We start from the raw sequence: 55,613 nt of genomic DNA, 5'->3' as shown, positions 1-55,613 counted from the left end.
ACGGGCCGTGGCGCGAGGACGGCCTGGTGAGCCGGCTGAGCTTCCTGGTCTACCTGAACGAAGGCTTCGAGGGCGGCGAGACGGGCTTCCGCGACTTCGCCGTGCGGCCCCGGACCGGTGGCGCGCTGGTCTTCGTGCACGACACCTGGCACGAGGGCTCGCCGGTGACCTCGGGCACCAAGTACGTGCTGCGCTCGGACGTGATGTACGCGCCGGTGGTCGATGTCCCGGATTCGCGCTTCGATTCGAAGTTCGACTCCGGCTTCGACTCACGGTTCTGAGGCGCGTGCGATTCGACCCTCGGCGGTGGTGACCGCTCGTAACACCTCGAAGAAGTGTGCGTGCACCGGCGGCGCTGTCATGCCGTTGATGCAACATGCTGCCCCTTCCCGGGACGAGGTCGTGACCTCGGGGAATGGGGCTCAAGAAGAACTCCGAACAACAGGAAAGAACCAGGAGGTACCGCGATGACGATGACTGCAATGACGATGACGGCCCCGCGGCCGGGCGCGATGGTCCGGATGGCCAAGGCGATGCTGGCGGCGCTGATGCTGCTGGTGGCGATGCTGACGGGCACGTCGGCCTGGGCGGCGCGCGACGACGGCCAGTGGCAGATCCTGAACGCGCGCTACGGCACGGCGCAGCGCAACATGGACGTGACCGACCGGCTGCGCGACCTGGCGCGGCGCGACGACCGCGTGCGGGTGAGCAACGAGCTGTTCGGCAACGATCCGGCCTACGGTCAGACGAAGACGCTGCGCATCTACGCGCGCAACCGCAACGGCGACAACCGCACCTTCGAATTCCGCGAGGGCAGCGTCATCGACGGCAATGACTTCACCGGCTGGCGCGGCGGCGAATGGGGCCAGGGCGGCGGCAACGGCAACTGGGAAGGCGGAGGCGGCGGCCGCGACGACGGCGCCTACGCGATCCTGGGCGCGCGCTACGGCGTTCCCGAAGCCAGCATCGACGTGACCCCCCGCCTGCGCGAGCTGGCGCGCCGCGACGCGAAGGTGCGGGTGACCAACGACCTGTTCCGCGACGATCCGGCGGTGGGCCGCACGAAGGTGCTGCGCATCTATGCCCGCGACCGCAGCGGCCAGGTGAAGACTTTCGACTACCGCGAAGGCTCGTGGATCGACGGCGGCCAGTTCACCGGCTGGGGCCGCGGCGACTGGGGGCAGGGCGGCTGGAACGGCGGCTGGGACGGCCGTCCGGGCAGCCCGACCAACCCTGGCGGCTACAACCCCGGCGGCCAGGGTCCGTCCGCGGACCAGCGCCTGACCATCGTGCGCGCCACCTACGGCAAGGGGATCCGCATGTTCGACGTGACGGATCGCCTGCGCGGCAACATCCGTGGTGGCGTGCTCGACGTGCGGGTCGACAACGACCTGTTCGGCGCCGATCCGGCCAGCGGCGAGACCAAGACGCTGCGCGTGACCTTCACGGTGGGCCGCGGCAGGGAGCAGACGCGGGAAGTGCGTGAGGGCGACCGGATCCGGCTGCCTTGAGGGCTTGATGACGCGCTGCCTTGTCGGCGAGCGTAAATCGATGTCGGATTTGACGAGGGCCCCGCAAGGGGCCCTTTTCACTGCTTGTGAGAAAATCTGAAAATGTGGCAGAGTGCCACAACTGAGTGCAACTTCCCACGAGGCAGTCATGAGTTCGAATTCGATCCGGATCAGCAACCAGCTCTTCAGGGACGCTCAAGAGACTGGCGAGTACGTGGCCCGCTCCGCGGCGCAGCAGGTGGAGTTCTGGGCGCGTATCGGGCAGGCCTTGGAGGTCTCCGGTGTCCGCTCGCAACTGCTGTTGGAACTGCTGCGCGGCGATCACGGCACGCAGGCCACGGCTCGTGTCGAGGACGATCTGCGTGCGGCCAAACAACTCGAACAGACGCGCGACATCGAAGCGGTCAAATCCGGGAAGTCGAAACCTGCTGACTTGATCTGGTTCACCGAGGAGCGGGCCAAGAATGCGAAGGCTCTGGACTCTCCCTACTGACCATGACGACGCGCCCGCAGTTGCCCGACGATGAAGCTCCGTTGGAGGGGCCTTTGCTGGACCGGGTGCTCACCAGCCTGCCGGTCGGCGTGATCCTGGTGGGCGGACAGGCGCTGGGCTTCTGGATGAAGCGCTTTGGCCTGTCGACGGACGGCGCGGCCGTCACTGCGGATGCGGACGTGATCGGTGGCGTCGCGGATGCGAATGAAATGGCCAGGCGCCTCGGTGCCCGCGTGCAGCTGCCCAAGAAGACCGCGCGGACATCACTGGTCGCTCAGGTGCGGATTCCGGCACCCGCGATGAAGGAAGGCAATGTCGATGTGCTGCACATGCTCTTCGCCAGCGGCGGCTTGCAGAAATGCGGCGTGTTCACCCGGCGGGTCATTGCGGGATGTCTGACCTTTGAACTCGGGGACGGGCAGATCCTGCGCGTGATGAGTCCTTTTGACGTGCTCGAATCGCGCGTCCACAATCTTGCGGGATTGCGCGACAGCAAGGGTGAACACGTTGAGACCCAGACCAGATGGGCCGTGCAGGTTGCGAAAGCGGCGCTGTTCTCCCAGGCTGGCGGAAGTGCCGAATTCGCCGCCCGCCTCGGGGCAGCGATCCAACGGATCTTTCAACTGGCAAAGAGCTCACCGGGACGTCGGGCGTACCGGCAGTACGGCATCGATGTGCTCGACGCCATCGACGCCGACCTGCTGCAGGCCATGGTGCCGTCCTGCGCGCCGCAACTTGTTCCGGTCCGGGAACTCCAGATGGAGCGGGACACCGTCCACCCTTGATTCCGAGGTGTCGGGCGCCGGAGGAGGGCGCTCGCGGAGATCGGTCAGAACATCGTCGACCGATGCGCGCCGAAGCCGGCCATCGCGCCGTCGGACACGGCGAGCGTGACGCTGCCGGCCGCGCGGGCCGCGTCGCCGCAGGCGAAGACGTGGGGCACGGTGGTGTCCTGCATGGCACCGACCTTGATGAAGGGACCCATCGGGCCGTCTTCCATCGCGCAGCCGAGTTGCGCGGCGATCGTGCTCGACGGCGTCGTGCGCGGCTGGGTGAAGAGGCCGTCCATCGTCAGCGTCCGGCCGTCCTGCAACACGACGTCGGCGAAGCCGTCGATGCGGGCGATCGGCGTGGGCTCGACGCGGGTGCCGCGGCGGGCGAACTCGTCGAGATCGTCGGCGCTGGGTTCGTAGGCGCCGTTCAGGAACAGCGTCGGCACGCCCCAGTCCGGCAGCATCATCGCGTGGTGCTGCGCCAGCGGCGACGCGGCGACGATGCCGATGCGGCCCTGGTCCAGCTCGTAGCCGTGGCAGTACGGGCAATGGAAGACGCTGCGCCCCCAGCGCTCCGCAAGACCTGGCACTGGCGGCAGTTCATCGCGGACGCCGGTGGCGAGGATCAACCGCCCGGCGCTGACCGCGACATCGCCGACGCGGAACTCCAGGCGGCCGTCCGGTGCCACGCGTCCGTCGTCGGCGAGTCCGGCCATCCACTGCACGGTCGGATAGAGCCGCAACTGACGGCGCGCTTCCTCGGCGATCGCACCGGGCGCGCGGCCGTCCTGCGTCAGGAAGCCATGCGCCTCGCCGTCGTGGTCGTCGACGCACTGGTTGCGCCGTTTCCCCGCGTCGACCACGAGCACCTGGCGCCGCGCGCGGGCCAACTGCAGGGCGGCGGCCATGCCGGCATAGCTGCCGCCGATGACGGCGAAATCAATCTTCATGGTGATGCTCCTCGAGTCGATGGGGCGCGTGGCCGAGCTCGACCATGCGCTGGTGGAAGTCGCGGGACAGCGTGGCCAGCGTCACCGACCCGAGCCGCTTCAGCAGGAGCGCTTCCGCTTCCTGCACGGCGTTGCCGAGCGCGTCGTTGACGGCGCGGGCGACGAGGCATTCCGGGTGCTCCTCGCGGAAGCCGAGCGACACGAGCGCCGGACCGCCGAGCGCCTCATGCACGTCGCGCAGGGTGATGCGATCGAGCGGGCACGACAGCACCCACCCGCCGCCGTGGCCCTTCGCGGACGCGACGAAACCTGCCTCACGCAGGCCGCCCATGAGACGGCGCAGCACGACCGGGTTGGTCCGCATCGCGGCGGCGAGCGACTCGGACGTGGACGGGCCCTCGCCCTCGGCCATGTGCAGCAGCACGTGGAGGACGTCGGACAGCTGGCTGTTGGATTTCATGCAACATTATGAGTTGCATGATTGAAACCTTGCCGTCGCCAGGGTCGAATCCTGGAGACGGAGGGGCCGGTCAGGACCCCAACTGCTCCCGCCACTGCGCCGGCGTCCTTCCCTCCCACCGCCGGAACGCGCGCTGGAACGAATTGGCCTCTTCGAAGCCAAGGAAGAACGCGATCTCGCCGGGCGTGAACGCCGTGTCCGCGAGCAGGCGTCTCGCCGTCTCCAGCCGGACGTGATCGAGGACGCTCTGATAGCTGGTGCCTGCCTCGCCGAGGCGGCGCTGGAGCGATCGGGCGCTCATGTTGAGCGCGCGCGCCAGCGAGTCGATGGTGGGGCGGTCGCCGCGCATCATTTTCATCAGGGCCGAGCGGGCCTGCGTCTCGATGCTCAGTTCGCCCAACGCGTCGAGTTGCGCATCGAGCGCCGGCACGAGCACGGCGAGCAGGTCCTCGTTGCGCGTGACGAAGGGCAGGTCCAGCGCCGCTGCGTCATAGACCAGCGCGTCGCCGATGCAACCCGTGCGCACCTCGCAACCGAAGTACGCCGCGTAGGGCGCGGTGTCCGACGGCGTTCGCATCAGTTCCAGGCGGCGGGGCACGACGGTGCGACCGGTGCCCACGCGCGCCAGCGCATGAGCCGACGCGAAGGCCGCGTCGCTGATGATCGGCGGGCAGGACTCCTTGGCCAGGATCCAATGGAAACTCAGCCGGGCCAGATCGCGTTCGCCGCTGATTTCGTCGCTGCTGCCGCGTGCGCCTTCGCTTGCGTCGGCGCTTGAGCGTTCGACGCGCACTTCTTCCGGACAGCACAGGCCCTTGTAGCGCGCCAGCCGACCCAGCGCGTCGCCGAAGGTCGCCGAATGCAGCGCGGCCACCGAGACGGCCTCCAGTTGCGACGGGCCGACCTCGCCGCCGATCTTCAATCCGATCAAGGGGTCGCCCGAGAGCTCGGCGACGGCACGCCAGAAGGCGAAGAACTGCCGCGTGTCGAGACCGGTCCCCGGTCGACGCGTGAATCCTGCCGGAATCCCTGCCCGGGCGGCGGCGACGTCGACATCGAGCCCGAGCGCGGCCAGCCGCGCCGAGACGGACGCCACCATCGGGATATGGGTCGCTCTCATCGCATCGCCATCCTGATCATGCGGTCGAAGAGCCGGTCGGACAGGACGTAGCGCAGGAAGAGCATCGGGCTGGCGAGGAAGCCGCCGTGGTACCGGGCCCTCGGGCGCTTCGCCCTGAGCGCCTTGACGATGAGATCGCTGATCACTTCCGGTCCCGGGTTCCTGGTGATCTGCTTCTGCAGGTCGTTGAACTTGTTGGCAAGCGCCGCGTAGGCGCCGGTGCCGGAGTAGCGCAGCGCTTCCTCCGTGGCAATCCCGGCCCACTCCGACGCGACGCCGCCTGGCTCGATCACGACGACGTCGATGCCGAACTGTGCCACCTCGTTGCGGAGCGCGTCCGAGTAGCCTTCCAACGCGAACTTCGAGGCGTGGTACCAGCCGCCCATCGGCGAGGCAAGCTTGCCGCCGATGGACGAGATGTTGACGATCTTCCCGTGGCCCTGCGCCCGCATGCGAGGCAGGCACAGCTGGATCAGCCGCGCCGCGCCGAACAGGTTGGTCTCCATCTGCCGGCGGCCTTCATCGAGGGGCACGTCCTCCAGCGCGCCGTACTGGCCGTAGCCGGCGTTGTTGATGAGGACATCGATGCGCCCGTGCTCCGCGAGGATCCGTTCGACCGCGGAGGACATCGAGGCCTCGTCCGTCACGTCCATGGTCAGCGCCCTGCCGCCAGCCGCGCGGATGTCTGCCATCCGGTCGAAGCGCCGGGCGGCGGCATAAACGAGGTAGCCCTCGGCGATGAGGCGCAGGGCGAAGTCCTTGCCCATGCCGGAGGAGGCGCCGGTGACGAGGGCGACGGGTGATTGCTGGAGACGCATGTCGAGGTGCTGGAGGTTGACGTGCCCTCATGGTCCGGGAGCGGCGCCCCGCGCGCCAATCCGATTCCGCCAGCCTTGCATCCGATCACGCCATCCCGACGCCACCCACTGCGCCGATGGGCCGCTGCCGGCGAGCACCTCGTCGGATGCTCGCCAGTCGGCCCTCAGACCTCCCACTGCGGATGCATCTCCCTCACCCGCGTGAGCGCCATGGCCGCGGCCGCCGTGCGGGTCTCCACGCCGAGCTTGGCGTGGATGCGCTCCAGGTGCTTCTTCACCGTCGCGGGGCTGGCGCCGAGGATCTCGCCGATGTCGCGGTTGATCTTGCCCTTCACGACCCAGTAGAGCACCTCGGCCTCGCGCGCCGTCAGGCTGAAGGCGAGGCCCAGCGAGCGGATCACCGCGACGTCCGAGACCTCGCGCATCACGATCAGCCAGTCGCCGCCGGCCGCCGCGCCCACGCCGGCCACGCCGGGCGTTTCCTCGCCGCCGATGCAGTGATGCAGCCGGAAGCTCAGCCGCCGAGCGCCGAGTTCCGCGCACAGCCGCGCCGGCTCCTGCGGCGGCATGCCGTCCGCGGGCGTGTGGCTCGCCATCTCGTCGAGCGTCTTGCGCAACCACGCCAGCACCGGCGCCGGCGTCTGCGGCGCGATCGTGCCGTAGTAGAGCTGCAGCAGCTCGCGCGCCAGCGGCGTCTGCCACAGCAGCCGGCCCGAGGACGCGCGCACCGCGATGCTCGCGTAGCCGAAGGCGTCCAGCGCCTGGCGCGTCTGCCGCGCCTGCCGCGCGCCCTGCAGGTGGACCTGCATGCGCGCCAGCACCGCGCGCGGATCGAGCGGCTTGGTCACGTAGTCGACGCCGCCGGCCTGCAGCGCGGCGACCAGATGCTCCGTCTCCGTCAGCCCCGTCATGAAAATGATCGGGATGTGCGCCGTCGAGGGATCGGCCTTCAGACGACGCGCGACCTCGAAGCCGTCCATGCCCGGCATCATCGCGTCCAGCAGCACGATGTCCGGCCGGCCCTGCTGCACGCAGGCCAGCGCGGCTTCGCCGCTGGTCGCCGCCAGCACGATGTAGCCGTGCTCGTCCAGCGCATCGTGCAGCAGCGACAGGTTGTCGGGCACGTCGTCCACCATCAGGACGCGATCGCCTTGCTGCTGGTCCAGCAGCGCGGCCACGGCGGAAGGAAGCGGAGAGTTCATCGCAGGTCGTCCAACATCGGTCGCAGGCAAGTCCACGGGCATCACGGGTGGCACGGGCATCTCGGGTGTGACGGGCGTCGTCATGACCGCGCTCACGCCGGGTTCTCGCTGCGCGCCAGGCCGCGCAGCATCGCTTCGAACTGGAACTGCCGCGCTAACGCGCGTTGCGCTTCGCAGAACGGGCGCCACGCAGTATCGGCCGCCTCGATCTCGTCGAGCTGCTGCAGCACGCCGCGGTAGTAGCCGAGCTGCAGCGCCTCGCGCAGGCCGGTCAGACGCTCGGCGGGCGGTGTCTCGACGGGCGCAGCCGTCGGTTGCGGATCGGGCGTCGCGCGCTCGGGGCCGACGCGCCATGAGAGCGACAGCTGCTCGGTCAGCCAGTCCAGCAGCAGTTCGTGCCGGACCGGCTTGAGGATGAAGTCGCGCGCGGCGATGCCGGCGTCGTTCTCCTGGCCGCGCTCGAACGCGTTCGCCGAGACCACCGCCACCGCCGGCGCGTTCACGCCGAGCTCGCCCAGCATCCGCCGCAGTCGCCGGATCGTTTCCCAGCCGTCGATGCCCGGCATCGCGAGGTCCATCAGCACGGCGTCCGGCACCCAGCCGGCCGCGACGAGGTCCAGCGCATCGTGGCCGCTCGACGCGTCGCGCACGGTGAAGCCGAGCGGCTCGAGCAGCTCGATGAGCAGCTGGCGGTCGTCCGATTCGTTGTCGACGATCAGCACCCGCGGCGAGACGCCGTCCAGGCCGAGGCGCTCCTTGGCCGCGCGGCGCATGCGCGGCGTGTCCCAGATGCGGCCGTGCAGTTCGGGCAGGAACAGGCGCACGCGGAAGGTCGAGCCCCGGCCAGGCTCGCTGGTGGCCGACATCTCGCCGCCCATCAGCGCCGTCAGCATCTTGGCGATCGTCAGCCCCAGCCCCGCGCCCGGCGCGCCGCCGGCGCCGCTCGTTCCGCGCGCGAAGGGCTCGAAGATCCGCGCCAGCTCCGCCGCGTCCATGCCGGGCCCGGTGTCGGCGATCTCCAGCGTCGCCATCTCGCGGCCGTGGCGCACGCGCAGCGTGACCTCGCCCTCGGCGGTGAACTTGATGGCGTTGCCCAGCAGGTTGATCAGGATCTGGCGCAGGCGCTGCTCGTCCGCGCGCACCCACTCGGGCAGCGTGCCTTGCGGCTCGAAGCGGAAGCTCAAGCCCTTCGCCGCGGCCTGCGGTTCGAACATGTCGGCCAGCTCGCGCAGCAGCTCGTCGAAACGCACCGGCGCGGGTTCGAGGCTCAGCCGGCCGGCTTCGATGCGCGCGATGTCCAGCGTGCCATCGATCAGCTGCATCAGGTGCTCGCCGCCGCGCTTGATGACCTGCACCGCCTGCCGCCGCTGCGGCGGCAGCGAGGCGTCCGCCGCCATCAGCTGCGCGTAGCCGAGGATGCTGTTCAGCGGCGTGCGCAGCTCATGGCTGATGGTGCTGATGTAGCGGCTCTTGGCCTGATTGGCGGCTTCGGCCGCGGCCTGCGCGCGCTCGGCCTGCAGGCGCGCGCCCTGCAGCGCCTCGTCGGTGCGGCGGTGGGAGGCGATCTCGCGCATCAGCGCCTGCGTCTGCCGCATCGATTCCTCCTGCGCGACGACGCGGCTCTGGTGTGCCAACACCAGCCACCACGCGACCGTGCCCGCCACGAGCAGCAGCGCGAAGAAGGCCTTCAACATGCCTGCCTTCAGACTGGCGCGGAGCGCATCCTGTGCGGCCGCGTCGATGAGCGGCAACTGCTGCAATTGCTGGTGATAGAGCAGCCCGAACAGCGTCGCCAGCAGCGGCGTCAGCACCAGCATCAGCAGCAGGTAGTGGCCGAGCCCGGTGTCGATGTAGCGCCAGCTGCGCTGCGGCAGCACGCGGCGCAGGGCGGCGGTCCATTGCGCGGAGAGGCTCGCTTGCGGCTTGCACAGGTCGCCGCAACGCGCGTCCAGCGTGCAGCACAGCGAGCAGATCGGGCCGCGATACGCCGGGCAGTGCGCCATGTCCGGGCCTTCGTAGTCGCGCTCGCAGATCACGCAGCGGCGCACGCCTTCCGCCGTCTCCGTCTGGAGTCCTGCGGTCTGGATCTCCGCCAACGGCCGGGCAAGGTAGTAGCGGCCTTTCGTCGCCCACGCGATCAACGGCGCGGTGACGAGGGCCGTCACCATCGCGATCGCCGCCGACCATGCCTGCGCCAGGTCGCCCATCATCCCCAGGTGCGCCGCCACCGACAGCACCGACGCCAGCGCCATGGCGCCGACGCCGACCGGGTTCACGTCGTACAGGTGCGCGCGTTTGAACTCGATGCCCGGCGGCGAGAGTCCCAGCGGCTTGTTGATCACGAGGTCCGCGACGACGGCCATGATCCACGCGATGGCGATGTTGGCGTAGAGGCCGAGCACATGCCCGAGCGCCTCGAACACGTTCATCGACATCAGCATGAAGGCGATCAGCGTGTTGAAGACGACCCAGACGACGCGGCCCGGATGGCTGTGCGTCAAGCGCGAGAAGAAGTTGCTCCACGCCAGCGAGCCCGCGTAGGCGTTGGTGACGTTGATCTTGAGCTGCGAGACGACGACGAACAGCGCCGTCACGGCGACCGCCCAGCCGTACTGCGGGAACACGTACTCGTAGGCGGCGAGGTACATCTGGTTGGGGTCGACCGCGCGCTCGGCGGGCACCGCATGGCTGACGGCGAGGTAGGCCAGCAGCGCGCCGCCCAGCATCTTCAGCACGCCCAGGACGATCCAGCCCGGCCCGCCGGCCAGCACCGCGGCCCACCAGCGCAGGCGGTTCTCCTTCGTCTGGCGGGGCATGAAGCGCAGGTAGTCGGCCTGCTCGCCCATCTGGGTGATGAGCGCCACCCCGACGGTCAGCGCCGCACCGAAGGCGTGCACGTCGAAGGCCGCCGTGCCCGACTGCGACCCAACCTGGGTCGTGATGCCTTCGAACGCACCAGGATGAAGCCACCCGACCCACGCGAAGGGCAGCACCAGCAGCGCCAGCCACAGCGGCTGGGTCCACAGCTGCAACCGGCTGATGGCGGAGATGCCGTGCGTCACCAGCGGGATCACCACCACCGCGCAGATCAGGTAGCCCCACTGCGGCGGGATGTCGAGCGCCAGCTCCAGCGCATAGGCCATCACCGCCGCCTCGAGGGCGAAGAAGATGAAGGTGAAGCTCGCGTAGATCAGCGAGGTCAGCGTCGAGCCGATGTAGCCGAAGCCCGCACCGCGCGTCAGCAGGTCCATGTCCACGCCGTGCCGCGCGGCGTAGACGCTGATCGGCAGGCCGGCCAGGAAGATGATCAGGCCCGTCGCCAGGATCGCCAGCGCGGCGTTGGTCCAGCCGTAGTGCAGCAGCAGCGTGGCGCCCACGGCCTCCAGGATCAGGAAGGACGCCGCGCCGAAAGCCGTGTTGGCCACCCGCCAGGTCGACCAGCGCCGGAAACGGTGCGGCGTGTAGCGCAGCGCATAGTCCTCCAGCGTCTCGCGCGCCACCCAGGCGTTGTAGTCCCGCCGCAGCTTGATGATGTGCTGCGGGGCGTCTTGAGCGGGGAGAGGGGCGTCCATGGGGCAGTCGAGAACTGCATGAACCATGCCGGGACCGGGCGCGCCGGCCGAGGGGCCGGGGTCCGCTTCCTCCGTGTCCCTCCTTCGACTGCCTCCCGGCAGTCGAATTCCCTCCTTGACCTCCGGAAACGGACCCCGGCCCCTCGGCCTCCGATACGCTCGTGGTGAGCGCCTCGCTGCACCGGCATGGGGCTTGCTAGAGAGGGACACCATGGAATTGACGCCTCGCGAAAAAGACAAGCTGCTGATCTTCACCGCCGCACTGCTCGCCGAGCGGCGCAAGGCCAGAGGTGTGAAGCTCAACTATCCGGAGGCCGTCGCCTACCTCAGCGCCGCCGTCATGGAAGGCGCCCGCGACGGCAAGACCGTCGCCCAGATGATGAAGGAAGGCCGCGAGCTCCTCACCCGCGACGACGTCATGGACGGCGTGCCCGAAATGATCCCCGACATCCAGGTCGAGGCCACCTTCCCCGACGGCACCAAGCTCGTCACCGTCCACCAGCCGATCCCTTGATCCATTGATCCCCTTGAGGACAGCGATGACCGCACGACTCCTTCCCGCGTCCCTCACCGACGCCGCCGTGACCGCCCTCCAGGCGCTCGCCCTGACCGTCGCCGCCGTGCTCCCCGTCTTCGTGTTCGCCCACACCGGCGACGGCAGCCTGCACGACCACGCCGCGCAGAGCGCCGGTGCCGCCTTCGGCGACGGCTTCACCCATCCGTTCACCGGCCTCGACCACCTCGCCGCAATGCTCGCCGTCGGCCTGTGGAGCGCGCTGACGCAGACCGGCCGCCGCATGCTGGCCGCCCCGTTCGCGTTCGCCGGGTTGCTGCTGGCGGGCGCGCTGGTCGGCCTTGCGCTGGCCGATGAAGGCCTGCGGGTGCCAGGTGTTGAGCCGATGGTCGCCGCGTCGGTGTTGGTGCTGGGACTGGTCGCTGCCGCGCGCTGGCGTCTGGGTGCGACGGCCTCGGCCGCGCTGGTCGGGGCTTTCGCGGTCTTCCACGGCCTGGCGCACGGCGCCGAGCTGCAGGGCGGTGCCGCGCTCGCCGGCATGGTGCTCGCCACCGCGCTGCTGCATGCGGGCGGTCTCGCTCTCGGACTGAAGCTGCGCGCGCTCGCTCCGGTGTGGTCGCGCGCCGCGGGGGGCGCGATCGCGTTGCTCGGCCTGGGCCTGGTGGCACGCATGGTGGTCGCATGACGCCCGGCATGACGCCTGGTGAGTTGCTGGTCGACGACGGCGACCTCGCGCTCAATCCGGGCCGCCGCACGCTGGTGCTCACCGTGGTCAACGGCGCGGACCGGCCCATCCAGGTCGGTTCCCACTACCACTTCGCCGAGACCAACGGCGCGCTGGTCTTCGACCGCGAGGCCGCGCGCGGCATGCGCCTGAACATCGCGTCCGGCACCGCCGTGCGCTTCGAGCCCGGCCAGCAACGCACCGTGGAGCTGGTCGATTACGTCGGCAGCCGCGAGGTCTGGGGCTTCCGCGGCCTGATCCAGGGAGCGCTCTGATGGCCCGTATCGGCAAACGTGCCTACGCCGAGATGTTCGGCCCGACCGTCGGCGACCGCGTCCGGCTGGCCGACACGGCACTCGTGATCGAGGTCGAGCAAGACCTGATCCTGCGCGCCGGTGGCTACGGCGAGGAAGTGAAGTTCGGCGGCGGCAAGACGATCCGCGACGGCATGGCGCAGTCGCAGCGCACGCGCGCGCAAGGCGCCGTGGACACGGTGATGACCAACGCGCTGATCCTCGACCACTGGGGCATCGTCAAGGCCGACATCGGCCTGAAGGACCACCGCATCGTCGCGATCGGCAAGGCCGGCAACCCGGACACGCAACCCGGCGTGGACATCGTCATCGGCCCCGGCACCGAGGTCATCGCCTGCGAGGGCGCGATCGTCACCGCCGGCGCGATCGATTCGCACATCCACTTCATCTGCCCGCAGCAGATCGAGGAGGCGCTGGCCAGCGGCGTGACGACGATGCTGGGCGGCGGCACGGGGCCGGCGACGGGCACCTTCGCAACCACCTGCACGCCGGGTCCGTGGCACATCGAGCGCATGCTGCAGGCGGCCGACGCGTTCCCGATGAACCTGGGCTTCCTGGGCAAGGGCAACGCGAGCCGGCCCGAGGGCCTGGTCGAGCAGATCGAGGCCGGCGCGATCGGCCTGAAGCTGCACGAGGACTGGGGCACGACGCCGGCCGCGATCTCCAACTGTCTCGACGTGGCCGAGGTCACCGACACGCAGGTGGCGATCCACACGGACACGCTCAACGAGAGCGGCTTCGTCGAGGACACGGTGGCCGCCTTCAAGGGCCGCACGATCCACACCTTCCACACCGAGGGTGCCGGCGGCGGCCATGCGCCGGACATCCTGAAGGTGGTCGGCGAGGCCAACGTGCTGCCGAGCTCGACCAACCCGACGCGCCCCTACACGATCAACACGCTCGACGAACACGTCGACATGCTGATGGTCTGCCACCACCTGGACCCGGCGATCGCCGAGGACCTGGCCTTCGCCGAGAGCCGCATCCGCAAGGAGACGATCGCGGCCGAGGACATCCTGCACGACCTGGGCGCGATCAGCATGTTCAGCTCGGACTCGCAGGCGATGGGCCGCGTGGGCGAGGTGGTGCTGCGCTGCTGGCAGACCGCGCACAAGATGAAGCAGCAGCGCGGACAGTTGCCCGGCGACAGCGAGCGCCACGACAACGGCCGCGTGAAGCGCTATGTCGCCAAGCTGGCGATCAATCCGGCGATCGCGCACGGCGTGAGCCATGAAGTCGGCAGCATCGAGGTCGGCAAGTGGGCTGACCTGGTGATCTGGAAGCCGGCGTTCTTCGGCGTGAAGCCGTCGCTGATCCTCAAGGGCGGCGTGATCGCGATGGCGGCGATGGGCGATCCGAACGCGTCGATCCCGACGCCGCAGCCCGTCCACTACCGGCCGATGTTCGGCAGCTTCGGCGGCTCGCTGGCGCGGGCGTCGCTGAGCTTCGTGTCGCAGGCGGCGATCGCCGCGGGCGCGCCGGAGCGCTACGGCCTGGTCAAGACCGCCGTGGCGGTGAAAGGCATCCGCGGCGTGGGCAAGAAGGACATGGTCCACAATGCCTACGCCCCGCGGATGGAGGTCGATCCCCAGACGTACGCGGTGCGCGCCGACGGCCTGCTGCTGCACTGCGAGCCCGCCTCGGTGCTTCCGATGGCGCAGCGCTACTTCCTGTTCTGAATGATCCAAGTCTCCAAACTGCTGGCCCAGGGCGCCGGCCTCGCGCCCGTGCTGCTGAAGCGCGCCGCCACCGTGACGCTCGATTGGGACACGCGCCAGAAGAGCCGCTTCCAGGTCACCGACAGCCAGGGCCGCGAGCTCGGCGTCTTCCTGCCGCGCGGCACCGCGGTGCGTGGCGGCGACGTGCTGGTGACCGAGGACGGCTCGCTGGTCCGCGTCGTCGCGGCGCCGCAGGCGCTGCTGCGCATCACGGCCTGCGTGTCGCACGGCTCGCCGTTCGACCTGGTCCGCGCGGCGTATCACCTCGGCAACCGCCACGTGCAGATCGAGCTGAAGCCGGACCACCTCAAGATCGAGCCCGATCACGTGCTGGCCGACATGCTGCGCGCGATGCACCTGATCGTGAACGAGGTCGAGGAGGGCTTCGAGCCCGAAGCTGGTGCCTACGCGGCGGGCGGCCATGGCCACGCCCATGCGCATGACCACGGGTCGTCGCACGACCACGGTCATGGGCACGAGCAGGGCCACGGCCACGGCCACTCGCACGATCACAAGCCCGCGGCCAGGAAGACCATCGCGATCCAGGCCGCTCCGACCCCGCATGTGCACGGCCCAGGCTGTGGACACGATCACTGATCCCGTCATCGATCCCGTCCCGCCGCAGCTGCGCTTGACGTGGCTCGCGTCGCCGGCACTGCCGATCGGCGCGTTCTCGTATTCGGAAGTGCTGGAGGCGGCCGTCGAGCACGGCCTCGTGCACGACGACGTCAGTGCCGGCGCGTGGCTGAGCCAGCAGCTGCGCCTGCTGGCGCGCTCGGACCTCGCGGCGATCGCGCAGGGCATCGTCGCGTGGCGGGCCGGCGACGAGCCCGCGCTGCGCGAGATCGCCTGCTGGCTGCGCACGACGCGCGACGGCGCCGAGGCGCGCCTGCAGAGCGAGCAGATGGGGCAGTCGCTGCTGGTCTGGCTGCGTGGCCAGCCGATGGCCTCGGCGGACCAGTTGACGCTGCTGATCGACTGCTGCGCTGCGCAGCCCGCGCCCTATGCCTTCGTCATGTCGCTCGCGCTGGCGACGATCGCCGTCCCGGTCGAGCAGGCCTTGTTCTCGCAGGCCTTCGGCTGGGCGGAGAACCAGGTCCAGGCCGCTCTCAAGGCCGTGCCGCTGGGCCAGACCGCCGGCCAGCGCGTGCTGACGCGGCTGGCGTCCGAGATCCCCGCCGCGGTGGCCGAGGCCATCGCCACGCCGCCCGCGCGGCGGCAGCTGTTCGCGCCGATGCTGTCTGTCCTCGCGGCGCGCCACGAAACCCAGTACTCCCGATTGTTCCGATCATGAGCACGACCACCACGCCCACCTCGACCCCGGCTGCCTCCGCCCTGCATCACATCCCCGGCCGCACGAAGCGCCTGCCGCCGTTGCGCGTCGGCATCGGCGGTCCGGTGGGGTCGGGCAAGACGACGCTGCTGGAGATGCTCTGCAAGGCGATGCGCGACCGGTGGGACCTGGTCGCGATCACCAACGACATCTACACGAAGGAAGACCAGCGCCTGCTGACGATCAGCGGCGCGCTGCCCGCCGAGCGCATCCTGGGCGTGGAGACCGGCGGCTGCCCGCACACCGCCATCCGCGAGGACGCGTCGATCAACCTTGAGGCGATCGACCGCATGCTGGCCCAGTTCCCCGACGCGGACGTCGTGTTCATCGAGTCCGGCGGCGACAACCTCGCCGCGACCTTCAGCCCGGAACTGAGCGACCTGACGATCTACGTCATCGACGTCGCCGCCGGCGAGAAGATCCCGCGCAAGGGCGGACCCGGCATCACGAAGAGCGACCTGTTCGTGATCAACAAGACCGACCTCGCGCCGCATGTCGGCGCCAACCTCGACGTGATGCGGTCCGACACCGAGCGGATGCGGCCGACGCGCCCCTTCGTGATGACCAACCTCAAGACGCTCAGCGGGCTGGACGAGGTGGTCGCGTTCATCGAGCACAAGGGGATGCTGGGCACGGCCTGACCCCTTGGCAGGCGATGCGGGGCGACACCGGGCACCGCGGGGCACCGCGGTCGATCGACCACGCCCGAAGGAGGGAAGAACCCGTCCGCTGACCGCCGGACTGAACGGCGATGCACCCCTCCGCCTCGTTCTCCTCCACGGTGTCGTCGACCTCTTCCTGGGGCGACGACACGCGGCCCATCCTGCCGCCGCCGCGCGACGACGCTTCCTCGCTCCGGCAGTCCCGCAGTCCACCGCTGTCGGCGCAATCGCCGCAGGTGTCGATGTCGCCGGGCTCCCCAACGTCGGAAGCCCCCTTGATCGACGAGGCGCTCGAGGCCCTCGGGCCGCGCGGCGTGGACGAGACCGTGGTACTGGTCCGGCAACTGGTCCGCGGCGTCGATCTGCGCGTCGTGCGAGGCACGCCGGGCGAAGGCGTGGACCGGTTCGTGCGCGACGGCGTGTGGCGGGATCTTCCGGCGGCGCTGCGCGGGCCGGCGGCCGAGGCCCTCGAGCGGGAGCGCGACCGCGAGTGCCCGAGCGGCCGGCTGCGCGCCTTCATCGCGTCGATCGGCCGGGCCGCGATCAACATGACGCATTGCGGCGTCCGGAACTTCGCCTCGGTCGCGCTGCCGACGATGGTGCGGCAGGCCATCGGCCGCGCGCTGGACGTCGCCCTGGCCGAGGGTGTGTCCGAGACCGCGCGCACCTGGCTGTCCTGCGGGGCCCTGGCCGTGCCGGTGATCGGCCAGACCGTGCTGCTGATCCGCGACGAGGCGCGCGGCGAGGCGACGCCATACTCCCGCGCCACGCGGGCCGTGTTGATCGCGCTGCCGATGGGCACGGCCGCGCTGGGCGTGGCCACCGGCACCATGCTGTACGCGGGCACGCGCTTCGCGGAAGCCGTGCTCTATCCGCTGATGCGCGACAGCATCCAGGCCCGATGGCCGATGCTCACCGAGCCCGACAGCGGGCCGACGCGGAGCTCGCTCGCGCTCGCGGGACTGGGCTACGCGATCAACCAGCTGGCCGTGAGCCGCGCGTTCAGCGCCGCACCCGATTTGGGCCTGGACGCGCGCGGTCAGCCGCACACGCTGCTGCCGGGCGGCATCGTGCTGCGCGGGCTGTCCAACTGGGGCGGCGAGGCGCTCGACCTGTGGACCCTGCTGATGCTGCATCACGCCTGCCGCCACGGCACCGGCACGCAGGTCCGTATGCAGACCGGCCAGGCCAGCCTGCCCGAGGCGATGCGCACGCCGCGGCACTGGGACACGATGTCGGCGCGGGGCAGCTTCGTGGCCAGCTTCAACCAGCTCTACGACACGCTGGGAGCAGACACCACGCTGACGCGCTGGGTCCGGCCCGCGTTCGGCGCCGGCGCGCCGGTGGCCGCGGACTGGCTCACCGAACTGATCGTGGGCAGCCTGACGGCGCCGAGCTACCTGTTCTGGACCGACCCGCTGAACTCACGCGGCGTCGAACTGCAGACGCTGGAGGAGCAGGCCCGCGGCATCACGCCGCCGCGCCAGTACGCGGGCAACAACGCCGAGCCGCCGCTCGCGCCGGACGAGCACGCGGACGCGGTGTCGCTGACGGCGTTCCGCCGCTCCCCGCGGACGTAAAAAAGCCGCCGGTCGTGGTGACCGGCGGCTGAAGGTGGCTGGTGCGCCCGAATGCGCACGAGCGCGGCGCGGACGCCGCGTCGATGGGGATGAATCAGGCCACCTGCGGCGTCACCCCGCCGCCGTCCTTGCCCTTGGTGTCGTCGTCGTCATGACCGCCGGTGGACTTGACGCCCTTGCGGTTGGCCAGGATGAAGGCGATGAACTGCCACGCGATGAAGAACGCGATGATCGCCAGCAGCGTCGCGCTGATCGGGCGCTGCACGAAGACGTCGAAGTGGCCGCGGCTGATCAGCATGGCGCGACGGAAGTTCTCTTCCAGCATCGGGCCCAGGATGAAGCCCAGCATCAGCGGCGCGGGGTCCATGTCCAGCCGCATGAAGATGTAGCCGGCCAGGCCGAAGGCCGCGGTGACGAAGATGTCGTCCAGGTTGTTGTTGACGCTGAAGGTGCCGATGCAGCAGAAGAACAGGATCGACGGGAACAGCACGTTGTACGGGATCTTGAAGACCGACAGCCAGTAGCGCACCAGCGGCACGTTCAGCACGACCAGGAAGACGTTGCCCACCCACATCGAGGCGACCAGGCCCCAGAAGATGTCGGGGTGTCCGCCGATCATGTTGGGACCCGGCTGGATGCCCTTGATGATGAACGCGGCCATCATCAGCGCCATCACCGGGTTCTCCGGGATGCCGATGGACATCAGCGGGATGAAGCTGGTGCGGGCGGCGGCCTCGTCGGCCGCGGCCTGGCCGGCCACGCCTTCGATGGCGCCGTCGCCGATCTCGTGGCGGTACTTGCTGACCTTCTTGTCGACGGCGTAGGCCGCGAACTGGGCGATCGTCGGGCCGCCGCCGGGCAGGATGCCCAGCACCGAGCCGATGACGCTGCCGCGCAGCGCGCTCGGGATGATGCGCTTGAACTCAGGCCAGGTCGGCATCAGGTGGATCTTGCCGTTGAAGGGCGTGCGCTCGTTCTTGGCGTCCAGGTTCTTGGAGATCTCGGCGATGCCGAAGCAGCCCAGCGCGATGCTCACCAGGCCCACGCCTTCCGCGAGGAAGGGCATGTCGAAGGTGTAGCGCTCCATGCCGCTGTTGACGTCGGTGCCGATCTGGCCGAAGAGCACGCCGATCAGGCACATGGCCAGACCGTTGAGCAGGCTGCCGGTGGTCACGAAGCTCACGCAGAGGAAGCCGAGCAGCATCAGCGAGCAGTAGTCGGCCGGGCCGAACAGGAAGGCCACTTCACCCAGCGTCGGCGCCAGGCAGGCCAGCACGATGATGGCGACGGTGCCGCCGATGAAGCTCGAGATGCCCGCGGTGAACAGGGCGAGACCTGTCTTCCCCTTCAAGGTCATCTGGTACCCGTCGATGCAGGCCACGATGGAGCTGGCATGCGGGATCTTCATCGTGATGGCGCTGACGCTGTCGCCGTACTGCGCGCCGTAGTAGATGCCGGCGAGCATGATCAGCGCGCCGTTGACGGGGATGGAGTAGGTCAGCGGCAGCAGCACGCTGATCGTGGCCAGCGGGCCCAGGCCCGGCAGCAGGCCGACGAGGGTGCCGACCACGCAGCCGATCGCGCAGAACATGAGGTTCTGCCAGGTCAGCGCGTGCTCGAAGCCGAAGGCGAGGTTGTGGAGGATTTCCATGGTCGGGGGCCTTACAGCAGCGGCAGGTTGAGGCCGAGGAACTTCTGGAACATGAAGGCGATGGCCAGCAGGCCGATCGAGATCACGATGTTGCGTTTCCAGGAGTAGTTGCTGCCGGCGGCCGTGGCGATGAAGACCATCACGACGATGCCGGCGGACATGTTGACGAAGCGCGAGGTCAGCGAGAACGCAGTGAGCGCGCCCAGGATCAGGCCGATGTTCTTGACCTGGAATTCCAGGCCGGGGCCGCCGGCGACGATGCCGCGCACGATGGTGGACAGCGCCACCAGGCCCAGCAGGATGCTGATCATCAGCGGGAACATGCCGGGGCCGGCGTGGTCCATGCGGCCGATGGGATAACGCAGCGCGCCCAGTCCGAAGAACAGGGCCACCGCGGCGAGGAACAGGCCTCGGGCAAGCGAACGGTTGAGGGTCATGGCACACCGGGGAGGTATCGAGATGTGCCCATGGTTCCGGCGCGGCTCCCCCGTGTCGTACGCATTTCTGCGCAGCGATGACCCATTGAAGGGCCTTCGACAGCTTGCCGACAGCTTCAAGTTAAGAAGCTGTTTGTCATACGTTGTATGAGTGTTTTGACGGCGTCGCGACGTCGTTGATTCGCTACGCCTTGCCGAGGTCGAAGGCGCCGACCACGCGGGTCAACTGGCCGGCATGCTCGTCGAGCGTCGTGGCCGCGGAGGCGGACTCGACGACCAGCGCGGCGTTGCGCTGGGTCATCTGGTCGAGCTGCGCGACGGCGGCGTCGATGCGGCCGAAATCGCGGCGCTGCTCGCTGGCGGCGTCGGCGATGTCGTTGATCAGGGCGGCCACCCGCTGGACCGCGCCGACGATGTCGACCATCGTGCGGCCCGCGTCCTGCACCAGCGTCGCGCCGGCGCCGACCTGCTCGGTCGAGGCACCGATCAGCGTCTTGATCTCCTTGGCCGCCTGCGCCGAGCGTTGCGCCAGGGTCCGGACCTCCGCCGCCACGACGGCGAAGCCGCGACCCTGCTCGCCCGCGCGCGCCGCCTCGACGGCCGCGTTGAGCGCCAGGATGTTGGTCTGGAAGGCCAGGCCGTCGATGACGCCGATGATGTCGGCGATGCGGCCCGAGGCGCGATGGATCTCCTCCATCGTCGAGACCACGCGGGTCACGGCGCCGCCGCCGGCGTCGGCCACGCGCATGGCCTGATCGGCCAGCTCGCGGGCCTGCTGCGCCGCGTCGGCGGTGTGGCGCACGGTGGCGGCCAGCTGCTGCACCGAGGCGGCCGTCTCCTGCAGGCTGGCAGCCGCCTGTTCGGTGCGGCCCGACAGGTCGGTGTTGCCGGCGGCGATCTGCGTCGAGGCGCTGCCGATGTGCAGCGAGGCCTCCCGCACGCGGGCCATCGCCGCGTTGAGCCGTTGCAGCGATTCCTTGATCCGCAAGCCCGCCGGCGTGCTCGCCTTCACGTGGCCGACGTCCAGCGCGAGCCGGTCGTCGCGGCTGCCCAGCGCGCGCACGAGGTCGTGCAGCTCCAGGCCTTCCTTGGTGTTGCGGCGCATGTGGGCGGCCATCACCAGCTCGATGCCGGTCTGCGCGACGACGTAGGCGGCGTGCAGCACGATGCGTCCGAAGTCCGGCTCGCTCAGGCAGTAGGTGCCGAAGCCCGCGGCCAGCAGCCGGTCGAAGAGCAGGTGATGCACCGCGAAGAGCGCCGCGCCGAGCACGAGCACGCGCCAGTCGCGGTACATCAGCAGATAGGCCAGGGTCACGAAGACGCCGAAGTGCAGCTCCACCATCCCGCCGCCGAGGTGGATGTGCAGCATCACCATCAGCGCCTGCGCGGTGGTCAAGGCCATCCGGGTGAGGGTGGCGCCGGGCGCGGCGGCGTAGATCAGCGCCGCGCCCGCCAGGAGCGTCGTGCCCACGCCCGCGGCGAGTCCGAGCTGTGCATAGCGCCAGCCCAGCCCCAGCGCCAGCAGCCAACTGACCGCGAGGATCAGCAGCATGGCGCGGTCGCAGGCCGCGTAGATCTTGCGGAATCCGGTCGGTCCGGTGACGTGTCCCATCCTTGTTCTCCCTCTGGCGCGGCGGCGGTCCTCGTCTCGGGATCGCTCTCACCTCGCGGGGCGGATGTTCGTATCAGGATGTGACCTGGCCCTCGGGACAAACGCGAGGAGACCCCCTCCGCCGCGCGACGGATTTCACGACTCGACGCTGCCGGTGCCAGGTGTTGCGCGAGGGGCGGCCACGGCGTGGACCTGGTCGCGCAGCCAGCGCTGGGCGGCATGGCCCTGGTTGCGCTCGTGCCAGACCATCGCGATGTCGAAGCCGTCGATCGGCAGCGGCGGCGGGAGCACCAGCAGGCCGGCGGCGCGGCCCTTGACCAGGCGCTCGGGCACCAGGGCCGCGAGGTCGGAGCGGCTGACGATGTCCGGCACGAAGAGGAAGGACGCCGCGGAGAGCACGACCTGGCGCTTCAGACCGAGCCCGGCCAGGGCCTGGTCGACCGGCGTCGAGAACGCGCCGCCCGCGGGCGAGACGATGACCTGCTCCAGCCTGGCGAAGGCCTTGGCGCTCAGTTTGGCCGCAGGTTTGCCACCTGGCGTCGTGCTCAAGGCCGGGTGGCCGCGGCGTGCGATCAGCACGTAGCGCTCGTGGAACAGCGCGCGCATGCGCAGGCTGGGGGCAGCCTCGATCGGCTGCATCAGGCCGAGGTCGACATCGCCGCGCGCCATCTGCGCGGCATGCTGGCTCGGGTCCATGTGCCGGACGGCGATGCGCACGGCGGGCGCCTCGCGGCGCAGCCGCAGCACCAGCGGCTGCAGGACGCTCGCCTGCAGGTAGTCGGAGGCGGCGATGGTCACCGTGAGGTCGGCGGTGGCCGGGTCGAAGTTCAGGTGCGAGGTCGCCACGCCGCGCACCTGGTCCAGCGCCTGGCGCAGCGGCTCCAGCAGCGACAGCGCCTTGGCCGTCGGCGTCATGCCGCGCTGCGCGGGGAGCAGCAGCGGATCCTCGAAGACATCGCGCAGCCGCGCGAGCTGCGCGCTGACGGCGGGCTGGCTCAGGCTCAGGCGCGCGGCGGCGCGGGTCACGTTGCGCTCGGTCAGCAGCGCTTCGAGCGTCACGAGCAGGTTCAGGTCGAGGCGGCTGGTATCCATGGGATCGATGGTAGGACAGAGAAGACGTGATTTCACGGATGGGTGCGGGATCGTCAGACTGACGTTCATTCCCGATCCACTTCGACTTCCCGGAGCCCCACATGACCCGCTTTGCCCACACCGACGCGCCGGATGCTGCCGCCATCGACGCCCCTCATCGCAAGACCGTGCTGATCGTGCACGCGCACCCCGAGCCGACCTCGCTGACGCGCACGCTGGTCGACGTCGCCGGGCAGACGCTGCGCGCCGCCGGCCACGAGGTGCTGCAGTCCGACCTCTATGCGATGCGCTGGAAGGCCGTCTATGACGAGCGGGACTTTCCGATCCGCACAGACGACGGGCGCCTGGACTTTGTGCGCGAGTCCGGTCATGCCTTCGAGCAGGGGCACCAGCCCGCCGACGTCGTCGAGGAGCAGCGCAAGCTGCTCGCCGCGGACCTGGTGATCCTGCAGTTCCCGCTGTGGTGGTTCGGCATGCCGGCGATCATGAAGGGCTGGATCGATCGCGTCTGGGCTCGCGGCCTGGCCTACGGCCGCAACGGCCAGGGCAACCGCGTGCGCTACGGCGAAGGCGGCTTCGAAGGCCGGCGCGCGATGGTGTCGGTCACGACCGGCGGTCCGGCGGCGGACTACGGCCCGCGCGGGATCAACGGGCCGATCGACCAGTTGCTGTTCCCGATCACGCATGGGACCTTGTTCTATCCGGGCATGTCGGTGCTGAAGACGCATGCCGTGCACGGGGCGGGGCGGATGGCGCCGGAAGCGGTCGAGGCCGCCGCGGCCGCGTGGCGTGAGCGCTTGGCGCATGTCTTCGACGAGGCGCCCGTGGCGTTCCGCGCGCAGAACGGCGGGGACTATCCCGATGGGCACGAGTTGAGCGACGAGGTCGCGCCGGGCCTCACCGGATTCGCGGCGCACGTGGCCGCCTGATCAGCGAAGCGGCGATCGGAGCTTCGCGCGTCAGTCGCGCAACGATGCCGATGCGGCGATCGTCTGCAGCAGTCGCTGCAGATGCGGCGGCACCGACGGATCGCCGATGGTCAGCGAGGCGCCCGCCGTGAGCAGAGAGAAGCCGAGATTCTCGAGCGCGATGATTCCTGCGGGCTCGCGTCGATCGCTGGCGCGCGCGGCGTCGATGACGGTGACTGCGCCGCTGCCGACGATGCGCAGGACGACATCCGGACGGATGAGGACCGCGGTGTCTTCGTCGATGCCGACACCGAGCCGGCGCGGATCCAGCGTCACCAGGCGCAGCAGCCGCGCATGGCGCTTGCGCTGCGCGAAGTGCTGATCGATCACGAGCGCCGGCATCAGCCCGAGCGCGCGATGCAAGGCTTGCGGCGGACCGGCGAATTGCTCGTCGAGATCACCGACCGGCATGTGCGCGCCGATCGCCGAGGCGCCGGCGCTGGTGCCCGCAATGGCGAGTTCGCCGGCCCGATGGCGCTCGCGGATGAGCGCATGCAGGGGCGTGTCGACGAGCACATCGACGAGCCGCTCCTGATCGCCGCCGGTCATGAAGAGCAGATCCGCGGCCCGCACGGCGTCCAGGGTGTCCGCGGCGCTGGCCGCATCGCGATCGCGCGGATCGAGCCAGCGCGGCGCTGCGCCGAGCGAACGGAAAGCCGGTTCGTACTGGGACCAGAGCAGGTCGGGCTCGCCGCTGGCGGTGCTGAGGACGGCGACCTGGAGCGGCGTGTCCGCTGCGCGCGTCTCATGACAGGCCGCGACCAGTTCGCGCAGCACCGTGCCCGGCGTCAGCCGGTCCTCGTTGCCGCCGATGAGGGCGAGCAGGGCTGGGGGGCGTGCGGACGTGCGGGGAGTCATGGATGGCGGAGACGGTGAGATTCGAACTCACGGAGGGCGCGAACCCTCGGCGGTTTTCAAGACCGCTGCCTTAAACCACTCGGCCACATCTCCTGGAAGAAGGCGCGCATTGTATGCGCGGCCCGGGCGGCTCAGTCCGCTCCCGGCTTCTTCGCCTGCACGCAGGGCACCTGGATGATCTCCAATGCCTCGCCGTCCGCCACGCGCGCCGCCGTCAGCTCGCCGCCCCAGACGCAGCCGGTGTCCAGCGCCAGCAGGTCCGGCCGCTGCACGAGCCCCAGCGTTGACCAGTGCCCGAACGCGATCGGATGCCCCGCCGTGCGGCGCTCCGGCACCTCGAACCAGGGCATGAAGCCCTCCGGCGCCGTGCCCAGGCCTTCCTTGGTCTTGAAGTCCAGCCGGCCCTTGGCGTTGCAGAAGCGGATCCGCGTCAGCACGTTGATGATGAAACGCAGCCGCGGCACGCCGGTCAGGTCGTCCTTCCACCGGTCCGGCTCGTTCCCGTACATCTGCGGCAGGAACTCCGCCAGCTCCGGGCCGCGCAGCAGCGCGTGCACCTCTTCGGCCAGCGCCAGCGTCTCGTCCGCGTCCCACTGCGGCACCACACCCGCATGGACCATCAGCCAGCCCTGCGCGCGCATCGCCAGCCGCTGCCGGCGCATCCACTCGAGCAGCGCCTCGCGGTCCGGCGCCTGGAGGATCGCGTCCAGCGTGTCCCCTTTGTGCGGGGCTCGCACCCCTGCCGCCGTCGCGAGCAGGTGCAGGTCGTGGTTGCCGAGCAGGCATTGCGCCGCGTCGCCCAGCGACTGCAGGCGGCGCAGCGTCGTCAGGGAATCGGGGCCGCGATTGACGAGGTCCCCCAGGAGGTAGAGCCGGTCGCGGGACGGGGAGAAATCGATCTTTTCCAGGAGACGCGCCAGCGCGTCGCAACAGCCTTGGAGATCGCCGATGAGGTAATGCATAGCGGGATTCTGCGGTGCCGATGTCACACAGGCTCTGCTAACCTTGCCGACCTTGTGTTTTGGGCGCGACTCGGGGTTAGTACCCGGTCCGCGCTGTCAATGGATACCGCCCTAGTTCTCTTCCTGATCCTGCTCAACGGTTTGTTCGCCATGTCGGAGATGGCCCTCACGGCTTCCCGCAAGGCACGCTTGCAAGTGATGGTGGAAAGCGGGGAAGGCGGGGCGCAGGCCGCGATGGACCTGCACGAGAACCCCACGAAATTCCTGTCCACGGTCCAGATCGGCATCACGTCCATCGGCGTGCTCAACGGCATCGTCGGCGAGGCCGCCTTCTCCGGACCGCTGGCCGACGTGCTGCGCGCCAGCACGCCGCTGAGCTCCCGCGCCGCCGACATCACCGCCACCGGCCTGGTCGTGCTGGTGCTGACCTTCGTGACCATCATCTTCGGCGAACTCGTCCCCAAGCGCCTGGGCCAGATGTACCCGGAGAACGTCGCGCGCCTGGTCGCGCCGCCGATGGAGATCATGTCGCTGGTGACGCGGCCCTTCGTCAAGCTGCTGAGCTTCTGCACCGAGTTCACGCTGAAGCTGCTCGGCATGGGCGGCCGCGCGAACCGCGCGGTGACGGAAGAGGAGATCGCTGCCAGCCTCGAGGAAGGCCTGGACGCCGGCGTGATCGAGGAACACGAGCACCAGATGGTGCGCAACGTGTTCCGCCTGGACGAGCGCCAGATCGGCTCGATGATGATCCCGCGCGCCGAGATCGCGTGGCTCGACATCAGCGACCGCCCCGACCAGATGCTGCAGATCCTGCGCGCGCACGGCTACAGCCGCTACCCGGTCTGCCGCGGCGGGCTGCACGACGTGGTCGGCACGGTCAGCGCGCAGAACCTGCTGGCGCGCTCGCTGGCCGGTGAATCGCTGGACCTCTCGACCGGCCTGGAAGCGCCGGTCTTCGTGCCCGAGACGCTGTCCGGCATGGAACTGCTCGCGCACATGCGCGGCGCGGAAACCCCGCTCGTGTTCGTCGTCGACGAATACGGCGAAGTGCAGGGCGTCGTCGCGATGCGCGACGTCCTGGAAGCCATCGCGGGCGAGTTCAACTCGTCCGATGGCGAGGACGCCTGGGCGGTCCAGCGCGAGGACGGCAGCTGGCTGATGGACGGCCTGATCCCCGTCACCGAGCTGAAGGACCGCCTGGATCTGAAGGAACTGCCCGAGGAGGATCGTGGGCGCTACAACACCCTGGCCGGCATGGTGATGCTGCTGCTGGGGCGCTTGCCGCGCACGGCCGATGTGGCGGAGTGGGACGCGTGGAGATTCGAGGTGGTCGACCTCGACGGCAAGCGTGTGGACAAGGTGCTGGTCTCGCGACTGGCGGACGATGGAGTGAATCAATGAGCAACCCCCCGATGTATGAAAACCTGGTCCCCGTGGACCGGGTGCAGCACAAGAACACGCGCATGAAGATCGGCGCCCCGGTGCTGGACCGCGTGACGCAGCTGAACTCGCTGTTCGTTGCGGTGGCCGAGTTCGCCGACGCCAGCCTCGAGTACCCGGTGGTGTTCGTGCGCGTCGGCCAGGCGACCGACGGCCAGCGCCCGGCGGTGGCCCCGCTGGCGGTGTTCGGCCTGCGCCAGGGCAGCAACCTGTTCGTGAAGGACGGCCAGTGGACCGGCCGCTACGTGCCCGCCTACATCCGCCGCTGGCCCTTCGCGATGGCCCGCATCGAGGAGAACACGTCCGACATGGCCTTGTGCCTGGACCTGGCCTCCGGCGCGTTCAACGAGACCGACGGCGAGCCGCTGTTCAAGGCGGACGGCGAACCCACCGACCTGCTGCTCAACGCCAAGCAGTTCTGCGAGGACTTCGAGCGCGAGGCCGAGCGCACCCGCCAGGCCTGCGAGCTGCTGCAGGACCTGGACCTGCTGCAGGACATGCGCTTCGAGGCGCAACTGCCCAGCGGCGAGAAGATCGACGTCGACGGCTTCCTGACCATCAATGAGAAGGCCCTGGCCGAGCTGCCCGACGCGAAGGTCGTCGAGCTGCACCGCAACGGCCTGCTGGAGGTCATCACGATGCATCGCCTGTCGCTGCGCCTGATGAGCCGCCTGGCCCAGATGTACGTGCCGGCCAACTGAGCAGGCGCTGAAACCCCGCCCGCGGAACCCCTGAACGAGGGGGCTCCAACGGGCGATCACCGGCCGAGACAAACCCCAAGCGGGTTTGCTTGAGTACGGCGTACGCGGGAGCCTCGATAGCATCGGAAGTCCTTAAAGGACGTTGGATGCTGTTCGAGGCTTTTTTGTCGTCCACCGCGATGGAATCGGTGTTCTCGCCGACCGCGGTGGTCCAGTCGATGATGGATGTGGAGGCCGCGCTCGCCCGCGCCGCGGCCCGGGTGGGGCTGATCCCGGCGCCGGCCGCGCAGGCGATCGCGAGCCTGTGCCGGGCCGAGCTCTACGACGTGCCGGCGCTGATCGCCGCCGCGCCGAACAGCGGCAACCTGGCGCTGCCGGTCGTGCAGCGTCTGCGGGAGACGGTCGCGTTGTTCGACCCCTCCGCCGCGGTCTATGTGCATCGCGGCGCGTCCGCCCAGGACCTCGTCGACACCGCGATGGTGCTGCGCACCCGCGAAGCGCTCCGCCTGCTCGACGACGACCTGCAGCAGCTCTGCGGGCAATTGCTGGATCTGGCCGAGCGCCACGTCGCCGTGCCGATGCTGGGCCGCACGATGATGCAGCCCGCGCAGGTGATCAGCCTGCGCTTCAAGCTCATGAACTGGCTGATGCCGCTGCTGCGCAGCGCCGAACGGCTGCGCGAGCAGGGCAGCGCGTCGCTGCTGCTGCAACTCGGCGGCGCGGTCGGCACGCTGGACGCGATGGGCGACCGCGCCGACGACATGCTGGCCGCCGTCGCGGCCGAGCTCTCGCTGCCGCGACCCGACATGTGCTGGCACACGCAGCGCGACCGCTGGCTGCGCCTCGGCCTGGAGGTCGGCCTGCTCTGCGGCAACCTCGGCAAGCTGGCACAGGACTTCGCGCTGATGGCGCAGGCCGAGGTCGACGAACTCAATGAGCCGCCCGGGGAGGGCTACGGCGCCTGCCTGTCGATGCCGCACAAGAAGAACCCGGTCGCGGCGCTGCAGGCGATGGCGGCGGTGCAGCGCGCGCCGCAACGCGTGGCCGGGCTGATGAGCTGCATGACGCCGGAGCACGAGCGCGGGCTGGGCCAGCACCAGGCCGAACTGGCGGAATGGAGCGGCCTGATGGGCGGCGCCCATGCGGCGGTGCAGGCGCTCAACCGCGCCCTGGCCGAACCCGTGATCCGCGCCGACCGGATGCGCGCGCATGTGCTCGAACGTCAGGGGCTGGTGGCCAGCGAACGCCTCGAGCATCTGCTGATGCCACGCCTCGGACGCCAGCGCACCGGCGCGATGATCCGCGACCTGATCCACCGCGTCCGCCAGGGCGAAGGGTCCTTGGCGCAACTGCTGCGCACGGCCATCGACGTCGGCGATCTGCCGGCCATGGCGGTTTCGGAGACCGAACTCACGGCCATGTTCGACCTGGACGCGATCGCCGCCCAGGCGGACAGCCGGGTCGACACGCTGATGGCCGAGGCGCGGCAACGCCTGGATGCGTTGGCGGCGCGACCTTGCGCCTGAGTCGCGCGGGGCCGGTTACAGGGCCGGCGTGGGCCGGCGGACAAGCGATGTCGCGACGCAACGCGATACGAACTTTCTGGTCGTTCAGCGGGCGAATCGGGCGCGAGGCGACAAATATCCCCAGATGCCGTATGGATTTCCGCAAAAAAGTGGGCTGACGTGTCCCATGAATTCGGCATTTGAACGAAAAGCATCTAGTTACACCTGCAACAAATAGGGTGCCGGGAGGCGTGGCGTCGAGTGGCGTGAGATTCAACGAATACGCGTGCTGGCGTGGCCCGGTGCTCGTTTGCGCGTGGCTGCGGGTGATGTAACCGAATTCCCTCAAATGCGGGGTTTCACCCTGGCAAGGGATTGACCCCCGTTCAAACCCGGGACAGACCCGTAAGACCGGGGTCGCATTTGTTAACTATCGTAGCGACCTGCAGTAATTACTTTGAGTGGGCCATAGACTCGCCTTTGATAACCAAGCAGTCTGGAGTTGGGAATGAGCGACGAATCTCGCATGTCGAACATTGAATTGGAAGCGCCCGCAAGCCCTTTGCAGGCGCTGCAGTCCATTGGTTCGGCGATGTCGTTTGTCCGCTCCGATTCCGTGGAGCTCGTTTCCCGCGATACGGAGTTTGGCCGCATCGAGATCCGTGCGCTGATGGAAGGCACCGGTCATGCGCTGCTGGAGCGCCGGTACGCGTCACGGGGTTACAGGCTGAGCCGTTCCGCGGACGTGACCTTGGGCGCCTATTGGGAAGGCCGGCTGGTGTCGACGCTGGGGTTGCGGCGTGATGGCGGCAACCTGGCCGCGGACCAGAGTTTCCCGGCCGAGATGGCCGGCATGCGCCAGCAAGGCTGGCAGCTGTGCGAGTTCACGCGACTGGCCGCCGATCCGGACGGCCCGTCCAAGCTGGTGCTGGCCAGCCTGTTCCATCTGGCCTACCTGCACGCCGCCCACCATTGGGGGGCCGAGTTCCTGGTGATCGAGGTCAATCCGCGGCACACGGCCTTCTACCGCCGGATGCTGGACTTCCAGCCCCATGGCGAAGAGCGCATGCATCGCAGCGTCGGCGCGCCCGCCGTGCTGATGAGCCTGTCGCTGAACTACGTCGAGAGCAAGGTCCGCAAGCATGGCGGCACCCTGAACGAAGGCGAGCACCGTTCCCGAACGCTGTATTCCTACGGCTTCTCCCCCAAGGAAGAGCCTGCGCTGCTGAGCAAGCTCGCCGACGTGTACGGCTACGACGCCTGATCGCGCGAACCTACCTCAATCCTGCCGATGCCTGACCTGTAGCAACGGGTCATGTGCACATGTTGAACGACGGTTGAGGATTTCGCTCGCCAATGTTCGCTCTCAGACTTCTGATCCCGTCCTGCGCTGTGTTCGCGGGAGGAGGCCAGAGTCATGACATTCTTCCATTCGACAAGAGCCGGAGACTTCCGCGTCGGCGCTGGTGATGCGACCCCCGCCGGGAAGGCGTCGGCCCAGGACGGCAAAGCGTCGATCGATCTCCGGCCCTTGTTGGCCGAGATCGACACCTTGCGCACCGCAGGGGACAAGCGGAGCCACTCGCGACTGCTGGGCTGGGCTCAGTCGCTCGAAAGGCGGTCTGCGAACCGTGAGTCGACCTGGGCGCCGGGCAAGACCGGGCTGCTCGAGCTTGAGCTTCAGGTCCTGGACCTTGAGACGCGGCTCGCGATCAAGCGCCTCGTGCCGGTCGCGCCACGGGCAGGCGCGAAACCGGCCTCGAGGCCGATCACCGAAGTGGACGGTCGACATCTGCTGACGGCTCGTCGACAGTTCGGCGAGGCATTGATCAGGCAACTCGACGACGGCGGCGATCCGGCCTCTACGGCTCGCTCGATGTGCGCCCATCTCGTCCGGCTTCCCTCGGACGATCCTGCCCATGCCGCGGTCCTGAATGCGCTGCATGCGGTGCGCGATTCCCGCAGCGTCCGCGTGCGCGAGATCAGTGCGCAGGCGTCCCGGCAACTGGGAGAAATGGCGCAGGAGGTCCTGGCTAGCCGAGGCGGGGCGTCGACAGCCCCGCGCGAAGCGCCGCGCATGCCCAACGACTGCCTGATGCATCTGTCCTGCATCCTTGATGAGGCGCTGGCACGTCATCCGGACGACAAGGCATTGAGCGCGCTGTCCGCAAGGGTACGGAACGCCTTCCTTGGCCATCGGGCGCCGTTGAGCGACCTGGGAAAACTGGCGCCGGCCGCCGCCGACCGGCTGAAGCAATTGGGGGAGCCGAACGCCGCCGAGCACTGCGATCGCCTGCTGCGACAGCTGCCGAAGAAGGATCATTCGGGTGGGAGGGCCCTGAATCGTCTGCAACTGCACGACAACCCCTATGGGCGCGCCTTCGACAGCCTGTTCGCCGCCGATCTGGTCGCCACGCCTCCGCCCGGCATGTTGTCCGCGGTCGATTCGTTGAGCCAGGCGTTCGCCGGCCAACTGCGGGACACGCCGGTCACACGCAAGGCTGCCGAAGGATTTCGCGACGCGATGCGCACGAATCCGCGAGCCTGGCAATCGCTGGTGCCGGGCTATCAACGCTTCATCGCAGCGCCCGAGGGCCAAGTCCTCGATGTGCTCATGAGCTTCCTCGGCACGCCGTCGCAGGACGGGCCGGATGCCATGGCCAAGTTGTACTTGGTCACCTACCTGGGGGAGCACCAACGCAGAGCGGCCGAGAAGCTGGATCGACTCCAGGAGGTGCCGCGCCATCTCGATCGATCCGCGGGCCCCTACGGATTCATCACGGAACAGAGAGCTCGCGATGCACCTGGCATCAGCACCTCCACCGCGCGTACCCGCGGGACAGGGATCATGCTGCGCCACCAGCCAGCGGCTACGGACGATGCCCGGCTGGTGCCATCGCATCGGCCATCGACCCTCTACCGCGTCGGGGCGGTGAGCGAGGATGTCGGGAAACGGGCGATTGGAAGTACCGACTATTCACGCTCGGTGAATCTCCAACACCAGCGGGGCGTGGCCTACGGTTCCGGCGTTTCCGGCAGCACCAACATGCTGCTCCACCTGTACGCCGAGTTGAGGGACAGGCGCCTGACCCGCGCGCCCGCACGCGACGTGCTGCTCGCGTGCGCCGCGTTGATGAACTATGACGGCGGTCATGCGATCCACGAGGCGATCTGGACGGGCAATCTTCTCGATTCGAAACTGCGACTCGGACTGGGATTGAGCGACAAGCGCGCACCCGCACAGGAGTTCGTGCTGGATCACAACGCCTTTGTCGACAGCTTCGGCGGCGAGACGCGCGAAGCCTTGCAGCGGGCCACGGGTCGCGCCTGGACCGGTACGCAGGACTACCTGCGCTCGCACAGCCATTTCGCCCGGGAAGGGCGTCCGACCGTCACGCTTCCAGCCAATGCAGGCTGAACCAGCGCTGATCGTCCGTCCAGTGCGCTGACGGCTTGAACCCGGCTTCCCGCGCCAGCGCCTGGAAGCTCTCCACGCTGTACTTGTAGGAGTTCTCGGTGTGCAGGCTCTCGCCCGGCACCAGCGTGTAGCGGCGGCCCTGCAGCTGCAGATGTTGCTCGCCGCGCGGCAGCAGGTGCATCTCGATGCGGTGCTTGCGCGGGTCGTAGAACGCGTAGTGATCGAAGCCGGTCGGGTCGCACTCCAGCTTCAGCTCCCGTTGCGCATGGCGCAGCAGATTCAGGTTGAATCGCGCCGTCACGCCTTGCGCGTCGTTGTAGGCCGCATGCAGCCGGGCCGGATCCTTGATCAGGTCCACGCCGATCAGCAGCGCCCCGCCGTCGAGCTCCCCGCGCAGCAGGCGCAGGAATTCGAGCGCCTCGTCCGGGTTGAAGTTGCCGATGCTGGATCCCGGGAAGAAGCCGACGCGCCGTCCGTCCGTCGGTGCATCGGGCAGCACATGCATGCGGGTGAAGTCCGCCACCACCGGCAGGATGCGCAGCGCCGGCTGCTCGCGCTGCAGCGACTCGCAGGCGGCCAGCAGGTGCGGGCCGGAGATGTCCACCGGCACGAAGCTGTGCAGGCGCTGTGCGCGTTCCAGCAGCAGGCGCACCTTCACGAGCGCGCCGGCGCCGTACTCGATCAGCTGCGCGCCCGGGCCCATGCGGGCGGCGAACTCGTCGGCGTGCCGTTTCAGCAGCGCGAGCTCGGTGCGCGTCGGGTAGTACTCGGGCAGGTCGCAGATCTGCTCGAAGAGGGCGGAGCCCTGGGCGTCGTAGAAGTACTTGGGGGAGATCGCGTGCTCGGGGCCGGCGAGCGCCGCGTGAAGGTCCTCGGCGAAACTGCTCATGCGTGGGTCTCCGCGCGCGGGCGCGCATCGCGGGCCAGTCTCAGCCCGGTGAACTGCCAGCGCGCGGCCGGCGGAAAGAAGTTGCGGTAGGTGCGGCGCGTGTGGCCGGGCGGCGTCGCGAGACTGCCGCCGCGCAGCACCAGCTGGCCGACCATGAACTTGCCGTTGTATTCGGACGCGGCCCCTTCCAGCGGCCGGAAGCCGGGGTAGGGGTGGTACGCCGAGCGCGTCCATTGCCAGGCCTGGTCGTCGAGCTGCGCGATGCCGGGCAGCGCCGAGGCGGCTTCCCATTCCGGCTCGCTCGGCAGGCGCGCACCGGCCCATTCCGCATACGCGGCGGCCTCGTAGAAGCTGAGCTGCATCACCGGCGCGGCCGGGTCCATCGGACGCAGGCCGTACAGGCCGAACACCGACCAGCGCGGACCGGCGCCGTCGCTGGTGGGGTCGCTCTCGTCCACCCAGTACAACGGCGCCTTCCAGCCCTGCTGCTGCACCGTGGCCCAGCCGTCGGACAGCCACCAGCGCGGCTCGCGATAGCCGCCGGCCTCGATGAAGCGTTGGAAGTCGCCGCAGGTCACGAGACGGCTCGCGATCTCGAAGGGCTCGAGCCAGACCCGATGCCGCGGGCCCTCGTTGTCGAAGGCGAAGCCCGCGCCGTCGGCGCCCGCGTCGTGGCCGACGTCGACGAGGCCGCCGTCATGGCGCAGCCATTCGCTGGTGCTGGCCGCGATCGGCGCAGGCGCGGTGTCGATCAGCGCCGGTCGCCACGGATGGCAGGACAACAGGTGCAGTGCATCGGTCAGCAGCAGTTCCTGGTGTTGCTGCTCGTGATGCAGGCCGAGTTCCAGCGTCGGCGCGATCTCGGCCCACAGCGCATCGCTGCAGCGCGCGATCAGCTGCTGGATGTGCGTGTCCACGTGGCGGCGGTAGGCGCGCACCTCGTCCAGCGACGGGCGCGTCAGCAGGCCGCGCTGGGGGCGCGGGTGACGCGGCCCGAGGCCCTCGTAGTACGAGTTGAAGAGGAAGTGGAAGGACTCGTCGAGCGGCCGGTAGTCCGGCAGATGCGGGCGCAGCAGCAGCGCCTCGAAGAACCAGCTCGTGTGGGCCTGGTGCCATTTGGCCGGACTCGCGTCCGGCATCGACTGCGCGGCCTGGTCCTCGGCGGACAGCGGCTCGGTCAGCGCCAGCGTGTGGCGCCGGACCGCTTCGAAACGGCGCGAGAGATCGCGCCGCACCAGCGGCAGATCGTGATCCGACATGCAAGCAACTCCTGCGGGCCCCGGGGGGAGGAAGGGCCGAACATGAACGGTAGCCGATTTGCCGAGTCCCCGTCCGGTGCGGGCTGCTTGGCGGGCCCCGGCGGGGCGGCTCAACTGCCACCCGATGTCAGGTAGGGCAAGTCGGATACCCGTGGCCGACCGCGGGTGGCCACGGGCGGTCGCACAGGCGATTCATCGGGACGTCACGGCGCGCGTGCAGGCTGACGGCGACCCGGCTCACGCCTTTGCCCATGCCCATGATGCCGCCCTCGATCTCCTCGCCGCTGCCTCCGATGCTGCCCTCGACCGCTTCGCCTGCCGTTGCGCCGCCGGCGTCACCGTCCGCGCTGCCGGCGATGGCCATGCCGCTCCACGGTGGGGTCGACGGGGACGGCCTGCCCTTGTCCTGGCTGCAGGACCACGTGCTCGCCGAGCGCCTGCTGGAGGCGCTGTGGAGCGCACGCCAGCCGGCCACGCCGGCGCAGTTCTTCGTCTGGAGCCAGAGCCGCCTGCAGCCGTTGCTGCCGCACCGGCTGATGGTCTGCGTCGGCGACCAGCCGCCGTCGCCGCGGCTGGCGGCGCAGCTCTTCCACCTGAAGCCCATCGGCGAGGGCCTGCACGCGCAGCTCGAATCGGCCGATCACGGCCTGTGGCTGCACCTGATCCGGCGCTGGGGCGACGGCCGGCGGCCGCTGCACATCGACCTGGCAAGGGAGTCGGAGTCGGCGCTGTTCCAGCCGCTGCTGGAGGCCGGGCTTCGAGAGCTGACGCTGCACGGCGTCGCCGCCGACGGCGAGCGGCCGCAGAGCCTGTTCCTGTTCGCGGGGGAGGGCTGGCAGGACGACCACGTGCGCCGTCTGGAGCTGCTGACGCCCGCATTGCACGCGGCCTGGCGGCGCGCGCGGCTGCAGCCGCGGGGGCAGGCCTTGCCGCGTCGCGCCGGATCGCTGGTGACGCCGCGCGAGCAGCAGATCGTCGAAGGCCTGCGCGCGGGACTGAGCAACGAGGGGATCGCGATCCAGCTGGGCATCAGCATGTTCACGGTCAAGAACCACGTGCGCAAGATCCTGCGCAAGCTGGGTGCGAACAACCGCGCCCAGGCGGTCGCGATCGCGATGTCGCGCCGGGAGCTCAGCGAGCCGGAGACGCCCGCGGCGTGAGCACGCGCAGCAGCAGCGCGTGCACGGCGACGCCGATGACGGCGCCGATCATGTCGGCGAGCACGTCCTGTGCGTCCGCGTCGCGGCCGGGGATCTGCGACTGCACCAGCTCGATCAGGATGCCGTAGGCGAGGAGCATCGCCAGCACGATCCAGCGGCGGCGCGGGCCGGCGGCGAAGCACTGCAGGCCGATGACGGCCAGCGTGCCGAAGGCGGTGAAGTGATTCGCCTTGTCCCAGCCGAGATCGGCGGCGGGCGGCGGATGCGGCGAGAACGCCAGCCAGCTGGCGCCCCCGACCACCGCGAGGAAAAGGAGGCGCCAGGCGTTGCGCCAGCGCGGGTCATGCAGGACTTCAGACATGCGGGGCAGTGTGCCATGCACGTGTGAAGCGAAAGTGAGGCCGCGGTCGGCGCCTCCCCGGCGCCGGTCCGGCACTCCCTCGGGCTCACTCCAGGTTTTCGTGATGATGGCTGGCGCCGCGCTTCCAGTAGGCCGCCGCCCGGATCGCGTGGCGGTCGTGGCCCTTCTCGTCGACGAGGATCTTGCGCACTGTGGTCATCGCCGCGGCTTCCCCGGCGCACCAGGCGTAGCCCTCGCCAGACGGCAGCGTCAGCGCGCGGGCGGCGGCCAGCAACGCGTCGTCGCCGTCGACCCAGCGCAGGTCGAGGTCGGCCCGGGTGTCGAAGCGGCGGCGATCGCTTTCCGGCACGTTCAGCAGCGCGACGACGCGCGAGCCGGCGGGCAGTTCCTCGAGGCGGCGCGCGACAGCGGGCAGGGCGGTCTCGTCGCCGACCAGCAGATGCCAGGCGAAGTCGGTCGGAATGATGAAAGAGCCACGCGGACCGCCGACGGTCAGCGTGTGGCCCGGCTGGGCCTGCGCGGCCCAGGCGGCGGCGGGGCCGTCGCCATGCTGGGCGAACTCGATGACCAGCTCGCGCGCCGCGTTGTCGAAGCGGCGCGGCGTGTAGTCGCGCATGACCGGCGTGCCGTCGGCCTCGGGTTCGAAGATCAGCTTCACGTGGTCGTCGAAGGAGGCGCTGACGAAGTCGGCGAGCGAGTCGCCGGTCAGCGTCACGCGGCGGAAATTCGGCGTCACGTCGTCGACGCTGGTCACGGTCAGTTCGCGGCGCTTGAGTTCATGGCGCACGCGCTGGACGCGGCTGGCGGCAGGCGTCGAAGGGGCGACGGCCGTCGTGGAAGTGCTGGGCGTGTTCAGGGGATCGGGCTTCATTGCGACTGATTTCGATATCGTTGACAATGTCATCCATCTTGCGACGGAAAGATTGACAATGTCAACTAACACCACTGGCCGAAGGGGCAAGGACGACGATGTCCTGGAGCTGGTGCATTCGGTGATGCATCGCTACCGCGCGCTGCAGTACCGCTTCCTGCGCGACGGCCCGCAGGACATCACGCACATGGAAGGCAAGGTGCTGTTCTTCTTCGAGCGGAACCCCGAAGCCACGCAGAGCGATCTCGCGTCGCACAGCGGGCGGGACAAGGCGCAGTTGGCGCGCTTGATCAAGACGCTGCGGGACAAGGGCCTGCTCGACGCGAAGACCGACGAGGCTGATCGCCGCCAGGTGCGGTTGAGCGTCAGCGATGCGGGCCTGACGGTGCAGCGCGAACTCAAGCGTCAGGCGAAGCAGGTGTCGGTGCAGGCGCTGGCCGGCTTGAGCGCGGAAGAGCAGGCGCAGCTCGCCGCGCTGCTGAAGCGCGTGCAGGCGAATCTGGGCGAGGAGTGAAACGATCGGCGGCGTTGTCTCCGTGCGACGTGGGCACGGAAATTGTCGACGTCAAAAATCTGCGCTATAGTCGCAGACTCTGTTGTTCGCGACAGCGCCGATGTAGCTCAGTTGGTAGAGCAGCGCATTCGTAATGCGAAGGTCGGGAGTTCGACTCTCTTCATCGGCACCAATCCAGAAAAGCCGCTTGGGAATCCCAAGCGGCTTTTTCTTTGGACTGTTGGCAGCCCTGCGGATTGCTAGTTGTCGCCAAGACAGCCTTCAATGCCTTGAGTCCATTGAGCTTCAAGCGTCTCCGCGATACGAGCACGAGAGGGGACGGGCTGAGATGAAGCAAGTGGGTTGGTGCGGGGCAACGGCGCTCCATGGCCGGTAAGCGTCTGGCGCGAGTCTGGCTACACCGCTTGGAACGACACCTTGAAGCCACGCCGCTGCAGCTCGCCCAGCAACCAGGCGATGCCGCACTTCGCGAAGAAAGGCAGCGCATCGACGTGCTTGCCCATCAGCACTAGGCACAGATCCCATTCGTGCTGCTTGGGGCGCTCGTCCAGCCAGTCGGTGGACCAACCTCTGCCGACGCCGACGACCTTTTCTGTGAGTTTCCTGCGGTAGCTGGGATCCGTGTCGAAGAACAGCTCCGCTGTGCGGCGGACTTGCTCACAAAGATGGCTGACGCCTGCCGAGCCGCCGGGGTGTTTGACGAAGTACAGCGTCTTGGTGGGCAGATGCATGATGTCGCAGTATTCGAAGCGCGACTGTCCGCCGCCATAGCTGACCAACTCCTTGTCGAACAGCCACAGCTCGGGATCGGCTGCTGCGGCGTCCTCGTTGTAGGGCCCCTCGTTGTCGATGGTGTTCCAGGCCTTGAGGGCAATGGCAGGCGCGCCCAGCGTCGCGAGCGTCCGCTTCGTGCTCTCGATGAAGTCCTGGTCTGCCGCGTACCAGTTGCCGGACGACAGCACATGGGTCACGCCGCCAAGGTCCACCTCCGCTCCCATGCAGTGGTACATGGCGCAGGTGTTGATCTCGTCCTTGTTCTCGTCCAGCAGATGGACGGTCGTGTCCTTAGCCGCGTTGACGCCCAGCAGGTAGCCCTTGTCGAGGATGTATCGCTGCCAGCTCGCAAACATCAGATACGGCGAAGTTGCGGCGCCCTTATTCCTGCGGCCGATGACGAAGTGCTGCGGATAGGCGACGTCACCGCTTCGTTCAACTGGCGCCGCCAACGAGATAGCCTCCTCCGGCCGCGCGCCGGTGAGGAGGCCATCCAACAGTGCGTCGAGCTGCAGGACCTTGTCTTCGTCGCGGACCGGCACCAGGTTGTTCGCTTGGGGCCAGCGGCGACGGTGATCGTTCGAGTCGAAGCGCTCAATGATTCGGTCCAGCGTCTCGACGAGCTTGGCCACCTCCAGGTCGAACTTGAACGAGACGCCCCCACGCACTTTGGTGCCAAAGGCCGGCCAGTACGTCGGCTCCGGCATGCCCTCGATGGCCGTCACCAGATCGCGATCAGCCTCGAAACCGAACTCGCGCACCGCTGCTGCGCGCGGCGCCCGCTCGCTCGCAATGTGGCGCCTGGCGAAAACCTGTTCAGCACGAACCTCGCGGACCTGCCCTTGGGTCACCACGGACAAGGCGACGATCTTTCCGAACTCGGGCTCGACCCACTCACTCTTGACCTTGGAGTGCCCGTACCCGAAAGTGAACACGAAGGTCTTGTCACCGCGGGGAGCCCACAAGATTGCGCCAGGTGACTGGCCTTCAAGTTGGGGAGCGTCACCTGGCGCCAGCAGCGTCGAGATCGGGTCCAGCCACCGTGGTGCCTCGGCATCGGCGGGGAGCGCAATAAACGCACCGCCGGGAATCGCCTCGATCAGCGGGTAGATCGCCTCGCTTGCCGCTTCGAGCTGCTGTTGGGCTTCCGTCGTCTTCGACTTCTTCAGCAGGTACACGCTCACACTGAGGCGAGCTTCATCACCGAGGGTTGCCATGCTGTCCTCCTCTGAACAGCCGGTGCTGCCCCCATCCTTATGGATGTGTGTCGGCGCGCCGGGCCAATCAATTCTCCACGGGAAAATTCGTTAGCAAGGATGCGACTGCACCTGGGGTTTTGCCTAGATTGGGTTCCAGGCCGGCCGCACAAACATGACGGCATTGGCGCTCGCGAAAACGCGCCGACCCTGCAGAACTGCAATCGTGATCGGCCTGGGAGGGCGACATATGGGCGAGGCAAAACGAAGAAGACTTGCGGGCGAGTACCCGGCGATCACATCAAGGGTGCCGCCACCCGCGCCGCCTGGCCCATCCACCGGTGAGGCCCTGAGCTGGAGGATCGTCGACGACCTCGCAGCGCATCCGAAGTCCGCTTCTGTTATCGAAGCTCTCGAGGCATTGAAGGCCGACGTCGATGAACTCGGTCCTGGAGGCAAGACGATGCGCGTGAGCCTGGAGAGCAAGCCTCGCGAGCCGGTTCTGGTCGTGGACAGCATCGGGCTCGGCACCTTCATGCAGGTCGTCGGCATTTTTCAGGACCTTGACCTGACGGATCGACTGGAACATCGCAGCGCGGCCGAAGAAGGTATCGACGCAGCGTTCTCTTGAGGACCCAACTGGCTACCATCAATGCATGTCGGACGCGCAAGACACCGCTGGCCCTGAACAGGACCCGCTTTGGCACCATGAAACGGGGTTGTCTGCCCTGCTGTTACGCCCATTGGAGCAGCGGTTGAAGTTGCCACGGGCGTACATCATGTCGCTCAAGTTGGAGCCAAGCGACTGGGTGTTCATCGCCAAGCTGGGGCTGCTGGTGGAGGCAACGCTGACTGAGTACCTGGTGCTCGAAATCGGCCGATCAGAGACGTACGAGCATCTGAGCAGCACCGAGCAGTCGAAGCGGCTGAAGTTGGCCGGCGTGCTGGGTTTGCTCGACAAGGATGATCGGGCGTTGCTTCAGATGCTCTCCGAGGTCCGCAATGAATTCGTGCATCGGCTGGAAAACCTGAACAAGCCTTTGTCGGAATACATCGACGGCCTGTCGGTGAGCCGAAAAAACCAGATTACAAACCTTCTCGTCGGTGCCGATGTTCTGAAGGACATCAAAGCGAAGGGCGGCGATTTCCTTGAGATCTTGCCCGAGCGATTTAGGGATCTCCTGTTGACCGGTGTGGTGGCACCGCTCATCACGATCTCAGCGCGGCATAACAGTCGGATGAGTGACCGGGAACGGGCTGAATGGCAGGCCGCAAACCCGGTCGAAGTCACGATAGCTGCCACGTTTCCGCCGTTGAAGGTGAGCATGCAGCTCGATGTCACTCGGCCACCCAACGACGCCCGCGACAAATCTTGAGCATGTGGTTTCGGACAGACATTTCCACTGCTGAGATTCCAGGGTTTATCGAGCAGATGCTTAGCATCACCGGTGCTGAACCGTGGGTCAAACGCCTTGAGTGGCTTGATCGCGAACGCACCGAGAACCCATACATGGCAGAGTGGCTGAATGGCCGCTTTGCCATTGAACTCGCCCTGCAGCGTTGGCTGGCTGAGCCCGAGTCAAGCTTTGAGGGCGACGCCACTCCGGATGCAAGCACTTATGAGCTCATGGCGTTCGCCACGGGGGTAGCTTCCATCTACCCCCAGCTCAGCGCGAAAGCGCAGAACCGGCTGCGAGGTCAGCTTCTCGATGGATTGAAATCCGACATTGGCCTGCTACCTCTCCAGCTCGAAGTGAGCACGATCACGCACCTTGTGCGAGCTGGCTACACGGTCGAGCTGCACGACCTCGAAGCTGGGGGTGGCTACGACTTTCTTGCCTCGAGGGATGGTCAGGAAATCGAGGTCGAATGCAAGCTGCTATCCGGCGATATCGGAAGGAAGATTCATAAGCGTCTTTTCGCCAAGCTGGCGCACGCCTTGACGCCGACTTTGACGCGACTCTTCCAGGTTGCCTCAACGGGGTTGCTTGTCCGCATCACGCTTCCTGACCGCCTGACTGCTTCGCCACAGCAACATGACGCCATAGTTCAGTCGGTCGCGAAGGGGATCGTTGGCGGCGGCATTGACACGGATGCGTGCGGTGTTCGGCTGTATGAATTCGAGATTGCGAGCAGTCCCTTTGCAACGTGGCTTGATGCCCGGCGGCGACTGCAGGATGTCCAGGCATTTGTCGCGGAGCTGGCGAGCAGCTCGGGAAACTCGAATCTGATGATGGTGGTGACCCCTGGCGAGCGCGCGGTGGTCGTGCTGCTAGAGAGCGCGCAACCCGACGCGGTGCTCAATGGCATTCGACGACAGTTGCGAGACGCTGCCAAAAATCAGTTGACGGGAACCCGACCGGGGTGCCTGGTTGCTGATCTGTACGACATGACCAGCGGACAGATTCTTTCGCTAGCCCAGTCCGACTCGAATGTACGAGCGGGAGCGACGGGATTGCAAATCATGACGTCGGACTTGCTTCAAGCAGAGTCTCGAGCGCACGTCCATAGCGTCGCCTACAAGGGGCGTGGCCAACTGAATAGTCCGGAAGCGAACTCACTTATGGAGCAAGGCTACACGTATGTCGTCAAAAACGAATGGCATCCGCTTGCGGGCGACCCACGCTGCAACTTGTTTGAGAGTGCCAGGATTGCAAGCAGACTGGTCACCCCAGTTGGGGGAGAAGCATGATTGGTGGCATCGAGAAGAGCAAAGGTTTCCTGTTCTCCACGCACGATCTTGACCACCGTCTTCGGCTTGTGGTTCAGGGCTTGCAGAAGGAGGTCGAGTCCCTTGACGCCAATCGCCTCCTAAACACCGCGCCAGAGGATCTGAAAAGCTACCTTGCGGAGAGGTACCGCGTCGCGCCCATCAATCTTCTGCGCGATCAGTGGTACGCGGACCATCAGGAGGTGCAGATTGATGTTCGCTTTGACCAAATGCGGTGGATCACCGACAGGAGCCGGCCGGCTCTGGTGCCTGGAGAACGGACAGAGGTTCGAGTTCCTTTCGAGGGCGACTCAGAGTTGTTCTATGCCCGCGCGAACACCTGGAATCACAACCCGCCGCGCGCCTCCGTCGAACGAAATGAGCTTGTGCTGCGATACGAATCTCCCGCAGATCAGCCGCGAGAGATTCGGCCGCTTGTGGACCAGGCGCTGAAAGACATCGAGCAGCATCTTGGCTGGCAGCGTTCGATGATTGACGGGCACAACGCCAGCTTGCCAAACGTCGCGGATCAGGCAATTCAGCAACGGCGCAGCAGGTTGCTTGCCCAATCGCAGCGCGCTGAATCTCTTGGCATCCCAGTCCGCCGACGCGACGACGCACCGAAAACGTACGCCATGCCAACGACGCGGCGGGTCGTGACGCCGACGCTCCCGCCAGCGACGACGGCGCAGTTCAAGCCAGAGCCCGTGTGGGCAGTCGAGCAGTACGAGCACGCTCTCAGGGTCATGCAGGACATGGCGCTGGTGATGGAGCGAAGCCCTGATGCCTTCAAGTCCATGAACGAGGAGGCGCTGCGCCAACACTTTCTCGTGCAGCTCAATGGGCAGTTCGAGGGAAAGGCGAGCGGCGAGACCTTCAACATGTCCGGAAAGACCGACATCTTGTTGCGCGAGGGCGACCGCAACGTATTCATTGCGGAGTGCAAGTTCTGGAAGGGACCAAAGGCCCACGGCGAGGCTATCGACCAGTTGCTGAGCTACGCGACGTGGCGGGACAGCAAGGCTGCCATCCTTGTGTTCAACCGCGGCACGGACACATCGACGGTGCTCGCGGGCATTGATGCAGCGACGCGGTCTCACAAGAATTTCAAGCGCGTCGTGGACTGGCCGCACGAGAGCGGCTTTCGCTACATCCTGCACGGCAACGAGGATTCCAATCGAGAGATGATCGTCACGGTCTTGGTGTTCCACGTACCTAAGTAGGTGGAGGACCGTTCACTCGGCGGGTTATCGCCAGAATTGATGAGGCCCGCTCGTTAGTCAGATGCTTCAATCCGCCAGGAGGTGTGCCATGGCTGATTCCTTCGCGGTTGACGGTGCATTTTTGAGCCTGGAGGCTTTTGTCAAAGCACTGAGCGGGGAATCAGATCTCCTTTTCCGTGGCGAGGCCTCGATCGCATATCCGCATACGCATTCGATGCTGGAGCGCGTGCGTCAGGAGGCGCGCCTCCCCCCGAAGGCCCGGGCCGACATTGAGCACGTCGTCAACTACCTGGCAGAGGAGCTGCCAACGGATCTCGGATTGAGCAGTGAGGATGCATGGGGGTTGATCCAGCATTACGAGGCACCTACGGATCGACTGGACTTCACCGCCGATCCCGCCATCGCGTGTCATTTCGCGAGTGGCGCGCGGAGGCCAGTGTCGCCAGGAACGGAAGTGCTTTTGGCAGTGCTGTCGCCATCAAGAGCGCGACAGCACGGCCGGCTCACGGATCTCCGACAGCACACCATTGCGCCGCGCGCGCAACGCCAGCATGCCTTCACGTTGTTTGTACCAGGTGCCGCGGCAGTGGACCTGAAAAGCACAGACACACGCGAGCTGCTTGGACTCCGATGGTTTAGGTGCTTAGTTACAGCTGCCGACCTGACGCGATACGGCGGGCGAACAGATCTCTTGGATGCCCATACAGACAAAGCTGCCGGTGTGCTGCAGTTGTGGATCGACGATCATCCGAAGGTGAACGACTGGTCTGCAAAGTGGCTTGCGGATCACGTCGTGGCAGCCCCATTCATCACGAAGATCGTAGGGCGTGGTGCTGACGGCGGTCTCATCGTGGAGTTGTGTTCCCTTGAGGACGGCGGCGTCCAGTTCAACGAAGCTGTCGAGCGTGTAAACAATCACCGCATCTGGTCCAACGCATACCTGGATACGCGGAGGGGTGGGGGATCTTCAAGCTGAGGCCTGCGAGGCAGGTCCCGCTTCTATGCGTTTGATCTGCGGCAGCTGCGCTGGCACATTCATGGCACAGTCGTACCGACAAAACAAGGTCGGCAATTGACAAACGAAATGGCCTCGATCCGAGTAAGTCATTGATTTCATTTATTCTGCTGTGTCGCTGGCTATCGCCAATCAAACCTTTGAACTGAGTCGTAATGCGAAGGTCGGGAGTTCGACTCTCTTCATCGGCACCAATCCAGAAAAGCCGCTTGGGTATCCCAAGCGGCTTTTTCTTTTCGGGGACAGGTCTCATCACCCTTGTGGATGGCCGCGATTTGAACGGCTTCCTAGCATTCCGCCGTCGCGCATGTCGCGCGTCGCGATCAAGGGGGAGTGACATGAAACGAACATTGAGCGTCGCGCTGCTGAGCGCGGCCGCGGCCCTGTCGGCGCACGGTGCCGCCGTGGTGAACGGCAACTTCGAGGGCGGAACGCTGAACGGGTGGTACGCCACCGGAGCCAACGTCAACGGATCCTCGACCGGCATCGTCAACGCCGGCAACGGTTATCCGGCATTGGCCGGCAACAACTCGGCGCTGATCGTGGCGATGTCGACGTGGCCGCTGAACCAGAACGTGACCTGCGCGTCCGACATCTGGAACGTCGCCTGTCCGCTGCCGGTGCAGTTCAGCCCGTCGGGCGCGGGCGCGCCGACCTTCTTCTCACAGAACGTTGCGGGTCGCTACATGCGTGGCGGCTTCATCGCGCAGGACGTCAACGTCGCGGCCGGCGACACGCTGGACTGGGTCTCGCAACGGCTGGGAGAAGTGGCTTCGGGCAACGTGGGGTTCCCCGGGAACGTCGACAACGCCTTCTTCGTGGCCTACAACGGCAGCACGGAAGCAGTGGTCGACCTGCGCGGCAATGTCTCGTCCTATACCTTCGCGCAGGGTGGGTTGTGGTCGATCTTCTTCGGCGTTCAGCAGACCGAGGATCCGTATGTCTGGAGCGCGCTGAAGGTCGATTCGATCGGGTTCCGCGCGGCCGAGGTGCCGGAGCCGGATTCGCTCGCGCTGGCACTCGCCGCGGGCGGCGTGCTGTTCTGGCAGCGACGCCGGCGGCGCTCGTCACGCTGAGCGACGAGCCCTCCTGCGCTCATCCCCTGACGATCGCCGGGCGCGTCGCGCCACCGGAGGGCGCCGTCGGTGGCAACATGGCGCGCCATGAGCCCACACGATCACGACGACCCGTCCGGCCACGAGCCGGTGACGCTCACGCTCGACGCCCTCGAGGCCGAGCCGCTGCCCGGCACGCTCAAGGGCCTGCCCGCGGTCGCTGAAGGCGTGCCGCTCGGCGGGCTCGGCGCGTTGGGGCTCTCGCTGCTGAGCGGCGACCTGCCGCTGCCTGCGGCGATCCTCAAGGACTCGGCGCTGAACCACAACGCGCGCTGGATGCGCGAGTTCACGGCACGCGCCGGCGTGAGCCTCGCGCCGCACGGCAAGACGACGATGTCGCCTCAGCTGTTCCAGCGCCAGTTCGACGAAGGCGCGTGGGGCATGACGGCGGCGACGGCGGCGCATGTGCGCACCTACCGGCGCTTCGGCGTGCCGCGCGTGCTGCTCGCGAATCAGCTCATCGGCAAGGCGGATCTGGAGCTCGTGTTCCGCGAATTGGAAGCCGACCCTGGCTTCGATTTCTATCTGCTGGTCGACTCCGCCGCGGGCCTGGACCTGTTGCGGCGCGCGGCCGAAGAGCGTGGCCTGAAGCGTCCGCTTCAAGTGCTGCTGGAAGTTGGCACGCCGGGTGGTCGCGCCGGCGTCCGGACGACGGAGGAGGGCGTCGCGCTCGGTCGCCTCATCCGCGATGCCGCCCCGACGATCGTGCTGCGCGGGGTGGAGGCCTTCGAAGGCGTCTACAGCGGTGCGGACACGGCGCGCGTGGAACTCGGCGCGCTGACGATGATCGAGACGGTGGCGGAGCTGACGCGCCTGGGGTGTGCCGAGGGTTGGTTCGCCGCGGACGAAGTGCTGCTGACGGCCGGGGGCTCGGCGTTCTTCGACATGGCGGCGAAGACGCTGGCCTCGGTCGAGGCGGCGGGCACCGGCCACGCGCTGCGCGTCGTGCTGCGCAGCGGCTGCTACCTCAGCCACGACAGCCTCCAGTACGAGCGCATGCAGGACCGCATGCGGCAGCGCGCGGGCGCGCTGTGGGGCGAAGGTCCCGGCCTGCGCAATGCGATCGAGGTCTGGGCCTACGTGCAGTCCGTGCCGGAGCCTGGCCGCGCGATCTGCACCGCCGGCCGACGCGACCTCAGCTACGACGCCTGCCTGCCGCAACCGCTGTGGTGGTACCGGCCGAACCTGCATGACGCGCCGCGGGCGACGCCGGCTCACTGGGCGGTCACGAAGCTCAACGACCAGCATGCGTATGTCGATGCGGGCGGGGAGGGCGGGAACGGCTCGGACGGCGGCGCGCTGCTGCTGCAGGTCGGCGACCTGATCGCCTTTGGCGTCGGCCATCCGTGCACGACCTTCGACAAGTGGCCGCTGCTCTACACGGTCGACGACCACTACCGCGTCACCGGCGGCGTGCGGACGTTCTTCTGAATCGACGGGCGAGAATCCGCGCCATGCATGAAATCATCTGCCCGCACTGCAGCAAGGCCTTCAAGATCGACGAGGCGGGGTACGCCGACATCCTCAAGCAGGTGCGCGACACCGACTTCGAGAAGCAGCTGCACGAGCGGCTCGCGCTGGCCGAGCAGGACAAGCGCAACGCCGTGGAGCTCGCGCAGGCGAAGACCGCCGGCGAGCTGCAAAAAGCCGCCGCGCTCAAGGACGGCGAGATCCAGGAGCTGAAGGCGCGGCTCGAAGCCGGCGAGGTGCAGCGCAAGCTCGCTGTGAGCGAGGCGCTCGGCACGCTGGAGAAGCAGGCGCAGCAGGCCGCCGCGGCGAAGGACGCCGAGATCCAGGCCCTGAAGGCGAAGCTCGACGCGGCCGGGGTGACGCAGCAACTGGCGATGTCGCAGGCCGTCGGCGCGGTGGAGAAGGAGCGCGACCAGCTCCGCAGCGGCCTCGAACGCGCCGAGCTCGAGAAGCAGCTCGCCGAGAAGTCGCTCAAGGACAAGTACGAGACGCAGATCAAGGACCGCGACGACGCCATCGAGCGCCTGCGCGACATGAAGGCGCGGCTGTCGACCAAGATGGTCGGCGAGACCCTCGAACTGCATTGCGAGACCGAGTTCAACCGCATCCGCGCGACCGCGTTCCCGCGCGCGTATTTCGAGAAGGACAACGACGCGCGCTCCGGCAGCAAGGGCGACTACATCTTCCGCGACGCCGACGAGGCGGGCACCGAGATTGTCTCGATCATGTTCGAGATGAAGAACGAGAACGACCGCACCGCCACGAAGAACCGGAACGAGGACTTTCTCAAGGAACTCGACAAGGATCGCGTCGAGAAGGGCTGCGAGTACGCCGTGCTGGTCTCGCTGCTGGAGCCGGAGAGCGAGCTCTACAACACCGGCATCGTCGACGTGTTCCACCGCTATCCGAAGATGTACGTCGTGCGGCCGCAGTTCTTCCTGCCGATCATCACGCTGCTGCGCAACGCGGCGATGAACTCGCTCAAGTACAAGACCGAGCTTGCGCTGGTGAAGGCGCAGAACATCGACATCACCCACTTCGAGTCGCAGCTCGAAGGCTTCAAGTCGGCGTTCGGGAAGAACTACGAACTGGCGTCGCGGCGCTTCCAGACCGCGATCGACGAGATCGACAAGTCCATCGACCACCTGCAGAAGACCAAGGAGGCGCTGCTCGGCACCGATCGCAACCTGCGCCTGGCCAACGACAAGGCGCAGGACGTGACGATCAAGAAGCTGACCAAGGGCAATCCGACGATGGCCGGGAAGTTCGCCGAGCTCAAGGGCAATGACAAGCCTGCCGCCGCCGATGGCGGCAACGATGGCAACGACGACAAGCGCGACGAAGGCAGTCTGTTCTGAAGGCTGGGCGCCGAGGGCGTCCGGAAGCACTAAGGCCGCTCATCGAGCGGCCTTCTGCATGGTGGACGAGGGGGAACCGGCGTGAGCCGGTCCGGAGCGTCACATCAGATCATTTGGCCTTGTCGGCCTCCAGGTGGTACTGGGTGACCCGCTCGACTTCGTTCTTCGAGCCCAGCACGACCGAGACGCGCTCGTGCAGCTTGCCCGGCTGCAGGTCCATGATGCGCTGGCGGCCGTTGGTGGCCGCGCCGCCGGCCTGCTCGACGAGGAAGGCCATCGGGTTGGCCTCGTACATCAGGCGCAGCTTGCCGGCCTTGTTCGGCTCGCGCTTGTCCCACGGGTACAGGAAGATCCCGCCGCGCGTCAGGATGCGGTGCACGTCCGCCACCATCGAGGCGATCCAGCGCATGTTGAAGTCCTTGCCGCGCGGACCCGTCGTGCCGGCCAGGCACTCGTCGATGTAGCGCTTCACCGGCTCATCCCAATGCCGCATGTTGGACATGTTGATCGCGAACTCCTTGGTGTCCGCAGGGATCTTCACGTCGTCGGCGGTCAGCACCCACGAGCCCTGCTCGCGGTCCAGCGTGAACATCGCCACGCCGTCGCCCACCGTCAGCACCAGCGTCGTCTGCGGTCCGTAGACGCAGTAACCCGCCGCCACCTGCGCGGTGCCGGGTTGGTGGAAGTCCTCCTCGCTGACGCCCTTGCTGCCCTCGAGCTTCTTCAGCACCGAGAAGATCGTCCCGATCGACACGTTCACGTCGATGTTGCTCGAGCCGTCCAGCGGGTCGAACATCAGTAGGTACTCGCCCTGCGGGAAACGGTTGGGCACCAGGTGGATGCTCTCCATCTCCTCCGAGGCCATCGCGGCCAGGTGGCCGCCCCACTCGTTGGCTTCGATCAGCACCTCGTTGGCGATGATGTCCAGCTTCTTCTGGACTTCGCCCTGCACGTTCTCGGACCCGGCCGTGCCCAGCACGTCACCCAGCGCGCCTTTGTTGACGCTGATGGCGATGCGCTTGCAGGCCCGCGCGACCACCTCGATCAGCAGCCGCAGCTGCTGGGGGATGTGGCCGTGCAGCCGCTGCTGCTCGACGAGGTATTGGGTCAGGCTGACGCGTTGACTCATGAAACGACTCCGATGGTTGCAAATCTCGTGCGCCGCGGAACGGCCCGGCGCGCGGACCGCTCCGTGCGCTGAATCAGGGCTGCGGCGTGTCCGCGGGGGCCGACGTGTCCGAGGCCAGCGCGCGCTCGATGATCTCGCGCACGTCGTTGGACAGGTCCGGCTTGGCGGCGACGCGGGCGATGGCTTCGCGGGCGGCGCTGCGGTACGGCTGCGCGAGCGCGGTCCAGCGGTCCATCACGCGTGCCAGCCGGCCGGCGACCTGCGGATTGATCGCGTCCAGCGCCAGCACCTGCTCGGCCCAGAAGACGTAGCCCGCCGCGTCGGCGCGGTGGAAGGCGGCCGGGTTGAACATCGTCAGCGAGAAGATCAGGCTGCGCGCGCGGTTCGGGTTCTTCAGCGTGAAGTCGGCGTGCTTCATCAGCTGCTTGACCTTCGCGAAGGTCTTGCCGTCGCGCTCGGCCGCGCGGCCTTGCAGCGCGAACCACTTGTCGATGACCAGCGCCTCGCGCTTGAACTGGGCGTGGAAGCGCGCCAGCGCGCTGTCGGCCAGTTCCGCATGCGCGTTCACGAGCGCGGACAGCGCGCCCATGCGGTCGGTCATGTTGGTCGCGTCCTTGAAGCGCTGGTACGCGCGGCCCGGCCACACGCCGTCGCCGCCGCGGGTCGCGTTCAGGACCAGCATGGCCAGCGACAGGTTCACCAGCGCGCGCTTGCCGCTCTGCACCGGATCCGGGTTGTAGCCGGTGGTCACCTGATGCGCGTCGAAGGCCCAGGCCCAGTCGGCCTGCAGCGCCAAGGCCAGCTGCGTCTGCGCCGCTTCGACCGCGGCGTGGATCGCTTGCGGGTCGACGACGTCGAGCTGCTCGGCGATGTAGGCCTCGTCGGGCAGTTGCAGCGCCAGCGCCTTGAAGGCGGGGTCCAATTCCGGATGACGCAGCACCGCGCGCATCGCGTCGATGTAGGCGGTGTCCAGCACCAGCGGCTGGCCCGAGCGCACCGCGCCCAGGATGCGGTTCAGCGCCAGGCGCTGGCTGGCTTCCCAGCGGTTGAAGGCGTCGCTGTCGTGCTTGAGCAGCACCAGCAGCTCGGCGTCGCCGAGGCCGTCGTCCAGCACCACCGGCGCCGAGAAACCGCGCAGCAGCGACGGCACCGGCTCGGACGGCACGTTCACGAAGACGAAGGACTGCTCGGCCTGGTCCAGCACCAGCACGCGTTCGGTGTCGGTGGCGCCGGCGGCGCCGTCTTCACCTTGCTGCATCAGCGGCAGCGACTGGCCGTCGCGCGACAGCAGGCCCAGCGACACGGGGATCACCTGCGGCAGCTTCGCGGCCTGGCCTTGCGTGGCCGTGCTCGATTGCGTCAGCGTCAGCGTCCAGGTCTGCGCGGCGGCGTCGTACACGCCGCGCGCCTGCAGGCGCGGCGTGCCGGCCTGCGCGTACCAGCGCTTGAACGCGTCCAGGCGCGTCGTCAGCGGCGAACCCGGGTTCGCGTCCGCGATCGCCTGCGCGAAGTCGTCGCAGGTCACGGCCTGGCCGTCATGACGCTCGAAGTAGAGCGCCATGCCCTTCGCGAAACCGTCGCGGCCGACCAGCGTCTGGTACATGCGGACGACTTCAGCGCCCTTCTCGTAGACGGTGGCGGTGTAGAAGTTGTTGATCTCGACGTACTCGTCGGGACGCACGGAGTGCGCCATCGCGCCGGCGTCCTCGGGGAACTGGCGGGCGCGCAGCGCGCGCACGTCCTCGATGCGGCAGACCGCGCGCGCGCTCGGCGTGGCGGCCATGTCCTGGCTGAACTCCTGGTCGCGGAAGACGGTCAGGCCTTCCTTGAGCGACAGCTGGAACCAGTCACGGCAGGTGACGCGGTTGCCGGTCCAGTTGTGGAAGTACTCGTGCGCGACGATGGACTCAATGCGGGCGAAGTCCGCGTCGGTCGCGGTGGCGGGGGAGGCCAGCAGCGCCGAGGTGTTGAAGATGTTCAACCCCTTGTTCTCCATCGCGCCCATGTTGAAGTCGGACACGCCGACGACCATGAAGCGCTCCAGATCCAGCGGCAGGTTGAAGCGCGCCTCGTCCCACACGACGGACGCGATCAGCGAGTTCATCGCGTGTTCCGTCTTCTCCAGGTCGCCCTGGCGGACGTAGACCTGCAGCAGGTGGTCCTTGCCGCCGCGGGTGCGGATGCGCTGCTCGCGCGCGACCAGGTCGCCGGCGACCATCGCGAAGAGGTAGCTGGGCTTGGGGAAGGGGTCGTGCCACTTCGCCAGGTGACGGCCGTTGTCCAGCGTGGCCGACTCCACCAGGTTGCCGTTGGACAGCAGCACCGGGAATCTGGTCTTGTCGGCGCGCATGGTCACCGTGTAGACCGCCATCACGTCGGGGCGGTCCAGGAAGTAGGTGATGCGGCGGAAGCCTTCGGCCTCGCACTGCGTGAAGAAGCTGCCGCCGGAGGTGTACAGCCCCGACAGCGTCGTGTTCTTCTCCGGGCAGCAGGTGTTGCGGATCTCGAGCGTGAAGTCCGCGTCGGGCACGTTGTCGATGATCAGCTCATGGCCTTCCTGGCGGAAGGACACGCTCTCGCCGTCGATCAGCACGCGCAGCAGGTTGAGCTCTTCGCCATGCAGGCGCAGGGGGCCGTGGGGCACCGCGGCGTTGCGTTCCAGGCGCATCTTGCTGGTGACCAGCGTCTTGGCCGGATCGAGGTCGAAGCACAGGTCGACGGTGCGGATCCAGAAGATCGGCGCGACGTAATCGGCGCGGCGGATCAGGGTGGCAGTGCCTTCACGCATGGCGGGCTTCCTTGTAGGAATGAAGAAGCCCCGGGCCGGGGATCGAGCGCCGGGGCATTTGTCTCTGTGTTTTTCTTAGACGCCCTGTTTCAGGGACGCCGTGATGAATGCGTCGAGGTCGCCGTCCAGCACCTTCTGGGTGTTGGAGATCTCGACGTTGGTGCGCAGGTCCTTGATGCGGCTCTGGTCCAGCACGTACGAGCGGATCTGGTGGCCCCAGCCCACGTCGGTCTTGCTGTCCTCGAGCTTCTGCTGCTCGGCCATGCGCTTCTTCATCTCATGGTCGTACAGGCGCGAGCGCAGGCGCTTCCAGGCCACGTCGCGGTTGCTGTGCTGGCTGCGGCCGTCCTGGCACTGGACGACGATGCCGGTCGGGATGTGGGTCAGGCGCACCGCCGAGTCGGTCTTGTTGATGTGCTGACCGCCGGCGCCGGACGCGCGGTAGGTGTCGGTGCGGACGTCCGACGGGTTGATGTCGATCTCGATCGAATCGTCCACTTCCGGATACACGAACAGCGAGGCGAAGCTGGTGTGGCGGCCGCCCGAGGAGTCGAACGGGCTCTTGCGCACCAGGCGGTGCACGCCTGACTCGGAGCGCAGCAGGCCGAAGGCGTACTCGCCTTCCACCTTGATGGTGGCGCTCTTGATGCCGGCGATCTCGTCGTCGGTCTGCTCTTCGACGTCGGCCTTGAAGCCCTTGCGCTCGCAATACTTCAGGTACTGGCGCAGCAGCATGCCGGCCCAGTCGCAGGCTTCGGTGCCGCCGGCGCCGGCCTGGATGTCGATGAAGCAGTTCAACGGGTCGGCCGGGTTGTTGAACATCCGGCGGAACTCGAGTTCCTCGACCTTCTCGGCCAGCTTGACGGACTCGGCCTCGATGGTCTGGATGCCGGCGACGTCGTTGTCGTCCTTGGACATCTCGAACAGTTCGAGGTTGTCGGTGATGTTGGACGTCAGGTGGTTGATCGTCTCGACGACCTGTTCCAGCGTGCGCTTTTCCTTGCCGAGCTCCTGGGCCCGCTTGGGGTCGTTCCAGACGTTGGGGTTCTCCAGGGCGGCGTTGACTTCATTCAACCGCAGCGCTTTGCGGTCGTAGTCAAAGGTACCCCCTTAGCGCGTCGGTACGCGCTTGCAGATCGGTCAGCGTGTTGCCGATCGCGTTGATTTGTTCGATTTCCATGATTCGCTCGAAGCGTTCGAAGGGTGGAGCCCCCGGCAGGGGGCCCGAAGCCGGGTATTTTCTCATGCTGACGCGAACGGGCTCCCTAAGATGCCGGGATGCGTCCGAAACCGCCTGTCCCCGATGCGGGCTACCCCTCCGGCACCCCTGCTGGCGCCCCTTCCGGCACGCCCTCCGGCACGTTCCGCGCCCGGCGCCGTTGGGTGCGCCGTGGGAACTGGCGGCTCACGCTCATGCTCCTCGTCGTGTGGGCACTGGTGACTTTCGGCGTCGCCTACTTCGCGCGCGCGCTCAGCTTCGATTTCTTCGGCTGGCCGTTCAGCTTCTGGGTGGGGTCGCAGGGGGCGTTGATCGTCTACGTGGCGATCGTCGTGATCTACGCGACCGTCATGAACCGCCGGGAGGCGGAGGCGGGGGTGCAAGACCCGGCACCCTACTTCGATGAGGTGGAGTCGCGGCGCCCGGAGAAGGAGCGCTCCGGGCCGATCACGGGGTTCTGAAGATTGCCCACCTGCTTAGGCCGGGGCGTTGGCCGCCGAGGTATGAGGCCCCGGAGTCAAGCTCCGAAACCTCACACCTCACCGTCCCCGACCACTGCCGTCCTTCCCCGGTTTTGCTACCAAGGACTTCGGGTCAGAAGGGGGCGCCGTCCTGTTTCGCGGCGGCGAGTTGTGCCTGAAGGTCCGCGACCTGTGCGCGCAGCTTGATGTTCTCGTCCTGCAACGCGCCGACCTGCGCACGCAGCAGGGCGACTGCCGGATCGGCTTCGAGTTCACCGTCCTCGTTGGTCGGCACGTCGAGCAGCGCGACCGCGACTTCGGCGACCGCATCGCCCGCGGCCTTCTTGCCGACCTTGGACTCGCGCACGCGCTTGGCGGCCTGACGCAGTTCCTTCTTGCCGCCGGCGGCGGCAGCAGCCTGCTCTTCGGCCGGCAGGTCGGAGATCACGGCGGCCGCGCTGATCGAGACCTCGCCCGACCGCACCGCGGCCACGAGTTCGGGCGCGGCGGCCTTCTGGATCTTCTCGATCTGCGTCACGGTGGCGCTGCTGATGCGCGCGGCACGCGCGATCGCTTCGCGGCTCTTCAGCGGCGGGGCCTCGGGCACGGGCGTGGCGGTCGCGTCGGCGGTGGGCGCCTCCGGTGCCGGATCGTTGAGCACGGCCAGCCGGCGCGCTTCCATGATCTCCTTCTTGCGCAGGGCGAGCACGCCCCGCTGGAAGTCGGAGACGCTGCGGCGGCCCAGGTGCTGGTCGATCATCCACAGGTGGACGTCTTCCATCGACTTGAAGCGGGTGTTCTGCACCGTCTGGAAGGAGATGCCGTGCTTGGTGCAGATGCCGTGGCGGTTGTGGCCGTCGACGAGGATGTCGCCCCAGAGCACGAGCGCGTCGCGGCAACCCTCGGCGAGGATGCTGCGCTCGAGCGCGGCATGTTCATCCTCGGTGAGCGGATCGATGTAGGCCTTGAGTTCTTCGGTGACGATGATGTTCATGGGGACGGGCAGCGGGACGGCAGGGAGGCGGAGCCGACGGGGCATGACCCGGTCGGCAAGGTGTTCGGAAGGTGCAGGATGTGCGATTGGCGCGCAGGTCGCGCGGGCGACGGACGACGCCGGAAAAGGGCGGCATTCTGCCTGCCTCGCGACGCTAACCTGTCGCACCCCGAGCACGAGCGTCGGATATCCCACGGAACCCACCCCCAGATGAGCGTCCTCCGATGAGCGAGATGAGCGAAGCGAACCCTGCGCCGGCCGATCCGCTGTCCAGCGGCTGGGACTATCCGTCCCCCCATCGGCTGGCGGTGAGCCCCCAAGCGGCGGACATCGACGGTCTGAATCACACCAACAACGCGGTCTACGTGAAGTGGTGCGAACAGGTGGCGTGGTCGCACTCGGTGGCGCTGGGGCTGGACATCGAGGACTACCGGCGGCTCGACCGCGCGATGGCGATCCGCCACGGCGGCTACGACTATCTGCTGCCGTCCTTCGAAGGCGAGGCTTTGGTGCTGGGCACCTGGCTGACGTCCGGCGACGGGAAGCTCGCGATGGAGCGCCGCTTCCAGCTGCGCCGCGCGAGCGACGGCCAGACGCTGATGCGCGGCCGCTGGGAACTGGTCTGCATCGACATCAGCGGCGGCCGCCCGAAGCGGATGCCGCCGGAGTTCATCGCGGCGTATCAGGCAGCGGTGGTGTCGCCGGACTAGGCGCGAATC

At 67.8% G+C, this 55,613-nt stretch carries 52 protein-coding genes and 2 tRNA genes (1 of these 54 cut by a window edge); 31 read left to right on the top strand and 23 right to left on the bottom strand.

Going from position 1 to position 55,613, the window contains the following annotated elements; genetic code table 11:
* The 4 genes from AC07OZ_RS26230 to AC07OZ_RS26215 all read left to right on the top strand — a co-directional run.
* Positions 1–281 carry the 3' portion of a prolyl hydroxylase family protein gene (locus AC07OZ_RS26230; protein ID WP_495469983.1) on the top strand. Its footprint begins 322 nt before the window's first position, so the window shows 281 of its 603 coding nt (coding positions 323–603); the start codon falls outside the window, past its left edge; its stop codon occupies positions 279–281.
* A gap of 186 nt (positions 282–467) precedes the next feature.
* Positions 468–1,511, top strand: a complete 1,044-nt coding sequence (locus tag AC07OZ_RS26225; protein WP_495469982.1) for a DnaJ-like protein C-terminal domain-containing protein — start codon at positions 468–470, stop codon at positions 1,509–1,511.
* Between the two features lie 148 nt (positions 1,512–1,659).
* A complete protein-coding gene (locus tag AC07OZ_RS26220; RefSeq protein WP_495469981.1) occupies positions 1,660–2,004 on the top strand; it encodes a TA system antitoxin ParD family protein in 345 nt (114 codons plus the stop codon).
* 2 nt (positions 2,005–2,006) lie between these two features.
* Positions 2,007–2,789, top strand: coding sequence for a hypothetical protein (locus tag AC07OZ_RS26215; protein ID WP_495469980.1), 783 nt, complete (start codon positions 2,007–2,009; stop codon positions 2,787–2,789).
* 44 nt (positions 2,790–2,833) lie between these two features.
* Here AC07OZ_RS26215 and AC07OZ_RS26210 read toward each other — a convergent pair whose 3' ends face one another.
* The 6 genes from AC07OZ_RS26210 to AC07OZ_RS26185 form a co-directional block, all read right to left on the bottom strand.
* Positions 2,834–3,727 (bottom strand): NAD(P)/FAD-dependent oxidoreductase, encoded by an 894-nt coding sequence (locus tag AC07OZ_RS26210; protein ID WP_495469979.1) that lies wholly within the window; start codon positions 3,725–3,727, stop codon positions 2,834–2,836.
* Positions 3,717–4,187 carry an Rrf2 family transcriptional regulator gene (locus tag AC07OZ_RS26205; protein ID WP_495469978.1) on the bottom strand — a complete coding sequence of 157 codons (471 nt, stop codon included), beginning with the start codon at positions 4,185–4,187 and terminating at the stop codon, positions 3,717–3,719. Before AC07OZ_RS26205 ends, AC07OZ_RS26210 begins: the two co-directional genes overlap by 11 nt.
* A gap of 70 nt (positions 4,188–4,257) precedes the next feature.
* Positions 4,258–5,307 (bottom strand): AraC family transcriptional regulator, encoded by a 1,050-nt coding sequence (locus AC07OZ_RS26200; RefSeq protein ID WP_495469977.1) that lies wholly within the window; start codon positions 5,305–5,307, stop codon positions 4,258–4,260.
* The gene (locus AC07OZ_RS26195; RefSeq protein ID WP_495469976.1) at positions 5,304–6,125 is read right to left on the bottom strand and encodes an oxidoreductase; all 822 of its coding nucleotides are present in this window, start codon (positions 6,123–6,125) and stop codon (positions 5,304–5,306) included. The genes AC07OZ_RS26200 and AC07OZ_RS26195 overlap by 4 nt, the downstream gene beginning before the upstream one ends.
* 164 nt (positions 6,126–6,289) lie before the next feature.
* Positions 6,290–7,327 carry a response regulator gene (locus AC07OZ_RS26190; RefSeq protein WP_495469975.1) on the bottom strand — a complete coding sequence of 346 codons (1,038 nt, stop codon included), beginning with the start codon at positions 7,325–7,327 and terminating at the stop codon, positions 6,290–6,292.
* A 92-nt stretch (positions 7,328–7,419) separates the two neighbouring features.
* The gene (locus tag AC07OZ_RS26185) at positions 7,420–10,899 is read right to left on the bottom strand and encodes a hybrid sensor histidine kinase/response regulator (protein WP_495469974.1); all 3,480 of its coding nucleotides are present in this window, start codon (positions 10,897–10,899) and stop codon (positions 7,420–7,422) included.
* Positions 10,900–11,110: 211 nt separating this feature from the next.
* Here AC07OZ_RS26185 and AC07OZ_RS26180 point away from each other — a divergent pair, with 211 nt between their 5' ends.
* The 8 genes from AC07OZ_RS26180 to AC07OZ_RS26145 all read left to right on the top strand — a co-directional run bounded on the left by AC07OZ_RS26180 (position 11,111) and on the right by AC07OZ_RS26145 (position 17,744).
* Entirely contained in the window at positions 11,111–11,413 is a 303-nt protein-coding gene (locus tag AC07OZ_RS26180) for an urease subunit gamma (protein ID WP_495469973.1), read from the top strand.
* Between the two features lie 25 nt (positions 11,414–11,438).
* Positions 11,439–12,098: a HupE/UreJ family protein gene (locus AC07OZ_RS26175; protein WP_495469972.1), complete on the top strand. Its 660-nt coding sequence runs from the start codon at positions 11,439–11,441 to the stop codon at positions 12,096–12,098.
* Between the two features lie 8 nt (positions 12,099–12,106).
* Positions 12,107–12,412: an urease subunit beta gene (locus AC07OZ_RS26170; protein ID WP_495470072.1), complete on the top strand. Its 306-nt coding sequence runs from the start codon at positions 12,107–12,109 to the stop codon at positions 12,410–12,412.
* Positions 12,412–14,130: an urease subunit alpha gene (gene ureC / locus AC07OZ_RS26165; protein WP_495469971.1), complete on the top strand. Its 1,719-nt coding sequence runs from the start codon at positions 12,412–12,414 to the stop codon at positions 14,128–14,130. The genes AC07OZ_RS26170 and ureC overlap by 1 nt, the downstream gene beginning before the upstream one ends.
* A complete protein-coding gene (gene ureE / locus AC07OZ_RS26160) occupies positions 14,131–14,766 on the top strand; it encodes an urease accessory protein UreE (RefSeq protein WP_495469970.1) in 636 nt (211 codons plus the stop codon).
* On the top strand, positions 14,732–15,463 hold the full coding sequence (locus AC07OZ_RS26155) for an urease accessory protein UreF (protein ID WP_495469969.1): 732 nt from the start codon (positions 14,732–14,734) through the stop codon (positions 15,461–15,463). Before ureE ends, AC07OZ_RS26155 begins: the two co-directional genes overlap by 35 nt.
* On the top strand, positions 15,460–16,143 hold the full coding sequence (gene ureG, locus AC07OZ_RS26150; protein WP_495469968.1) for an urease accessory protein UreG: 684 nt from the start codon (positions 15,460–15,462) through the stop codon (positions 16,141–16,143). Before AC07OZ_RS26155 ends, ureG begins: the two co-directional genes overlap by 4 nt.
* A 110-nt stretch (positions 16,144–16,253) precedes the next feature.
* Positions 16,254–17,744 carry a hypothetical protein gene (locus AC07OZ_RS26145; protein WP_495469967.1) on the top strand — a complete coding sequence of 497 codons (1,491 nt, stop codon included), beginning with the start codon at positions 16,254–16,256 and terminating at the stop codon, positions 17,742–17,744.
* A 94-nt stretch (positions 17,745–17,838) separates the two neighbouring features.
* Here the strand turns inward: AC07OZ_RS26145 and AC07OZ_RS26140 are convergent, their stop codons facing one another.
* The 4 genes from AC07OZ_RS26140 to AC07OZ_RS26125 form a co-directional block, all read right to left on the bottom strand.
* Positions 17,839–19,395, bottom strand: a complete 1,557-nt coding sequence (locus AC07OZ_RS26140) for a tripartite tricarboxylate transporter permease (RefSeq protein ID WP_495469966.1) — start codon at positions 19,393–19,395, stop codon at positions 17,839–17,841.
* 11 nt (positions 19,396–19,406) lie between these two features.
* On the bottom strand, positions 19,407–19,832 hold the full coding sequence (locus AC07OZ_RS26135; RefSeq protein WP_495469965.1) for a tripartite tricarboxylate transporter TctB family protein: 426 nt from the start codon (positions 19,830–19,832) through the stop codon (positions 19,407–19,409).
* A 184-nt stretch (positions 19,833–20,016) separates the two neighbouring features.
* A complete protein-coding gene (locus AC07OZ_RS26130) occupies positions 20,017–21,444 on the bottom strand; it encodes a methyl-accepting chemotaxis protein (protein ID WP_495469964.1) in 1,428 nt (475 codons plus the stop codon).
* Positions 21,445–21,579: 135 nt separating this feature from the next.
* Positions 21,580–22,536: a LysR family transcriptional regulator gene (locus AC07OZ_RS26125; protein ID WP_495469963.1), complete on the bottom strand. Its 957-nt coding sequence runs from the start codon at positions 22,534–22,536 to the stop codon at positions 21,580–21,582.
* Positions 22,537–22,637: 101 nt separating this feature from the next.
* On the opposite strand from AC07OZ_RS26125, the gene AC07OZ_RS26120 reads away from it, so the two are divergent.
* Positions 22,638–23,465: an NAD(P)H-dependent oxidoreductase gene (locus AC07OZ_RS26120; protein ID WP_495469962.1), complete on the top strand. Its 828-nt coding sequence runs from the start codon at positions 22,638–22,640 to the stop codon at positions 23,463–23,465.
* A gap of 30 nt (positions 23,466–23,495) precedes the next feature.
* On the opposite strand, the gene AC07OZ_RS26115 is transcribed toward AC07OZ_RS26120, so the two are convergent.
* From AC07OZ_RS26115 to AC07OZ_RS26105, 3 genes are all read right to left on the bottom strand, one after another.
* Positions 23,496–24,362 (bottom strand): cyanophycinase, encoded by an 867-nt coding sequence (locus AC07OZ_RS26115; RefSeq protein ID WP_495469961.1) that lies wholly within the window; start codon positions 24,360–24,362, stop codon positions 23,496–23,498.
* Positions 24,363–24,365: 3 nt separating this feature from the next.
* A tRNA-Ser gene (locus tag AC07OZ_RS26110) sits at positions 24,366–24,455 on the bottom strand.
* A 38-nt stretch (positions 24,456–24,493) separates the two neighbouring features.
* A complete protein-coding gene (locus AC07OZ_RS26105) occupies positions 24,494–25,324 on the bottom strand; it encodes a symmetrical bis(5'-nucleosyl)-tetraphosphatase (RefSeq protein WP_495469960.1) in 831 nt (276 codons plus the stop codon).
* Between the two features lie 99 nt (positions 25,325–25,423).
* Here AC07OZ_RS26105 and AC07OZ_RS26100 point away from each other — a divergent pair, with 99 nt between their 5' ends.
* From AC07OZ_RS26100 to AC07OZ_RS26080, 5 genes are all read left to right on the top strand, one after another.
* Positions 25,424–26,725, top strand: coding sequence for a hemolysin family protein (locus AC07OZ_RS26100; protein ID WP_495469959.1), 1,302 nt, complete (start codon positions 25,424–25,426; stop codon positions 26,723–26,725).
* Positions 26,722–27,465, top strand: coding sequence for a SapC family protein (locus AC07OZ_RS26095; RefSeq protein ID WP_495469958.1), 744 nt, complete (start codon positions 26,722–26,724; stop codon positions 27,463–27,465). Before AC07OZ_RS26100 ends, AC07OZ_RS26095 begins: the two co-directional genes overlap by 4 nt.
* A 146-nt stretch (positions 27,466–27,611) precedes the next feature.
* Positions 27,612–28,991 carry a lyase family protein gene (locus AC07OZ_RS26090; protein WP_495469957.1) on the top strand — a complete coding sequence of 460 codons (1,380 nt, stop codon included), beginning with the start codon at positions 27,612–27,614 and terminating at the stop codon, positions 28,989–28,991.
* A gap of 595 nt (positions 28,992–29,586) precedes the next feature.
* Complete coding sequence (locus tag AC07OZ_RS26085) at positions 29,587–30,234, top strand: N-acyl amino acid synthase FeeM domain-containing protein (protein ID WP_495469956.1); 648 nt, start codon at positions 29,587–29,589, stop codon at positions 30,232–30,234.
* Positions 30,235–30,387: 153 nt separating this feature from the next.
* On the top strand, positions 30,388–32,388 hold the full coding sequence (locus tag AC07OZ_RS26080) for a hypothetical protein (protein WP_495469955.1): 2,001 nt from the start codon (positions 30,388–30,390) through the stop codon (positions 32,386–32,388).
* Here AC07OZ_RS26080 and egtD read toward each other — a convergent pair.
* The 3 genes from egtD to AC07OZ_RS26065 form a co-directional block, all read right to left on the bottom strand.
* A complete protein-coding gene (egtD, locus tag AC07OZ_RS26075; RefSeq protein WP_495469954.1) occupies positions 32,363–33,277 on the bottom strand; it encodes an L-histidine N(alpha)-methyltransferase in 915 nt (304 codons plus the stop codon). The genes AC07OZ_RS26080 and egtD overlap by 26 nt on opposite strands.
* Positions 33,274–34,536, bottom strand: coding sequence for an ergothioneine biosynthesis protein EgtB (gene egtB / locus AC07OZ_RS26070; RefSeq protein WP_495469953.1), 1,263 nt, complete (start codon positions 34,534–34,536; stop codon positions 33,274–33,276). Before egtB ends, egtD begins: the two co-directional genes overlap by 4 nt.
* 127 nt (positions 34,537–34,663) lie before the next feature.
* Positions 34,664–34,900 carry a hypothetical protein gene (locus AC07OZ_RS26065; protein WP_495469952.1) on the bottom strand — a complete coding sequence of 79 codons (237 nt, stop codon included), beginning with the start codon at positions 34,898–34,900 and terminating at the stop codon, positions 34,664–34,666.
* On the opposite strand from AC07OZ_RS26065, the gene AC07OZ_RS26060 reads away from it, so the two are divergent.
* Positions 34,899–35,696: a helix-turn-helix transcriptional regulator gene (locus AC07OZ_RS26060; RefSeq protein ID WP_495469951.1), complete on the top strand. Its 798-nt coding sequence runs from the start codon at positions 34,899–34,901 to the stop codon at positions 35,694–35,696. The genes AC07OZ_RS26065 and AC07OZ_RS26060 overlap by 2 nt on opposite strands.
* Here the strand turns inward: AC07OZ_RS26060 and AC07OZ_RS26055 are convergent.
* Both AC07OZ_RS26055 and AC07OZ_RS26050 read right to left on the bottom strand, forming a co-directional pair.
* Positions 35,668–36,057, bottom strand: a complete 390-nt coding sequence (locus AC07OZ_RS26055) for a VanZ family protein (RefSeq protein WP_495469950.1) — start codon at positions 36,055–36,057, stop codon at positions 35,668–35,670. The two genes, AC07OZ_RS26060 and AC07OZ_RS26055, sit on opposite strands and share 29 nt — an antisense overlap.
* 85 nt (positions 36,058–36,142) lie before the next feature.
* Positions 36,143–36,928 carry a siderophore-interacting protein gene (locus AC07OZ_RS26050; RefSeq protein ID WP_495469949.1) on the bottom strand — a complete coding sequence of 262 codons (786 nt, stop codon included), beginning with the start codon at positions 36,926–36,928 and terminating at the stop codon, positions 36,143–36,145.
* 58 nt (positions 36,929–36,986) lie between these two features.
* Between AC07OZ_RS26050 and AC07OZ_RS26045 the strand changes: the two genes are divergently transcribed.
* Positions 36,987–37,442, top strand: coding sequence for a MarR family winged helix-turn-helix transcriptional regulator (locus AC07OZ_RS26045; protein WP_495469948.1), 456 nt, complete (start codon positions 36,987–36,989; stop codon positions 37,440–37,442).
* Positions 37,443–37,538: 96 nt separating this feature from the next.
* Positions 37,539–37,614 (top strand) — tRNA-Thr (locus tag AC07OZ_RS26040).
* Positions 37,615–37,837: 223 nt separating this feature from the next.
* On the opposite strand, the gene AC07OZ_RS26035 is transcribed toward AC07OZ_RS26040, so the two are convergent.
* Positions 37,838–39,433, bottom strand: a complete 1,596-nt coding sequence (locus AC07OZ_RS26035) for a TIGR04141 family sporadically distributed protein (RefSeq protein ID WP_495469947.1) — start codon at positions 39,431–39,433, stop codon at positions 37,838–37,840.
* Positions 39,434–39,638: 205 nt separating this feature from the next.
* Here AC07OZ_RS26035 and AC07OZ_RS26030 point away from each other — a divergent pair, with 205 nt between their 5' ends.
* The 8 genes from AC07OZ_RS26030 to AC07OZ_RS25995 all read left to right on the top strand — a co-directional run bounded on the left by AC07OZ_RS26030 (position 39,639) and on the right by AC07OZ_RS25995 (position 48,303).
* The gene (locus tag AC07OZ_RS26030) at positions 39,639–40,043 is read left to right on the top strand and encodes a hypothetical protein (protein ID WP_495469946.1); all 405 of its coding nucleotides are present in this window, start codon (positions 39,639–39,641) and stop codon (positions 40,041–40,043) included.
* A gap of 25 nt (positions 40,044–40,068) precedes the next feature.
* Positions 40,069–40,788, top strand: coding sequence for a hypothetical protein (locus AC07OZ_RS26025; RefSeq protein WP_495469945.1), 720 nt, complete (start codon positions 40,069–40,071; stop codon positions 40,786–40,788).
* A 2-nt stretch (positions 40,789–40,790) separates the two neighbouring features.
* A complete protein-coding gene (locus AC07OZ_RS26020; protein WP_495469944.1) occupies positions 40,791–42,104 on the top strand; it encodes a hypothetical protein in 1,314 nt (437 codons plus the stop codon).
* Complete coding sequence (locus tag AC07OZ_RS26015) at positions 42,101–43,345, top strand: hypothetical protein (protein WP_495469943.1); 1,245 nt, start codon at positions 42,101–42,103, stop codon at positions 43,343–43,345. The genes AC07OZ_RS26020 and AC07OZ_RS26015 overlap by 4 nt, the downstream gene beginning before the upstream one ends.
* An 88-nt stretch (positions 43,346–43,433) precedes the next feature.
* Positions 43,434–44,321 (top strand): FRG domain-containing protein, encoded by an 888-nt coding sequence (locus AC07OZ_RS26010; RefSeq protein ID WP_495469942.1) that lies wholly within the window; start codon positions 43,434–43,436, stop codon positions 44,319–44,321.
* Between the two features lie 377 nt (positions 44,322–44,698).
* A complete protein-coding gene (locus AC07OZ_RS26005) occupies positions 44,699–45,436 on the top strand; it encodes a PEP-CTERM sorting domain-containing protein (protein WP_495469941.1) in 738 nt (245 codons plus the stop codon).
* 87 nt (positions 45,437–45,523) lie between these two features.
* Positions 45,524–46,906 carry an alanine racemase gene (locus AC07OZ_RS26000; RefSeq protein WP_495469940.1) on the top strand — a complete coding sequence of 461 codons (1,383 nt, stop codon included), beginning with the start codon at positions 45,524–45,526 and terminating at the stop codon, positions 46,904–46,906.
* Between the two features lie 23 nt (positions 46,907–46,929).
* Positions 46,930–48,303, top strand: a complete 1,374-nt coding sequence (locus AC07OZ_RS25995) for a DUF2130 domain-containing protein (protein WP_495469939.1) — start codon at positions 46,930–46,932, stop codon at positions 48,301–48,303.
* A 109-nt stretch (positions 48,304–48,412) separates the two neighbouring features.
* Here the strand turns inward: AC07OZ_RS25995 and AC07OZ_RS25990 are convergent, their stop codons facing one another.
* The 3 genes from AC07OZ_RS25990 to prfB all read right to left on the bottom strand — a co-directional run bounded on the left by AC07OZ_RS25990 (position 48,413) and on the right by prfB (position 53,400).
* Entirely contained in the window at positions 48,413–49,432 is a 1,020-nt protein-coding gene (locus tag AC07OZ_RS25990) for a class 1 fructose-bisphosphatase (RefSeq protein ID WP_495469938.1), read from the bottom strand.
* A gap of 73 nt (positions 49,433–49,505) precedes the next feature.
* Complete coding sequence (gene pepN, locus AC07OZ_RS25985; protein ID WP_495469937.1) at positions 49,506–52,220, bottom strand: aminopeptidase N; 2,715 nt, start codon at positions 52,218–52,220, stop codon at positions 49,506–49,508.
* Between the two features lie 75 nt (positions 52,221–52,295).
* A protein-coding gene (gene prfB / locus AC07OZ_RS25980; protein WP_495469936.1) for a peptide chain release factor 2 occupies positions 52,296–53,400 on the bottom strand; the annotation gives its coding sequence in 2 pieces (ribosomal slippage) (positions 52,296–53,318 and positions 53,320–53,400; 1,104 coding nt in all).
* Positions 53,401–53,498: 98 nt separating this feature from the next.
* Here prfB and AC07OZ_RS25975 point away from each other — a divergent pair.
* Positions 53,499–53,900, top strand: a complete 402-nt coding sequence (locus tag AC07OZ_RS25975) for a DUF4212 domain-containing protein (protein WP_495469935.1) — start codon at positions 53,499–53,501, stop codon at positions 53,898–53,900.
* A 133-nt stretch (positions 53,901–54,033) separates the two neighbouring features.
* Here the strand turns inward: AC07OZ_RS25975 and AC07OZ_RS25970 are convergent, their stop codons facing one another.
* Positions 54,034–54,894, bottom strand: a complete 861-nt coding sequence (locus AC07OZ_RS25970) for a ParB N-terminal domain-containing protein (RefSeq protein WP_495469934.1) — start codon at positions 54,892–54,894, stop codon at positions 54,034–54,036.
* Positions 54,895–55,118: 224 nt separating this feature from the next.
* Here AC07OZ_RS25970 and AC07OZ_RS25965 point away from each other — a divergent pair, with 224 nt between their 5' ends.
* Complete coding sequence (locus AC07OZ_RS25965) at positions 55,119–55,604, top strand: acyl-CoA thioesterase (RefSeq protein WP_495469933.1); 486 nt, start codon at positions 55,119–55,121, stop codon at positions 55,602–55,604.
* The last annotated feature ends 9 nt before the right edge of the window (positions 55,605–55,613 follow it).

It is taken from the genome of Roseateles sp. GW821-FHT09G03 (assembly GCF_059416045.1).
This window is presented reverse-complemented; position numbering and strand designations above follow the sequence as displayed.

Coding starts and splice junctions, on each gene's coding strand:
- AC07OZ_RS26225 (WP_495469982.1), top strand. CDS start 468: ATGACGATGACTGCAATGACGATGACGGCCCCGCGGCCGGGCGCGATG.
- AC07OZ_RS26220 (WP_495469981.1), top strand. CDS start 1,660: ATGAGTTCGAATTCGATCCGGATCAGCAACCAGCTCTTCAGGGACGCT.
- AC07OZ_RS26215 (WP_495469980.1), top strand. CDS start 2,007: ATGACGACGCGCCCGCAGTTGCCCGACGATGAAGCTCCGTTGGAGGGG.
- AC07OZ_RS26210 (WP_495469979.1), bottom strand. CDS start 3,727: ATGAAGATTGATTTCGCCGTCATCGGCGGCAGCTATGCCGGCATGGCC.
- AC07OZ_RS26205 (WP_495469978.1), bottom strand. CDS start 4,187: ATGAAATCCAACAGCCAGCTGTCCGACGTCCTCCACGTGCTGCTGCAC.
- AC07OZ_RS26200 (WP_495469977.1), bottom strand. CDS start 5,307: ATGAGAGCGACCCATATCCCGATGGTGGCGTCCGTCTCGGCGCGGCTG.
- AC07OZ_RS26195 (WP_495469976.1), bottom strand. CDS start 6,125: ATGCGTCTCCAGCAATCACCCGTCGCCCTCGTCACCGGCGCCTCCTCC.
- AC07OZ_RS26190 (WP_495469975.1), bottom strand. CDS start 7,327: ATGAACTCTCCGCTTCCTTCCGCCGTGGCCGCGCTGCTGGACCAGCAG.
- AC07OZ_RS26185 (WP_495469974.1), bottom strand. CDS start 10,899: ATGGACGCCCCTCTCCCCGCTCAAGACGCCCCGCAGCACATCATCAAG.
- AC07OZ_RS26180 (WP_495469973.1), top strand. CDS start 11,111: ATGGAATTGACGCCTCGCGAAAAAGACAAGCTGCTGATCTTCACCGCC.
- AC07OZ_RS26175 (WP_495469972.1), top strand. CDS start 11,439: ATGACCGCACGACTCCTTCCCGCGTCCCTCACCGACGCCGCCGTGACC.
- AC07OZ_RS26170 (WP_495470072.1), top strand. CDS start 12,107: ATGACGCCTGGTGAGTTGCTGGTCGACGACGGCGACCTCGCGCTCAAT.
- ureC (WP_495469971.1), top strand. CDS start 12,412: ATGGCCCGTATCGGCAAACGTGCCTACGCCGAGATGTTCGGCCCGACC.
- ureE (WP_495469970.1), top strand. CDS start 14,131: ATGATCCAAGTCTCCAAACTGCTGGCCCAGGGCGCCGGCCTCGCGCCC.
- AC07OZ_RS26155 (WP_495469969.1), top strand. CDS start 14,732: ATGTGCACGGCCCAGGCTGTGGACACGATCACTGATCCCGTCATCGAT.
- ureG (WP_495469968.1), top strand. CDS start 15,460: ATGAGCACGACCACCACGCCCACCTCGACCCCGGCTGCCTCCGCCCTG.
- AC07OZ_RS26145 (WP_495469967.1), top strand. CDS start 16,254: ATGCACCCCTCCGCCTCGTTCTCCTCCACGGTGTCGTCGACCTCTTCC.
- AC07OZ_RS26140 (WP_495469966.1), bottom strand. CDS start 19,395: ATGGAAATCCTCCACAACCTCGCCTTCGGCTTCGAGCACGCGCTGACC.
- AC07OZ_RS26135 (WP_495469965.1), bottom strand. CDS start 19,832: ATGACCCTCAACCGTTCGCTTGCCCGAGGCCTGTTCCTCGCCGCGGTG.
- AC07OZ_RS26130 (WP_495469964.1), bottom strand. CDS start 21,444: ATGGGACACGTCACCGGACCGACCGGATTCCGCAAGATCTACGCGGCC.
- AC07OZ_RS26125 (WP_495469963.1), bottom strand. CDS start 22,536: ATGGATACCAGCCGCCTCGACCTGAACCTGCTCGTGACGCTCGAAGCG.
- AC07OZ_RS26120 (WP_495469962.1), top strand. CDS start 22,638: ATGACCCGCTTTGCCCACACCGACGCGCCGGATGCTGCCGCCATCGAC.
- AC07OZ_RS26115 (WP_495469961.1), bottom strand. CDS start 24,362: ATGACTCCCCGCACGTCCGCACGCCCCCCAGCCCTGCTCGCCCTCATC.
- AC07OZ_RS26105 (WP_495469960.1), bottom strand. CDS start 25,324: ATGCATTACCTCATCGGCGATCTCCAAGGCTGTTGCGACGCGCTGGCG.
- AC07OZ_RS26100 (WP_495469959.1), top strand. CDS start 25,424: ATGGATACCGCCCTAGTTCTCTTCCTGATCCTGCTCAACGGTTTGTTC.
- AC07OZ_RS26095 (WP_495469958.1), top strand. CDS start 26,722: ATGAGCAACCCCCCGATGTATGAAAACCTGGTCCCCGTGGACCGGGTG.
- AC07OZ_RS26090 (WP_495469957.1), top strand. CDS start 27,612: ATGCTGTTCGAGGCTTTTTTGTCGTCCACCGCGATGGAATCGGTGTTC.
- AC07OZ_RS26080 (WP_495469955.1), top strand. CDS start 30,388: ATGACATTCTTCCATTCGACAAGAGCCGGAGACTTCCGCGTCGGCGCT.
- egtD (WP_495469954.1), bottom strand. CDS start 33,277: ATGAGCAGTTTCGCCGAGGACCTTCACGCGGCGCTCGCCGGCCCCGAG.
- egtB (WP_495469953.1), bottom strand. CDS start 34,536: ATGTCGGATCACGATCTGCCGCTGGTGCGGCGCGATCTCTCGCGCCGT.
- AC07OZ_RS26060 (WP_495469951.1), top strand. CDS start 34,899: ATGCCGCTCCACGGTGGGGTCGACGGGGACGGCCTGCCCTTGTCCTGG.
- AC07OZ_RS26065 (WP_495469952.1), bottom strand. CDS start 34,900: ATGGCCATCGCCGGCAGCGCGGACGGTGACGCCGGCGGCGCAACGGCA.
- AC07OZ_RS26055 (WP_495469950.1), bottom strand. CDS start 36,057: ATGTCTGAAGTCCTGCATGACCCGCGCTGGCGCAACGCCTGGCGCCTC.
- AC07OZ_RS26050 (WP_495469949.1), bottom strand. CDS start 36,928: ATGAAGCCCGATCCCCTGAACACGCCCAGCACTTCCACGACGGCCGTC.
- AC07OZ_RS26045 (WP_495469948.1), top strand. CDS start 36,987: ATGTCAACTAACACCACTGGCCGAAGGGGCAAGGACGACGATGTCCTG.
- AC07OZ_RS26035 (WP_495469947.1), bottom strand. CDS start 39,433: ATGGCAACCCTCGGTGATGAAGCTCGCCTCAGTGTGAGCGTGTACCTG.
- AC07OZ_RS26025 (WP_495469945.1), top strand. CDS start 40,069: ATGTCGGACGCGCAAGACACCGCTGGCCCTGAACAGGACCCGCTTTGG.
- AC07OZ_RS26020 (WP_495469944.1), top strand. CDS start 40,791: ATGTGGTTTCGGACAGACATTTCCACTGCTGAGATTCCAGGGTTTATC.
- AC07OZ_RS26015 (WP_495469943.1), top strand. CDS start 42,101: ATGATTGGTGGCATCGAGAAGAGCAAAGGTTTCCTGTTCTCCACGCAC.
- AC07OZ_RS26010 (WP_495469942.1), top strand. CDS start 43,434: ATGGCTGATTCCTTCGCGGTTGACGGTGCATTTTTGAGCCTGGAGGCT.
- AC07OZ_RS26005 (WP_495469941.1), top strand. CDS start 44,699: ATGAAACGAACATTGAGCGTCGCGCTGCTGAGCGCGGCCGCGGCCCTG.
- AC07OZ_RS26000 (WP_495469940.1), top strand. CDS start 45,524: ATGAGCCCACACGATCACGACGACCCGTCCGGCCACGAGCCGGTGACG.
- AC07OZ_RS25995 (WP_495469939.1), top strand. CDS start 46,930: ATGCATGAAATCATCTGCCCGCACTGCAGCAAGGCCTTCAAGATCGAC.
- AC07OZ_RS25990 (WP_495469938.1), bottom strand. CDS start 49,432: ATGAGTCAACGCGTCAGCCTGACCCAATACCTCGTCGAGCAGCAGCGG.
- pepN (WP_495469937.1), bottom strand. CDS start 52,220: ATGCGTGAAGGCACTGCCACCCTGATCCGCCGCGCCGATTACGTCGCG.
- AC07OZ_RS25975 (WP_495469935.1), top strand. CDS start 53,499: ATGCGTCCGAAACCGCCTGTCCCCGATGCGGGCTACCCCTCCGGCACC.
- AC07OZ_RS25970 (WP_495469934.1), bottom strand. CDS start 54,894: ATGAACATCATCGTCACCGAAGAACTCAAGGCCTACATCGATCCGCTC.
- AC07OZ_RS25965 (WP_495469933.1), top strand. CDS start 55,119: ATGAGCGAGATGAGCGAAGCGAACCCTGCGCCGGCCGATCCGCTGTCC.